We start from the raw sequence: 57,671 nt of genomic DNA on the forward strand, positions 1-57,671 counted from the left end.
AGCGGTATTGATACAGCACAGTTAAACCGTGTCGATGACCAAATCTTGGCCACTCGGGAAAAGATCGGTGTATTGAACCGGAGAATCGAAGTAGAAAGGAAACTTGAATCGTTGCAAAAGCAATATGATCAGGCAGTGCGCGGCTTGGACACCCTGCGTGATACAACAAACGCATTAGCGATAACTTCTCATGCCGATATAAGAACGAAGGTTGATGAATTTAACTTGACCTATAATGATTTTATGATCAATACCCTGAAAAATTGCAGGATTGCGCGAATCGATATGGACGACTATATGCCGGTAATAAATAATGGTGAATATCGAGAAGCTAGTTCAACAGTTCCAATCAGGTTAATGTATTACCTGACTTTGCTGAAAACCTCGCTTAAAAATTCTGATAGCAAGTACCCGAAATTTTTGCTCATAGATACACCTGAAACGGCTGGTATCGATGCGGAAAACTTGATGAAGGGTTTATCTCAACTTACCAAACTGGAAGATGAGGGCAATAATCAGAATTATCAGGTTATTTTATCCACTGCTATTCAAAAATACCCTGAAATATATAAGGATAAAGTGTTTTTGACGCTAACAGACGATCACCGACTATTGAAAAAGGTGACACCGCCGAAAACTACCGGAGGTCAGCCTGCTAGTCCAGAACCAAGTGTCAACTAATTGATCGATGTCCGACCAGTTAGTGACCTGCTAGTTTAAATATAATCTCAAGAGTTAAATGACCGCATTTAAATTGCTCGCGATCCGGCCGTTACAGGATTGTCATCCCAGATTTATTAAAAATCTTTCGCCAGGACTTATCTATCAGTTCTACCAGAACTTTGATTTTTTAAACGAAAATAATAACGCGGTTAAGCAGGCGGAAAATGTTTTTAAAATAAAAACAAGTCAGGCGATCCCAGAAAATCTTTATGACGTTAAAAGCGCAGACGGAACAGAATTAAAGATTAGCATCTCAGCAATAGCGGGCAAAAATGGTTCGGGCAAGAGTTCACTAATCGAATTGCTTTTTGCTATTGTTTATGTGTTTTCTGTTGAGCATCGATTACTGGAAACGGAATTAACTTCACCAGACACAGCTGGGAATCTTAGGAATGATATAAGGAGCTTTCAGATCCGACTTCTTGAGTTATGGGCAAAGAAAAACGAGGATTATGAGGAACTAAAAACCAAACACTCTGGGGATATTCCCTTTGAAGCGCTGGAAAAGGAATTTACCTTAGGTAAAGAGGAGAAGTATCTAAATAGCAGGCTGAAACAACTGCAAAAAGATTTGAAAAACCTACCGGACAGGTTGGAAAACCTGACGAATTTTAAGGACCAGTTACGGGCTGAGTTATACTTCGAAGTCGACGGAAAATATTTCCAAATCAAATGTGATCCGGGTAACTCTTTGAGTGCAACTGGCTCCATTTGGGCAATCGGTGATGATGGTACTAGGCCAGTAATGGTTCATCTAAATGAAGCCAAGGAACATTTGCAACGCCTGATATTCTATACGATCTCGGTTAATTATTCTCATCATAGTTTAAATAGCCTGGTTATTGGCGAATGGATAAATAGTTTGTTTCATAAAAACGATGGTTACCGAACTCCCCTCGTAATTAATCCAATGAGAACCAAAGGCAATTTTGATATTAACCGCGAAATGTCTTTGGTTAAGTACAGGCTGTTAAGTAATCTATTGGTCCAGAAATATCACGATTCAGAAAAACCACTTTGGGTAACTGATAATCAAATCGTTGAAAAAATCGTGTTCAGGCTGAACATGGGGAAAGTCGCAAACCTGGAAGCTTCCCTGAACAGTGAAGGTGTTTCAATCACGGGTAACCCACGAGCTGCCCGAATGATATCTGATTTAATCAGTTTGATCGATGATACATTGCCGATGGCCACCGGCCTCTATCAGGATATGCCCTTAAAAGATGTTTTACTCAACTATATTGTAGGAAAGGCAGATAGAATAAGTGAATTGTACCCAGGCTTTGAACATGGTTATCAGTTTGGTCCAAACGCTCCGATGCTTGACAGTTTAAACTACCTTAAATCATTAATTGAGGACGGTACTCACATCACTAATAAACTTCTACAAGCCCTGAATTTTTTAAGATATATACTTTTGAATGGCTGGGACAATTTGAGGTCAAATTATCTTTCCGACGATCTTGATATTAATGGGCAGATTACGTTGGTATTTGAACCCGAAAAATTGATAGATTGGATGAAATTGAAAAATGCCGGAGAGATCGCTCAAAAAATACCACCTTCAATTTTTGAGATTGATTTTATTTTAGCCAGCCCAAAAACAACAGAAAAAAGCAGCTTCGCGGATCTAAGTTCTGGCGAACAGCATTTGATATATGTTATACAGTCAGTAATTTATCACATCAACAACCTTCAATCAGTTCACTTTAGCAAGAAACCAAGATTAACCTATAACTCGGTAAATATTATCTACGACGAGATCGAATTATATTTTCATCCTGAGTTCCAAAGACGCTTAATCAACGATTTATTACAGGCTTTCAAAAACTTATACCTGGCCGGAAAGACCGGTATACGTGCAATCAATATCCAACTACTTACACATTCGCCATTTCTTTTGTCTGATATTCCGGATAATAATATTTTATTACTGGACTTCAGCGAGGAAAATGGTAAATCTATTACAAAAGAAGCAACGAAGACCTTTGCTGCCAATATAAATGATTTACTCGCTGATAATTTCTTTTTGGAGGATACGCTAATGGGTAAATTCGCAGAACAACAGATCAATAACCTGATCGATAAGATAAAAAATAATGTGCCACTTAATGATGATGACGAACTGTTGATCGAAAATATTGGTGATGATTATTTAAGAGTAAGCATTCTAGAATTTATAAAAGCCAATGGTTAAGATAATCGTTCATCAGGACCGGCAAAAAGAGTACTGGCTAAATATTGGCCAGGCTTTGAAAGATGAGATCAATAGTTATTTAAAAGCTTTCGATCATCTCAAAGGATTGAATATTGTTGACGACGACACGGATTTTACAGTTTACAAAGGGGCTGTGGTGGATCTGGTAAATTTAGCAGCAAAGACCCCTAAAAAGACGACTGACTTTAATCAACCAATTTATAAGAAGGCTCTTGATGAATATTTAAAGGGCAAGGAGCAGGTTGCTCATAACGTATTGGACAACATGGCGACGTTTTTAAATGTTCTCTTGGACAAAAATGGGGCGGAATTAAAAAATTTATTATTATGTCCTCCCGATGGCCTTTTAGATAAGCATAATGAATTAAACTCATCCTACACTATAAATACAGGCCTCGAAAAAAAAATAATTGGGTTAATATTCAATTTTAAAACGTGTGATCGAATTGTTAAACCAATTAAGAATTTCTTTCGAATCCCGGAACTTGTTTTGACCTGTCCTTATTGTAATCTTCACAAAGTTAACTATGTTGAAGGTGAAGAAGGAGGAACTGGAGAGGTACACGAACTTGATCACTTTTTCGACAAAACCGTCCACCCGCTTCTTTCTTATTCCTTGTTCAATCTTGTGCCCTCCGATACTTTTTGTAACAAATCATATAATAAAGGGCAGGAAAAAGTTACAAAAACTTATCATATAAATCCTTATGAAAAAGGTTATGTGGCTGCTTTAAGGTTTAAACCAATTCTGGCTGGGGATGCAATTGATCAGTTTGAATTAGACGTTCAAATTCCACGTACAGATCCACTTTTTGACCAAATGTTTGGAAGTTTAGGTGTTATTAAAGACGACACGAGAAGCGGCAACTTGAATATGTTTAAGATTCGGGCAAGATACAATGATAAGCTGGTTAAAAAGGATGCTGCTAAATACTTAAAGAAGATTAAGAACTATGCCGCATCACGGAGACGAATGGTTGGCTTTTTTAAAAGAATGGGGAAAGATATATCCTTAAATGCACATAACGCCTGGTATGAAGACCTGCTTCCAACCCATTTCGAGCAAAAGTATTTCCACGATGCACCTTGTTCGAAATTGTATCGTGATCTTCATGATTATGTATTTACCAATGATAAGCATTGGTTCAATAAAGATGTGAGGAAACTGATCGATGATCAACCTTTGGAAAATTGATATTTGAATTACAAATTTATTTTTAAATGGCCGGATTAAGGGACAATTTCAAATCGGAAGTCAAACGTATTTTGGGCAGTAGAGTAGCTTTCCGTTGTTGCTATCCTGGTTGTGGTGTGCTGACAATCGGCCCGAACGCCGTTGATGACTATAAGGCAATCGTCCTTGGTGAAGCTGCTCATATCCACGCAGCAGCTTCTGGAGGCCCAAGATATCTTCCGGAGATGACTGCCGATGAACGAAAATCCTTTGACAATGGCATCTGGTTATGCCGTCATCATGCCAAACTGATCGACGCGGATTTTCGGAGCTATTCTGCCGAAACGTTACTCCAATGGAAACAAACTATGGAGACAGACACTTACCGGCAATTAAAAGACCTTACTAAAAGCAGCATACATGAGCCTACAACGATAATTTGCCTGCACCCCCAATTAATGTTTGAAGGTATTTGGAAGAGTGCGGTAAATGATACATGGAGGTTTGTCGTTAAGGATTTTATTTTTGGAGATTTGAACGCACTGCGGGAATATGGTTCCAGCCATAAACAGGTGTTTGGAAATTATATCATCGTTGAATCGCAGGGTGATGGTCGGCTGATACATGACAGCTTTGAGTGGGCGAACGAGAATGGTACTTTGGAAATAGCAGTAAAGGTTTATCCGCCGGTGATAAGGCGTGACCCCAACCATATTGGAGGAGATTTGGCATTGGGACCCGATCATGATCTGGTTATTGAAAATGGAGATTTTAAAATTATTTCCGGTAAACAATTAGCAAAGCAACTTATTGAAAGTAACCTTAGCATAACGCCCGTTACTTTACTGATGAATCCAAAGGTAGGTTCTATGTTTAATATTTATTACCATGCTCACAAGCAAAATCCTATACTGTTAAACCGGATAATTAAGATTGAATTAACACGTTTAATTACCATTCCAATTAGACCTGAAGATCCGACCGATCAACCGGAATTGAATTTTATCAATCGTATAATCAATATAAATGTACTGGACGAGGTTGGCAACTATGTGCCCGTTCAAATTTCTTTAGAGTGGGGAGACGGAACTTTCTGGAGTGATACCATTCAGGTATTTTTAAGTCCCCAACATAACGATGAGCAAAAGCCGATTCCTGAAATTATAGAACGTATTTTAGATATGAAGCCGCTTGAAGAACTTAGGGTGCTTACATCAAGTCTGACAGGTCCTGAGTTGACCATTAAGCAAACTCCAGAAATAACCCTCCGGATTTTTCAGGAGTTATTGCCGGCAATAATGGACAACGCTTCAAAGGCTTTAGAATCTGAAATATTCCCTCTTTTTAACGAGCATATTCTTTACCGTTCATTTGATAATAACAGTTATGAGTATAATACCTCCTATGATTTAGAATTACACTTGTATAAGCGAGGTTTGGTACACCAACTTGGGATTACTATTAGTTTAAAAGGTTTTAAAAAAGCAGGTATCAGGGCTTTTGATGTTATGACGGATCTATTTATATATTTTAATGATTATAATTATATGATTGGTTATTCAAAATCAAAACCATGGATGACTAAGCTTTATAACCAAAGGCCTTCAGAAGATGAGATTGCCAAGGTAGCTGACGATTTCATTAATAATGCCATCAAACAGATTAACCAAAAAATACTCGACTTGCAATAGGATTTCCAGCATTTTTCGGGCATTGCCTTCGGCCCGCGCTGTTCGCTGTATCTTTTTTCAAAAGGATGCCGCTGCCATCACTAATGCGGCCATGCCTGCAAACAAGGTTCGGCGTTCCCGCCCCAGCTTCCCGCCTCACCACGTTTGCCGGCCGCGCAACAAGCGCCGGACTACCGTATAGCCACTGTGCCACCTGAATCGGACCGTACCGCTGCGCTTTACCTGGCCGATTCCGCGCGCCTATCCGGTAGCCAGGCACTTGTTATTATAAGCCGGTTAATCGCCAACTTTAACCTTCTCTATCTTTCCGCAGCATAGTAAGTAACACTTTTTTGTATGTGCTTACCTGGCTTTTCATCAATTTATTTTTTAAGAATGCAAAAGTAAAGCTGCCGCCACCGCTGTCAAGGGTACATAAACCCCGGCGAACCGGGGCCCTTGACAGCAGCAGCGGCCAGCTTTTAATACCGGCATTTAAAAAATAAATTAATGTTATGGAATGCCTGGTATTAAATCCACAATCAAAAAATCAACCCACCGATTACATCGCTGACAACTACCTGATGCCCTATGAATCGGGTATTTTTAAAGAGATGCTACAAGCAATTGAAACTGGCGATCAAACACAATTAGACTGGTTTCGCAGTTTTGGCGATTCCTTCAGGACGATTACCATGAATGTCTACGCCTATCGAAAGGGCCTGGAGTTTGGGTTCACTGATATTTCCTTAGATAAAAATGGCTGGTTGATCCGGCCCCAATTCCCGGACAAAGAAGAATTGACATTTGGCGACACCAGCCGCTACGGCAATCACAGCCTGATCTATCTCGGTCGTGGCGAAAAACACACCTGGACCTACGGCATGAATTACAGTTACGGGGTTGCCGGTGGCTGCTACGGCTTGTCCGTTTACGGCAAACAATTCAAAAGCCGCCAGGATGCACTCACCTTTGCACTGAATGAACTAAAAGTCATGATGACCAAAAAGATTGACAGTACCGATACCACAAATGATAAACAGCCTGTTATCCTGGCAACATTGCGCGACATTGAAAAAGCACAGGTTGGTATGGTTCAACTCAGTTTGTTTTGATATTAAATAAATCAATATCGGACGCCGGGCGGTGAAATATCGGTTACCGGAAGGGCAACCGGTATGACGAAAAAGTTAATCAAATTATAGATTATTTTTTTCTGCACAATTTCAAAAGTAACGGTATCCAGTTGGTTAATCTTATTTGGTTTACCTAGTCGCAAAGGGTTGGTTTTGTCAGTCGCCTCATCATGATAAAGAAAAAGGCAATATCTTTTTGATAAAGGCAGGTATATTTCCGAGTCGGGGGAAACCAGCCATTCAAAGTTTCCTTTTTTATCCAGCACAACGGGGTTATCTGTAGTTGCCCAGAAAATATCCCCTGAATTTTCAAAAACTGCAAAATTAAAGTGGCGGAAAACTTCGACCAGATGTTCTGTTACCGTGCCTAAAAGCGTGTTAAGTTGCATCTCCGGTGGAATGTGGGGCAACAAAGATTCCATTAACTTTTTATTCTCTGGTTTAAACGCACTGAGTTCACCAATGAACCGTTTCTTTGCTTTTCCATCCTTCAAAATAAGCTGAATGAAATTAGTAAACGCTGTAGACCGGGTCAAAAGGCTGGCAATAAAGTGACATAGTACCTCTACGTTTTTATCGGTGATCTGCCTTTGGTTGTCCAAATTAGACAAGATGACCGGGTACAAGGATTCAATCTTTCCGCATTGCGTTTCGAAATTCCGACGAAATTCAATGTCTCCGTATGGGTGATCAAAGATGTTATTGGCTGCCGTAAATTCCCGGACGGGCACCTGTTCAGTTTCCTTATTACCTATTCTGTAAACTGCTAAAAGCCATTGCTCTTTCGCCTGAAACCCAAATTGCTTTAAATAGACCTGGGATACCCTGTGTTGGTTTTGATTTTCGGGTAACATCGTGATTATTTAAAGATCTCGTCCAGTTTCCATAACAACTCCAATGCAGCCGGCCAACCCGTCGTAATATACATATCCAGCAAATCCAGGAGGTTTTGAAAAGCCCCGTCTTCCAGCAATAGCCCCCGGTGATCTGCCAACAACTTCTCAGTGATCTTCACCATTTCAGCTACCGCCTGCGAATCAGTGGTATATCTGCCTGCAACGGAATGCCGGGTAACCTGAACAACCATTTCCAGAATATCTTTTGGATCATAATCGAGAACATCATTAAGCAGTTGTATAAAATAATGGGCGGTATGACCAATGATCAGTCCTTGCTGTGCAATATTTCCCGAAACTGTAATGATGCTTTTTAGCATTGGTTTTATCTTAAAATAAAAGGCTTCACGGCTGCTTTCATTTACCGGCAACTGAAAGGTATTACGGTTCAGCGACTTGGGCTGCATCAGGAAATAGATCCGTTGAACGATCTTGTCAAGTACCATCAATGAATTTTTGATGGCCGGGTCTTCCATCGTTACCTGTTCAGGTTTCAGCCCAGCGAGACATTTGTCGGTCCGCTCAATATAGCCTTGAATGATCGATAGCTCACGGGAATACAAATTAGGATTTTGATCGTATTTATTTTCCCTCCATGAAGGATGCATCTTTTCAAATAACCGAAAGATGACAGTATTGCAGAACTTGGGCCGGTCATAAGCATTTTGAAGTGTTTCAACAGCAATAGGTAAATCAAAGTGGTTTACCAGGTACAGCAGCAGGTCGGCATAGTTACTTAGGAATGTATCATGCTCTGCAAAATCAGGGAGTTTCTTATTGACCAGTTTCAGCCATGTCGTAGCTTTTTCCTGTATACCAACAATCTTAAAGATGAGATTTCCTAAAAGGATAGCATAAATAAAGGAGCTGTTCTCAGCTTTCAGCCTTTCTTCAATAAGAGAATTATAGCCGTCGTAACTATGACTGAATAGAGTCTCTATACCTTTAACCGCGTTAAAACGAATAACCGAATTCTTATCATTAACCGCACTACTCAGCAAATCGAAATGACTATCACTTTGCTCAAAATTATACAGGTTGACTATTCCTTCTGAAGCTTCGATTCTTGGCGTTGGCGACCAGCCCGAACTTGGCGACGAATTAGCGGAATCTTCTCTGTCAAATTTGGAATGGTAGCTGAACCCTTTTTTGATCAGTTGCGCAATTAGCGTAAAGTCTTTGGCCGGCAGGTTTTTATAATCTTTACTGATAATGGATGCAACTTTTACGGCACTGGTTAAAGCTGAAAAATACAGGTCTTCCTCATACTTCTTCGCTTCGTTTTCCAACAACCCAAACATGTTCGCCAGATCTTCCAAAAATGGCGTATAAACCGGCGCATCCGGAACATCGTTGAGCCATTGATTGCTGAAGGTCTCCATTTTAGCGATCAGGTCCATTAACCCCTGATTTTCTGAAATTTTGAAATCAACTCCACGTTCCTCCAGCCATTTGTCCGTCGTGTAGGTTGTTACAGAAGAATGAAATGATATGCCCGGTTCATTTTCGACAGGAACATTTTCCTGCATGAATTTTTTAGCCTCATCGCTTTGAAGCCGCTTTGATGCTATCCGCGAAAGTGCCCGGCTAAGGGTGACCGGATCGGCATCTTTGTAAAGCGCTATCATCAATTCTTCAATGGTCTTGATTTGCTTATCAGAGAATTTGTGTTGAAATCCCTCAACGATTTCTCTTACCTCGAACGAGGTTTCCATTTGCCGCATGATAACCGGGGTTACCAACAAGGGGTAAATAATTTCATGGAGCTGATCGGGAAACCCGGCTGCAAATTTTAATAGCAATTTCCAGGTAAATCCGGTTTTTGCGTGCTCAATATACAAAGCAACCAACGCCTGGCCGGCCTCCTGTTTATCATGATCAAAAACTTCCTTTATATAAGCGAAAATATCACCGGCCATTTCGGTCGGCTTTTCATAATCGCGATCAGCCCATAAAGACGAATGGTCGGAAATGAAATAATGAGGTTGACCATTGTAGGAAAATTCGACCGGCACCGCTTCTCCAGCATAGCCGAGGCGGTCATTAATGATGTAATCATTAACGATTTTTAAACCGGTTTTAATAGCAAGTTCAGGTGATGACGTTAAAAATTCAGGATAAAATTCCTTTAGCCGGTAATAACACATTTCGAAATCTTGTATCCGGTTGGTCATAAAATTCATGACCACAGACACTCCCATCGATGTTTGTTCACTACTCGTTTCAGTGTAACCAAAAATGGCTTCATAAATTTTAGCAACCATTTCAGGATCAAAAGATAAAATGAACTTAACGCTCTCTGCTAAAAATGTAAACCAATTGATATTAAATCCCGGTTCGTTCAATATGGCTAAAATCGGCAAGATGGCTTCATAAGAAGCTTTTTTATCGGTGTCATAGGTTCTCGCTACGAGGTCGATCCCGCGTTGCGCACCGATCCTGTCCACATATTCCTTTGCCTCTGTGAGCCTTGCCTGAAAGATGTATCGCATCATGTTTCTGGCGCTTTGGCCGCTGCTGTTACGAAACTCCGGATGTTCCGTCAGATCGCATACAGCCCTATCCATCAGAAAACCGAATTCAAATAGAAAGTTAGGGTCCAGATGCAACGATAAATCGGCCAGCAGGTCGATGTCCGCAGCCGTTGATTTACTCCTTAGAAACCGGATAGACTGTAAAACATTTCTAATGATCTCAGGTTTTTCTTTACCCTTATTGGAGTTGATGACTGGAGCCAGGTCCCCTACACTTGAATACTCTGATGCCAGGATGCCATTCAGTACCAATCGGTGAAAAAGCTGAACTTCTTTTTTAGGGTTGTCCAAAAGCTTCCAATAAAAATCCCAGAATATCGCATTTTTCTGGTACCATAAGGTAGTAAGGAAATAAATAAAGCTCGGCCGGAGAAAAAATGGTCGGGTTAAATCGCCCTCCATAAATTCGATAAAATGTTGATAATCTTCGTCCAGGCAGAAATAGCTGACTGCAAAATCAAATAAAATATTATGGGCAAAAGCTATTCTTGATTGATTAATGGACACCTCATCCAACAAACCATCGCTTCTGAGGATTTGATAACTCGCCAAAAAAGCTGCTGAGCGGTCTCCTAAAAACGATGTACGGTTGCAACTTAAAGAACGGGAGGCCACCAGTTGATTGCTCAATGCAGCCAATACCTGTTCTTTAAACAACTGATCGGTAGTACCAATAATTTTTTTCCCCCAATACGTATTTAGTAATTGTGTTTCAGATTTAAATTTTTTGATGGCCTCCATCTCCTGCGCGTTAGCATCGAGGCTTATTTTTTCAAGTATCTCCAGGAAAAATGGAGTATGCAATATTTCTTTTAATTCGGAGCTGCTGGTTTCATAAAAAGTAAGCAGCCCCGGATGAATGCTCAGCACGCTTTTGACTTCTTCCTCTTTAAGATTCCCTACGGTAAACTGCCGGCTGATCTTTGCAGTTGCTGAGTACCGGGGGTCAGGGAACATTTTAATGAGTTCAGGAGATTTGCCTGCATCATAAGTTCGTACACTCACTAAAATATTCCACTTGTCCCCCAATTGTATTTGTGCCCGCCGGATCTGGCTTAAAAACCCCTTTCTTAGCGTTTCATCCCTGGCGGCGTCAAATGCATCAAATATGAGGACTGCTTTAAATTCATTCTGTAACTGAATTTTCTTGAATTTGGCTATCCAGTCACTTTCCAGGCCGAGTTCGGCCTGTATGGCCTCATCACTAAAATTATAGGTATTATCAATGCGGATAATGAAAGCTAAAATTTTATTATCTAAAAGCTTTGTTTTAAGTCCTTGTAACAGATAACTTTTTCCAATACCAGGTTTACCTACGACTAAACCGTTATCCGCCAAGGCAAATTCATATAATTCCTGTAAAAGGGATGTTCTGTTAATTACCATGCTGATTTAGTTTTTTACTGATTTCAAATAAGTTTAACGTTTCTGCCAAATCCCCATCTTTAACTTTTATTTCAGATGCTGGCGCTACAAAATCTGTTTTTGGTTTTTCCGGCAGGATAATTTCCTTGCCAAGGTCGATAATGAAATTATCCAGCCCGTTACCGTCGCTATCCTCAAAAAATACACTTTCGATACCAAAATCTTTTTTTAATGTGGCTGCGAAAGCTTGCAGACTTATTTTGTTTTTTTCGGTTATCCTGAGTATTATATAATGGTTATCCTTATTATAGGTACTGATGTCTTCCCGTACAAAATCAAGCATTTTTCGGAAATAAGGATCTCGCATACTAAAGCCAAAAAAAACTACCCTTCGCGTCGCCAGTAATGACCATAATATTTTCCTTCGGATGGGCCAGCCATAACCATAGGTTAGTAAAAGCTCCTCAAAAACTTCCTTGGTTAAATTTTCATCTTTAAGGCGGTCAAAAAGCGTATCACTCGGTATATCGGAACTGAAGCCGTACTTATGCTTATATTCTTTACCTGATAGTATTATGCTGTCGGGCGCATGGTAAATACCATGCAGGTGAACGACGCGCCTGGGAAGGTTATCATTAAAATTTAATGAACGTAAAAATTGATTAATACGGGTTTTTACAGTTCCTTCAATATATAGGGAATTGTCGCTTTTTAAAGTAATTTCAGTTAAGGCGTTTTCTAAAACCACATCGTAATTGGTAGTGGTTAAGGCTTTAAAGGGTAATTGGCACAACACCTTATGCATTTCTAAATGCGTTACTTCTTTAAGGCCAAATTCTTCATTGATAAGATCATAGTACCGGTCATTTCCAAGGCATTCTTTAACGGCATCTGCATAGCTCAAGAAATCTTCGCTGTTGTGACTAAACTTCGGATCGAGATCGCGCGCAACTTCATCCATTCGGTTAATAAAACCTTGCCAATCCGGATAAATCTTGGCGGAGCAACCGCTGCCTGCCATTAATATAGAATCACCTGACGCTATCAGCTCGACCAACCTTACCCTTTTCTCGTTGTTTTCGTCAACTTCTTTTGCTGTAAAGATCGAAGGTTTAGCGTTCATTATACGGGCTGAAAATTGATAATCACAAAGATAACGGATTAACATGCGGTATTATAAATAATGTCTAAGACAATTGGTTGATTAAAGCTACAGCAAACAACCACCGCATTTAGCTTTCTTTGTTCCTGGCTGAATAAAAAGTACTTTTATCATTTTGGCAGCACATTAATTTTTGACGCAATTTAAGCGAGTGCTTCCTGATTATTTGAACTCCATTTATAATGACTATTGAGACTATCGAAATGAAAATGAAAAGCATGAATGCGGATGCTTTTCACAGGCTGGGGGATCATTTTCTGTTTTACGATGGAGGAGAAGATTATGAAACTATTAATCCGGTGGGCCAGGCGGAGGGCAAACAAAAGCCAAGAGGTGGCACGCCGGACACTAAGATTAAACTCAGCAACGGGAAATTTATTTTCATCCAATATACCACCCAGGATAATTCACCAAAGAAAAAAGATTTCTATAATAAACTGGTGAGCGATTTGGAGGCTTGTTTTGATCCCCGTAAGACCAAGTTTACTCCAAAGCAAATTGACAGGATCGTCTTATGCTTTAATAGTAACCTGGATGAGGCCACAGAAAGTAAATTGGCTAAAATTACGGAAGCACACCAGGTGCCCTTAAAATTGGTTAATTTAACAACGATGGCCCATGCCATCTATAAATCCTATCACTATCTGGCTAAGGATTACCTGGGTCTGGAAATTGGCACCTTTCAAATATTGCCCTTAGAAAAGTTTGTGGCCGAATATGAAAAAGGCGGTATAGCAACACCCTTATCCAATCCTTTTTTTTACAGGCAGGAGGAGATCGACAATATAAAAGATCTCATCGCCAATAAAATGATCACGGTTATCAAAGGACCGGCTGGGGTCGGGAAATCCCGGTTAGCGGTAGAAGTAACCAGGCAGTTTAGCAAGGACAATAGAGATTACAGCTGTTTTTGCATCACCAATAAAGACCTATCAGTAATTAATGACCTGAGAAGCCATTTTTCAGCACAGCACAACGTCCTGATATTTATTGATGACGCGAACAAAAGCATCAGGATATTGAGGGAATTATTTACCTGGTATGCCGAGGGAAACGTCCAGTTAAAGGTTATACTAACCGTAAGGGAATATGTTTACAAGGACATACATTCTTTCATCGAGCGCTACCCCTTCGCAACTTTGAATTTAAGCAATTTTCCAGACCAACAACTTACTAAGATTATCTCCAGCCAGCCGTTTAATATTACAGACGGACTATTTCAAAAGAAAATCATTGAAATTGCTAAAGGAAATGCCCGGTTGGCAGTAATGGCAGCTATCGCTTCGAAAGACCAGCCCATTGAGATCCTGGATAAGGTCACTGCTATTTATGAAGAATACTACAAAAGAGTGTCCGGTGATAATCATTTCCTGAAGGAACCGGAATACCTGAAAGTGCTTGGCTTACTTTCATTTTTTCGCGTCATTGACCGTGACAATAATGTAGAAACCGAAAGGATTTTAAACGCATTTGGCATTAATGAGAAAGACTTTTGGACAAAGATTTACCAATTGGAAGAATATGAAATCGTAGAGGTTTTCTCTGATAAATCTACCGTGAAATTTACTGATCAGATATTGGAGGGCTATCTTTTCTACAAGGTTTTTCTTGCGGATCAGTTGCTCTCTTATCAAATCATCATAAATCAGTTCTACCCCTCTTATAGCCACCGCATTAAATTTACCGCTATAGAAGGTAAAAGCACCTTTGGTAAAAGTGATTTTGAATACAAATTATTGCCATATATCAAGGAAAAGTACAATAAGATAGTGCAGGAAGGAGCATCCTTATTTGATTTCTTCCAAATTTTTCATGCTTACCTTCCCGACGAAACATTAGCCTACATACACGCTCGAATAAATTCGATGCAGGACGAAACTCCGCTGGTTTTGTTAAATAAGGTGGCGAACAAGAATTCAAATCAAAAAGTCTTCGTGTTCGAGGAAGACAAGATTTTAAATACCTATGCTCATGATTCCTTTCTTGAATTGACATCAGAATTTCTCAAGGAATACACGGATAATTTTGAGATGGCCATCGAGTTGATGTTCGATTATGTTGAACGGCAACAGGAGGTTTCAGAAAAGTTTGTTGAATTTGTTATCGGCCACTTTACGTTTTCAAATGATGATGAGCGGTTAGGTTTTAAAAAGGAGCATTGTTTTTCCTTAGAACTCGTCAAACGGGTTAAGACCAATAAGCCAATTTTTAAATACATCTTTTTGCGCCTCACGCCGCATTTCTTAAAAACAAACTTTTTCTATCACATTAATTACAGGGGGGCGGCTGTTGGCAAAGCAACCTACAAGCTGTTGGACGTTGTAAAAGATATCCGTTCACTATACTGGACTACCTTTAATGCGATTTTTCAAGATTATCTCCTGTTGTCTCAATATACACTGGAATATGTTAAAAATGGTCTTTCGCAAAATGATCAGCCAATGTTACGTGCTTCCGACTGGGAGCATATGGAACTCATTTTTGGCAGGCATTTTGATCCGGAAATCTTCATTGATGCCTATATCATTAACAAAATTATCATAGACCTTTCCAGAGGAAATGATGACCTTGAGTTTTATAAGCGATACCTTGAGTTAGCTAACACGGAAAAATACCAATGGTTTAAAGTGCTCGATTTTGATTTATTACGGCGTCGGGAAAGGGACAAACGTGAAAACGAGAGTTGGGAGGACTTCACCAGAAGATACAATGCTTTAAAAACCAGGGAGATATTGAGCGTTTTTAATTACTCCTTGGCATCCGAATATTTGCCGGTGTTCGATGTATTAGGAGATTGCGCCATCCATAACATTTGGCTGTTCTACCGTGAAAATAATGCAGCACAAATTATTTTAAACAAGCTGATTGAAAGCAATGTTATTTTCATTGAACTTTTTACTACGCTAATAACAAAGCCTTATTTTTACCAAATCGTTCATTATGGCGTGTTTTTCCAGGCTATTCAGGATGCAGGGATCGGATTATTGGAAACAGTAGAAAGAATAATTTTTGACAAGGAATTTATCAATTGCCAATATGTAAGAATCGGCTTTTTTAATGCATTAAATGAAGCACACGTTACACCGGGGCGGTGCAAAGTTTACAAAGCCCTATTGGCTTCGCTTAACGGTTCATTTTTCCTTTATTTCAGCAATATTCATTTATATGTTCAACTGGATTCTGACTTCCTCAGCGATATATTGCCCATTTTGCTGGAAAGAGCAAATGCAAAAACTGTTGAATTTAGGCTGGAGGAGGATTTTATCGAAAAGAATTACATTCTTTTCGATAAAATGGAGACCGCAAAAAATCTGTACTTATATCTGTCAGGACGAATAGACCGGTACGATTACGAAGGGAGTGAACTGTTATTTATATTAAAAAATGAACCGGCTTTTTTAAGTGAACTGCTTCAGTTGATTATTATAGGATTACGATTAGAACGGGAAGACCATCATCAACTTACTGCGCTTTGGAACCTGCCGGATTACCTGCCCGCAATTGGTGAAGTCTTTGATCAATCAGTTGTGAGCCCCAATTATTTGTTCAGGGGCGAACGTATATTGGATGACCTGATAGAAAACCGGGCAAGTCAGGTTGGCGAAGAAAAAAAAGTTGCATTTTTTGAGCATTATATCAGGAAGCATGCCACGGATTTGCGTAAGATGAATGCTTGTTTTAAGATAATTCAAAATAAACTGCATAGTCATTTTGATGTCCTGTTTAAAACCTTCCTGTTGCTTAACGATGATGTTAAACTGTTTAAACAAATTCGCTGGACCGACCAGGGAACCATTATCAGAAGCGGTGATTCAATTGCCGGAGAGATTGACGAGCGGATCTGGCAAAATATCAAATCACTGGTACAGGAGATGAAACCTCAGTCAAAATTTATCAATCATAAAATATTCATAAATCAACAAATCGATTATTGCCGCAAAAGCGCCATTAGCGAACGAAAATGGGATTTTTTTAGAAATCGCTAACGCTATCTAAAAGTTGACAGCTATCATAACTCACAAATTTATTATATGAACCGCCTCATACTTATCGGCAATGGTTTTGACCTTGCACACGGCCTGAAAACCAGCTATAATGACTTTTTAAAGTGGTACCTGAATCAGGCGCTTGTAATAGCAGGTAAATCATTTAAATATGAAGATATATTGCTGAAGGTCGAAAAGACAAACCTTGCGGAAGAGATTTATTTCGATGGGAAAGTCCGTACTGAGGCTGAACTTATTGACCTTTTTTATGAAAGAGGCTTCACCGAACTAATAACCAATAAAACCTTTCAGACCAAAGGCTGGCAAAATCATTGGGAAACCACTTTTGTTGTAACCGTAAAATCCATCTTGTTGGAAAATCTGCTGGCTAATTGTTCGGCGAGTCGTTGGGTCGATATTGAAAATGAGTTTTATCTCTTACTTAAAATCGTTCTCAGTACTAACGTTACGAAGAACAAAGAAGAATTGCTCCAAAATATAAACGTTTCCATGGCCGAGGTCATAAAATATCTGGAGCAATATTTGTCACAACTACCAATTGCACCGGCAGTAGATGGCTATAAGTCTCTGATTATAGAGAATTTCAAAAGAAAGGATATTGTCCTTCCTAATCTCCTGAAAGAAGATGAATTTCCTGACCAGGTACATATTTTAAACTTCAACTATACACAGACTGCGGCACAGTACCGCTTAGGCAAGAACACGCATGTACATTCAAACTCCATCCGGATTAATCATATTCATGGTGAGATCAATGTAGCTCGAAATCCGATAATTTTTGGTTTTGGTGATGAACTGGACGATAACTATTCTAAAATGGAATTAGATATCACCAAAGGATTCTTCGAATACATTAAGTCATTTTGGTATTTTAAAACCAGTAATTATCAGGATCTCATCCGTTTCATTGATGCCGAAGAATTTCAGGTTTATATTCTCGGGCATTCCTGCGGTTTATCGGACCGAACAATGCTAAACATGATTTTCGAGCACGAACAGTGTAAATCGATCAAATTTTTTTACCATCAACATCATAACGGTGATAATAATTACACCACCCTCACACAGGAAATTGCCCGCCATTTCAGGAATAAAGCCGTCATGCGAAAAAAAATAGTGCCTTTTGACAAATCATCACCTATGCCACAAATAATTCGTTAACCTTAATTGTCCAGAAAATTTATTGCGAAACGCATTTCTGTTTTGCACCGGAAGGGTTACCGCTTTTCGAAGATGCCTTAGTTGAAGAAAATTATAGGCAGATGATTTGCCTGGCCGGGAATATTTTTTGATATTATCTCCTAAGCCTCTTTTTGGGCTTGGTCTAAACGTTCATAAATGATGATTTTGAAAACAACGGGGAGGGCCCATTTTAGATATTTCCTGGCTGAAAAAAAATCAACTGCTCAAGTTTTCATCTGCCGACTTTTCAATATCACGAACCGCTTGCCTGTTTTTTTCAAAATTAATCGGCTCATATTGTTTTGTGATCCTATTATATACAAGGGTAATGGTAGGTTTACTCTTTTCAATTACGAAATTTGGCTTCTTAAATAGCTCATGGGGTTGGGCAGAGTTTAAAAATTCAAAAGCTTTATCATAATTTTTTCACTTTCTGCTTCGTCAGCTATACCATCAAAAACAACTTCTATAATCTTATCATCACAAGTTACTTTTAAAGTGATCGTTTTGTCTTTATCCTGAGCTTCATGCCCGGCTGTCAATATTTTAATTGCCAACTTTGATATGCCTGTCCAAAGTAGTTTGATCCCTCCTTTAAGTAAATCATACCCGACCATTATGCCCACTTCAGCGGCTGTTCTAATTTGTGTTTTTCGAGGTAAATAATTATATCAGAGATATCAGGGCCATTGAAATTGTTATAAGCAGTTTTACGCAATTTGCTTATCTCAATTTCGGCATTAATTTTTTTGCTTAGCCCCAGCTTATTAAAGTCAGTTATTAATTCTTGCGGAATGTAATGTTGAAAGACTATTTTAATATTTTCCTTTTCCATATAATTGTTGTGGTTTAGAACTATAAACGACGTACTGCTGACTCACAAGGTTAAGTTTTCTCGACTATACGGTCTTAAAAAGGTCTAATAGGTCTGTGTCAGTTTAAGTTTCGTCCGAGTGGCATTTTAGAATCGCCCAAACGGGACTGTAATATTTAGCCTAATTTCCCCTTCATTTTTTTCACTGATTCGATGTGTTTGTTTCAACGTTTTGTCACTAATGCAACTTTCTTTTTTAAGTTTTCCAGTTTACGGGAGATACCGATTTTGGGATTAAGCGCAAAAGCCTTTTCCCAAAACTCAATTGTTTTATCAAACTGGTTATTAGCCTCGTAATACTCACCAATTTTACGGTAGATCTTATCGACACCAAAGCTATATGACGCGTCCTTGTCATTGACCGCCTTTTCGAGTAATTGCAAATATTGAGCATCAGCGAATTTTTCATCCTCGCTTTTATCTTCGTATAGGATCATCTTATCGTATATCGAACCTTTGGCTAAAATCTGTTTTTCATAATTTCCCCGTTTGAGTTGTTGGCCCTCAAAGTCAATTTCAAAGGTGAACCCTTTGTGGTTCTTGAGAATAATCTGTTTCTGCTGCTCGATGATCGTGGCAGTATTGAAGGCATATGGCCTCTCAAATTGGGCCAAAATTGCTCTCTGCGCGATATCCATAATAAAAATCTGGTTAGAATGCCCTGTATCTGAACCATAGGTTTCAAAAAGTGCAAATAGCCCATTTTCGCTAAGTGCGCAATTGCCGAGGTTGGCTGTTGTTTTCTTACTAAAGATGACTTCCCCCGAATTGTTAAATACCAGGAATTTACCTGTCAACGCTTCTGAATTTAGCCAGTCACAGCAAATCACAATACCATTGTTGCTGACATGGGCGTCATTGGGGCGCTGTAAGCTTACCCTAAAAAGCAACTGCTTATCATTTAACAATGCCAGTTGCCCTTTTTTATTTTTGCCATTAAGCTCATAGCTATCTGCCGCCAAAACAATAAAGCGGCCATCCGGCGATTTTCTTTGTTGTCCGTAGAACCCGGCAATATCTTCCACCCGCGCTTCCCGTTTTTCACTAATGTTTAATGTGCCGTTTTCCATGCGGCGCTTCAGTTCATTCTCGTTGAGTTTGACGGAAAACGTCGTGGTATTTCCAGATGTGGTAGTTTCGATATCTACTAGTTCTTGTGGCACATGGGCTTTTGCGGGCACTGGTTTTCCAGAAGGTTTTTTAGCGGATTTTCTCGCAATTCCGATGATTATTAATAGTGCGCCAGTTATTATAAGGATAAAAATCATAATGCAGGTCAGGTTAGGTATTATTTACTAAATTATCAGGTGGAACGTTAATGTTACAAACCTTTCGTCACCTAACCGCAAGGTAAAAATATTAATGATATGGTTAAAGATTTATATAAAATTGAACTACCCTATTGCTTCCTTTTCTATCGGAAAAAAAAGGGGTTCGCCTGCAATCTATATTTCACTAATGCTTGTATTTTGTTTGAACTTTCTATTGCTATTTATGTTAAAATTGCCGAAATTTATACCATAGAATTTGCAACCAAAAACGACTGAAAATTTGGTGAGTCAGCAAGCAATTTTTACTATAAAAAACGCCAAAAACCGCGTTTAAAGCATATTTGAAAGGTCACGTTCGATTCTCGTCGGGACCACTGAAAGAACCACAGCAATGTGGTGCGCTTTGTAAATTATAATTTAAAAGAACTTGCGTCATTCGTGGCGTCATCGGTTTAAGGGGTGTCAAAATCGTTGATTCTGACCCAGAAAGCCAAAAAGTTCGAGTCCTTGCGGGGACACAGATTAGTCGAGTGAAAGCTTTAAAAGCCTGCAAATCATAGATTGCAGGCTTTTTTCTTTTTGGGAGAATCACCAAAATTTATAATAATGCCTGAAATCAACTTGCGTCAATCGTGGCGTCTTTTATTTTAGCAAAAAAGACGCAGGCGAAACGACATAAGTATCTGATTTGCAACATGTTCATGCCATATAACATCTTGATTTGAGCAAACTGTATTTCGATTTTTAACTCTTAAAAAAATCGTTATGCTGGAACAAAGCTTTGGTCTGTTCTTTTTCTTAAAGCAGACAAAAAATCAAAATCAGGATGGACTAAGGTATGTCTATCTGAGAATTACCGTAGATGGCCTCTCCAAGGAACTTTCTACAAAGAACCTATGGCATCCCGACAAATGGAACGCTTCTGCCGGAAGAGCATCAGGCAACAGGGAAGATGCCAAAACATTAAATCATCAGCTGGAAGCGCTGGTGATCGCCATTCATGTTGCCAAGACCGGCTTACTGGAAAGAGGAAAGGAAATCTCCGCTGCTGCAATTAAAGAGGTGCTTTTGGGACACAGCGCAGATAACCGGTATATTCTCGCGCTTTTCAAGGAACACAATGATAAAATCAAAACGCTGATCGGAACGGGTGACTATGCCCATGCTACTTACTTAAAGTACAAAACTTCGTACAGTCATGCTGAAGCATTTATCAAGTTCAAATACGGTAAACCCGACCTTACCCTGAAACAGCTTGATTATAGCTTTATTGTTGACTTTAATTATTGGCTGAAATCCGTAAAGAAATGCGGGCCCAACAGTGTCGCAAAATACATTTCCAACTTTAAAAGGATTGTGCTGGATTGTGTGCGCAGGGGCTGGATCAAAAGCGACCCCTTTGCGGGATTCAGCATCGAGAAGAAAGAGGTCATCAAAATAGCCCTCAATATCGCTTGCTTATTATCTTGCACAAGTGCCTCAACAGTTGATAAGTTTTATACCGAGAAAGGGGAATGGGACTCCGCTAGAATACCGTTTATAAAACCTTACGAGGCCATAATTACAAGTAAGGAACTTGGTTGGAGTATGAATTTAGATGGAAAGGATGGCGATACAGGATTTTCCAATATTAAAAAGGCTAATGTGGAAGGTGGAATAATATTTATATATAGTATAAATAGCATTTTTCACGGCGTTGATGTTAACCAATCGTGGCATATAATAATACCTGGAAAACGCATTGAAAAGGGCTTTGCTAGCTACCACGAGTATCGGGATTATTTAAATGCGCTTGGGATAAAATCTGAACCTACACTTTATGATATTGGGCATATTGCCGATTATTATGAAGATCACGATACTGTAGATTGGAAAGCCATTAAGTGATTATTTAAATAGCGCTTAAATCTCCTCCAAACCCGCCACACAATGCAAATCACCCATAAAAGAGTTCGAGTTTTGTAGTCTAAGTACCACCGAAATATCCCATGTGGGATATTTTCAAACAGGCTTTCAGATTTTCTGAAGGCCTGTTGATTTGATAACAAATTATTATAGTATATCACGGTAACGGCCATGTCTTATCATACCAATCCTCGTTACTATTTATCGCTAATTCAAAGCCATCTTCTATATTTAATTCTTTAATTTTTGAAAAAGCATAATTGCCAATTTCGATCAAAGCTGGTTCAATTTCTGTCCAGCATTCCCCTTCAGTTTCACTTTCCCACCCTTCGGAGAAGCTTTGATGAGAAACTTGCTCAAAGTCTCTTAATTCAAAATCTGCAGGATTGCAAATTCTTGTATACTGATTCGGCTTAAATAGTTCCGCTTGTTCGATATCCCCTTCAGCTAAATATTGGTCGTAATATTTTTTATTCCAATTATTGGATTCTGCCACTTTTTTAAGAGAGTTTTCCTTACTATCGAAGTTAATTGAGCTTACGGCCGCATCAGGGTCCGTCCAAATGCTTGTAGTGTAAATTTTAAAAGTGGGCCTTTCAATTTGTAGTCGTTTAATGGTATTATCAACCATCTCGGTCATTTCCATTAAATATAAGGTTTGGTTAAACATTTTGGGTTTCGTCTACGATTAATGAATATTTGGTTGGGAATTAAATATCATAAATTTAGAACATTTAATGCAAGCAATAGTAAAATATTAAAAGCTTAAGTTATATATTCTCTGAAAGTCAAGGAGTATATGATCTGTTTCATTAGGACTAATTTTTGATTTTAGCTTGAAACACTTCCCGTCGCCATATTTAAATCTGTGTTTATTATGCCATTGGGTCAATTAATAGCTGTAAATCTTCAATAAAGTTATTGGAAATTGGGGTCTTTGAGATCTCATTCACACCCATCCATGTGAACGGCATGGGAAAGATTATTGAAAGCCTTTAGATGAAAATCTGAAGGCTTTTTTTTTAAAGAGCGGTTCGGTAATTTGTCCGTTGTAAATCATAAATCTTAATGCGATATTGAAATACTTTTGTACAAGAGTTTAATATTTCTAAATCAATATTGTATGCTAAAAAAACATTCAATTCTATTGGGAATAATTATTTCGATATTGTTGCTATTTATAGCTACATGGCACTATCCCGGTGGGTCGCAAGTTGACAAAAACTCCGTTGGGTTTGACTGGAAGAACAATTATATAAGTAATCTTTTCGGTAAAAATGCTGTTAATGGATCATACAATTCAGCTCGTTTTTGGGCTATAGGAGGAATGATTTTCTTTTCGGCTAGCTTTGCTATATTCTTTGTTGAATTTTCAAAGAAAATACCGGCAAAGGGCGCCTCCAAAATAGTAAAATATGTAGGGGTCGGTGGTATGTTTTTTGCTTTTTTAATAGCGACCCCATTGCACGATATCATGATTACTATCGCTAGTACAATGTTTCTTATAGGGATGTTTTATATCACTGTTTTTGTTTTAAAGTAGAGGCTGCATTTATTTAAATGGCTATGTATTGTTTGGCTCCTTGTGTTTTATTATACGCTATACCTTTATGGCTCTGGTAGTGTTAAGTATTTACCAATAATGCAGAAAATTACGTTTGCCACTACAATAGCCCTAGTTTTAGGGCTGGCATATTTTACGAAAAAAGAAGATTTTCAACAGATCAAGGAGGGCAAATAAAATAGCTGGTCTAAGTGTCGAAAATTTAACTTTATACACTTTAATTCCAGGCTGGGTTTAGCAAGTTGACTTTAACGCCATAACCAACATTAATAATTATAAAAATGACCTTAGATATTGATGACAACCTAAACATAGATTTACAATTGGAGAATGGTGGTTTGCGCGTAATAACCAAGATAGGATCTTACCTGGTACGTAACCAGACTTATGAAGAAACCAAGTCTGTAATTGAAAAAAATTACAAAATTGTAAAAGATTATTATCAGGGTAAAGCCAATTCGTTAATCACTGAAATTGATTTAGAAAACTTTTCCCTCAAAATTGTACTTAATTATTTTTACATGTATAATATGTGGCGAACGATGTACAAGCGAGAAAAAAACAGGGATCTAACTTTTTTACCGAAAGATTTTGAACACCCAACGACATCTTATTTAATAATCAATTATTTCCAAAAACAATATCCTAATAACTATGCTGATAAATGCGAACTGTTACTAAATATGTCGAGCGACCGATTTTTAGAATATATGCGGTTTAAAGAGCAGTTTGACAATAAATAGTTCATGCTTTCAGTTTATGGTCAATGTCATCAAACACCGTACATCATTATCAATTGCACCGCACAGTACAAATTAACCATAAAAGAGTTCGGGCTTTGTAGTCTAAAAGACATTGAAAAAGCTACAATCCTTTAGCTGAAAAGTTGAGCGCTCTTTTATTCTGTTGTGTTTAACCTATAATTGCCGGATTACATAAATTATAGCACAAAACCAGGTTTAATTTATATTTTACAGCCTGCAACAAAAAACAAACATGGCATCAGGCTTTTTTGCGATTTTGGACGATATAGGCGCTTTGATGGATGATGTTGCGGCGACAACTAAAGTTGCGGCGAGTAAAACCACAGGCATATTGGGCGATGACCTGGCCGTGAACGCAGAAAAAGCTACAGGTTTTTTATCGTCGCGTGAATTGCCTGTACTATGGGCCATTACAAAAGGCTCATTAGTTAATAAAGTCATTATTGTCCCCATTGCATTATTGTTAAGTGTGTTTTTTCCGTTGGGTGTTAAAATTGCCCTGGTTTTAGGAGGCTTTTACCTGGCTTATGAGGGAGTCGAAAAAATAATCGAATACCTTTTTCATCGTTCAAAAGCGGCACACCAGGTAATTAAAGAAAGCGAACAAAACGATACCGGCGCCGAAAAAGCAAAAATTAAATCGGCTATAACAACCGACTTCATTCTGTCTATAGAGATCGTAATTATTGCGCTGGGGGCTGTCACAGAAAGGAGCCTGTTGATACAGGGAATAACCGTTTCGGTTGTTGCATTCCTGGCAACGATAGGCGTTTATGGCATAGTTGCAATTATTGTCAGGTTGGACGACGCCGGCTATAAATTGATTGAACGCGCTCATAACAAAGGTTTCTTTTCGGCCGTGGGTGTTTTACTGGTTAAATCGCTACCGGTTATTATTAAGCTGTTAAGTGTAGTCGGGACATTCGCTTTAATCCTGGTTTCAGGTGGCATTTTCGCTCACAATATCGAATATTTACATCATTTATTGCCAAACCTGCCATCACTGATCAGAGAGCTCATAATAGGATTGGCTGCCGGCTTGATTATGGTAGCTATACTAATGGGGGGGCGAAAGATATTGCCATTTTTTAAGAAATGATCCCCTCCACACCATACAAATCAGCCATAAAAGAGTTCGGGTTTTGTAGTGCTGCGTTAGATCAGCGATAAAATAATTGAGGGTAGTTCAAAAGATTATCATTTTTGCAATACAATGGTTTTAATGCATATTTGGGGAGTTGTATTTCTAACCAATCGTACCCTTTCACAAATATGAAAAAAAGCTTCACCCTATTATTATGTCTCTTTCTATTTGCATCTTGCAGCACACATTTGGTTACGAAAGGATTACAAAATAAAACTTCGAATTACGTTGTAACAACCAGCGGTAAACACATCGATGCGGCATCTGTAAGTATCAATGATGATAAGGTAACTGCAGATACGGCCACATACCAGCTAACCAATGTTAGCGCAATAAAGATAGGCGAGTCTTATTATAGCTTAAAAAATGGTGAACTTTACGAAGGTGTATACTACGGAAAATTGATATTATTGAAACGTTTTGGCGGTATGGTTTACACTTACTCAACCACCAGGACTTCTGCACATGCCTTTTATAATTTTTATTTGCAAAAAGAAGGACAGTCTGAGATCGTTGATTTTGACAATAAAAGCCTTATTGAAAATGTGCGGGATAATCCTTTGGCGTTGCGGAAAGCAAGAGCCGCGCAAATTTATGGTACTGTAAATACCGTAAGCATTTTTACGGCAATAGCAGGACTTGCGTGTGTGTTTTTGCCTTATAACAGCCCTGTCAGAAAGCCTGGTGTTACCGTTGGGCTTTTTTCAATGCCGGCATTCTTGATAACTTTGCCTATTGCCCCGCATAAAAAATATAAAGCAGTTGTCGTCTATAATCGCTAAAGAATCGGCACGGGCGCATTAAGTGCAATTTACGGAATTCAGTTAAACTATACGAATCAATGATAGAGCCGTTTGTTTTTTGCGGTCTAAGGAACGGCAAAAAGAAATCAAGAGCCTACAGACGAAAGTCTGAAGGCTCTTAAAATTCCTGGTTAAAACAAGAGGTTAGATTTATAAACAATTTTATATAGTTCCTGCAATGGGTATTCTCCATTTAGCCCATAATCTTCTATTACAATTTTTTTTGTATTGGTATAAAATGTGATTGTAGAACAGGTTTTTTGAACTAAAATCTTATCTCTCTTCAAATGTGATGTAGGTCACATAGCCCCCTGAAATTTCCTGCCGAACTTTGTTGTGCGGTTAAAAAATATGTAATACGTGGACACTTAAGTCTTTTAGTGTCCGGCCTATATTAACCGGGTTAGTCAACAAAAAGAGAAACACGACAAGATATATCATGAAAAAGGTGACAACAAATAATAGTATAAATATGCCTCTGCTTGGATTTGGCACCCTGATTCCAAGTGCGGCTGCGACGATAAGTGCTACCATGGACGCGCTGGATGCTGGGTTTCGACATTTCGATTGTGCGGAACGATACCGAAACGAGCGCGAGGTGGGCGAGGCCTTGCAGGCAGGACTTGCGGCTGGCGGACTAGCCCGCGAGGACATCTTTGTTACCACAAAGTTGTGGAATACCAATCATCGGCCCGAATACGTTCAGCCGGCATTTGAGGCGAGCCTGAACAGACTCCGGCTCAGCTACCTGGATCTCTATCTCATTCACACGCCATTTGCATTTCAACCCGGAGATGAGCAAGACCCACGGGATCAAAACGGTAATGTTATTTACGACCGCGATGTGACTTTGGCCGACACATGGAAGGCGATGGAGAGCCTGGTGGACGATGGTAGGTGCCGGGCGATCGGATTATCTGACATAAGCCTGAAAGAATTATTGCCCATCTATGAATCGGCGAGAATTAAACCGGCAGTGGTCCAGGTAGAAGCACATCCGTACTTGCCGGAAACGGAGCTTTTGGAATTCTGCAAGGAGAAGGATATCGTGTTTTTGGCTTTTGCGCCATTGGGTCACGGAATAAAACCAGGGCCACTCGAAGATTCGGTCATTACGGCCATTGCTGAGCGGGTTGGAAAGACGCCAGCTCAGGTGCTGTTGGCCTGGGCTCTGCAGCGTGGTACCGCTTTGCTTACCACGCCAAAAACTGCGGCCCGCGCGCGCGAGAATTTTGACATCTCTTCTCTGCCGCAAGATGCCTTTGATGAAATCAGCCGCATTGAGACCAGGCAGAGGTTCAATGAGGTAGTGAAGACTGGCGTCCCGGGTTTCATCGCACGAGGTAATTGAGTGGTAAAATCAAACAATAGGCGACCCATTGGTTTTGTGTATTAGTATCATCTAATTATGATAATTAATATGCGGGCGCAAACGAATAGGTTCGCTTATCAATAAAGCTATTTTAAATTAATTGCAGGCAGCAGGCTCTAAATTTTGATCAGTTTGCCCTGTGAAACAATTTTCCCTTGCAGCGTTATTACATAAATATAGACTCCGGGATTAACGTTCAGTCGGAAAGTATTTTGCAATCCATTAAGGGCCTTATCCAGATCTAACCTTCCGCCGGCATCATAAAGCTTAAACTCGTAGTTATTGATATCGCCACTCAATATATTTACCTGGGTGCTTACCGGGTTGGGAAATACAGTAAATTGACTGGGTTGTAAAAATGTGGCATCGGCGAGGTCAGAATAAATGATTTTACCATCATCGGTAATTAGTTTTGCCCGATAATACTGAATCCCTTTTTTAGGATTGGCATCTATAAACTGATAGGCTAATGCAGAATTAACTGTTGTTGTACCCAATGTTACATAGGTGTTATAACCGGTCAGTTTTTCCCAACCGATGGATTTGAGGTTTACCACACTGCCTACCTGCAGGTCGAGCGCTATGGTATTATTTACTACAGTGGCCAGCAAGGTTCGGATATAGCAGCCTACACCCTGGGTAGTGGCATCAATTGTAAGGCTTTTTATTCCCTCGAAACCGTCACCCAGTGCGCTCACCGCAAAATACGATGATGACTGTTGCTGGGCGGGTATAATAATAGTAGTATCAGTTACATTAGTAAATTGATGCAGTAAGTTATCTTTAATGTTGTAAATAACATAGCCTTTACTACCCGGCTGAACTTTCCAGTGAAGTAAAGTACCATCGGTACAGTTATATCCTACCTCCAGGTTTAAAGGTCTTGAAATAACAAACTCTTTGCTGGTAAATACATGCCCGTTAATATCCATTTTAAGCATAGCCAATATAAAGGCATCGGGGGCGGTCCAGTCGTAGTATTTATCTTTTAGGGTGATGTCGCTGATGGCTTTCCAGGTGGTGCCATGGTCGTAACTTACGCTCAGCTTTCCTGACGTCACGTCGAATGAACTTTGCCAGCGCAGGTAGTTCTCTTCAGTCGCAAAAAGCTGGTCACGACCTGCCGGATAGGTCCACTCAAAAGTGTTTGCCTTTACCGCCTGGTGCGCAATATAAAAAGTTTGTGAACCGGCTGCCACTTTAGCGCCCTTTACATGAATAGTATAGTTACCAGCAGCAGGGTTCTGCAAAGTTACTTGTTCTGTATTGTTCAAGGTGTCTCTTTGGCGTATAGCCGGTTTCGTTAATGAATCAACCGACGGGTACGAGCTCAGCGTCCATGGTAGCAGGTTTTGTCCATTGGGGGTGGTTACTGACAGGTCAAGATCATTGACCAGGGCCGTAGGAGCATTCAGTGCCGCCGGTGGATCGTTCCAGGCTAATGACACTTTAAATTCGCCGGTGCCTGGCGGAACGTTTATGGTATAATCAGCCTGTTGCCCATTGTTTAAAGATCCTTTTTTAAAACGATCTTCATTAACAGTGCGCAAAGCTTCCAGGGCGTTTAACTGCCCATAACCTGTTTTATGGTCTACAGCGGGCAGGCCAATATCATCTGCTGAATTAATGAGCACACTTTTCATCAGCGCAGCTGAGGGTAATTGGCCGGTTTGCATTTTATAAGCCTGTTGCAATAGCACCACCGCCCCCGAAACTAAGGCTGCCGCACCCGACGTGCCGTCATCGCCATTAGCTACCAGTTCGGGCTTAATACGGCCATCATATGCCGGGCCGGCCGAACTTAGATCTTCCGGGACACCCCTGCGGTCGGTGCCGCCAACAACCAGCACATTTTTTGCTTGCTTAAAGGTGCCTGAGAGATTGGCTACGCCTGCAATGCCATTGTATACCCCTGTTGCAGACGCTGATGTGCCGATATTTCCTGACGAAAACACATGGGTGATCGAATCATTCTCCATCACTTGCTGGTCATAAGCAACAGCCTCGGCCCCATAATAATTCTCGATACCGGTGCCGTAAGAATGGTTTTGTACGCCAATATCAAAGGCTTTAAAAATGGCGGTACTATCTGGCATCAGGCGGGCAAAGTCGGATGAGGTGAATCTTACTTTCGGTGCTGCGCCAAGTCCCCGGATAAATGAATTGCCGTTGCCCCCAATTAGGGTAGCCATAGTGGTGGCATGCCCTGAAGTAATAGCCGCCGCCTGGAACGAGTTGAACGAGCGGCCAAGCAAATCAAGGTCATCATCATAACGCTGTTCTTTAATGCCAATGTTTATACCGCTGCCGTTAATAGCAGGATAATTATCGGCGATAGCCGAGATATGGTTTACACCCAGGTCAATATCATTAATTACCAGTTCGGCATGAGCCTTGCGGGTAACATTTGCAAAAATAACATACGGCTCTTGTAACAGATCAGGCAGGCGTTGTAAGGCCAGGTTTACCGTGATTGTATTTGCGGTTTGAACGGTTATTTCACCATATTTTTTAATAGCTGTTATTACCGAATCGCTGCTGGAAGTGATTGATAAGTCGACAGATTGCTTGCTGGAAGGATGTTTTTGTAAAAGCAGCAACAAATTATCCGTGGCTTTCCACAATGAGCCTACGGGTGTGGCTTCCTGTATGTTTTTATCGCCTGATAAATCAGCAGCCGATGCTACTACATAAAAATTATAGGATACTCTTTTTACAAGGCGGAGTTTTTTAATATCAACCTTAGCAGGTTCCTTAAATTTAACCAGGTAATAGTTAATATCGTTACTGGTGTTTAATAACCTGGCCGCAGGTGCACTTTTATAAAGCCCGGCAATAGCTTTATCGCTCATTGGCTTTTGTGCCAGGGCGAGTTGAAAGCATAAAAATACCAGAACAAAACAAAGTGATTTTTTAATCATACTGCATAATAAACTAAAGGGGAGTTATGCTCCCCTTTAGTTAGTAAAACTACTTTGTTGATCAATAAGAAGCAATACGATAAAAATTTTAGTACAAATAATCCAATGCTATTACATCATTCGCGTTAAATGTACGGTCGGTACCGTTTGAGCAGGCCAGCATGAATGAAGCCGCATCAAAAGTTTTGGTTGGTGTACCAGGGATATGAACAGCCCCGATACCCGCAGTACCCTCATTACTTTTAGCTCCGCCGCAACTTAAGGCACGGTTAAAGTAATCGGTATGACGGAAGCCTATGCAATGCCCCATTTCGTGCTGAATTACGGAAGTAACATATCCTACATCAGGATTAGTTCCATAAGCCTGCGCATTGGTGTTAAGCTGGATCTGATTGTAAGGGTTGCCGGATGAAGTTGGGAAACCCGAAGATCCTAAGGTGATGAAACCACCGCTTGGACCCTGGTTAAAACCAATGATTTGGATGGCACCGCCGCTGCTTACCACCTGGAATTTAAGCGAAAGGTTTAACGCGTTATAGCGTGCTACAGCGTTAGCTGTGGCTGTAGCATAAACTGTAGGCAAATTTGAAATGGACACAGTAATGGTTCGTGGAAGACTTTTAACCAGGTTGGTCGTCCGGTACTGCTCTGTTTCAGCAATCCTCAGGGTTGGGCTGGTGCTGACCTCCGAAAGGTTCGCCGGGGTTAACATGATATCGCCTTCTACCAGGTAATTATCACCCACCTTGCGCACATCATCTGTGCTAAAACCAAGATCGGAGATCTTCTGGGTAACGGCGGCTGAGACTAGTGTAGGGTCAGCCTTTTTTTCGACGCCCTGATTATTTTTAGTACAAGCTGGTAGCAATGAAGCTGCACATACCATGCATACCCCAATTTTAAGTAAGAGTTGTTTTTTCATTTGTCGGTACTGTTATTTGTTACTAGTTAATTAATACTTAAACAATCATTAGCTGGCCAGCCTGTTGTTCTTACGATAAATATATTAAATCGGATCAACATTAATTTAATATTTAATAAATATTTTAATCATAGATACATTTATATTGCCCATAAACTAAAAAAGACACCTGCAACGTGTAGCAGTTACACGGGCAATACCGATTAATAAATAAGTACAAATATTCGTTTTAGTTAAACTAAACAGCATTTTTTTTCACTATTTATTACCCGGTATGCTATGAATTTCAAAACAAAAGCGACAAATCAAACCTCGAAAAATGTTGAAAAAAAATTCAACAAATTTTGTATTTTTTGAATTTTTCGCCCGCATATGGCCTGTTTTTCGGCACCAAATCCACGATAAATTATCTGATTAAAAGGAAAAATCTGCCTGATAAAGGCCCGGGACTGTAAATTTTATAATTGAAATACCGTATGTAAATATTTTAAAATCATTAAACTGATTGATTTAAGCACTAGTGAAAATCGTTCGGAAATGAACCTTTATTATCATATCAAATTAAATCTCTGTATTTCAGATAACCTAATTTTTGCCGCCTCCGGTAAATTTTCTGGAAAGCGTTACCAATTTATTTAAACCGGTAATTAATCAAAAAAAGTCAACTCAAAATACGGGTTGACTTTTTTAATTCGGCCTGCTTATTGAATCGAATTGTTGTGCAATTAATTGGGGTTATAACATGATGATATATTCGCTATAAAGACCTATTTTTAAACATCCAACAGCCAACAATGACGTTCATGATTTCTGCAAAGAATAAGCAAATTATAATTTATGGCGTATCGCTTGCTTTGTTATTGGTGTTACTAAAATGGCTGGAATGGCGCTTTATTATTATCGATCATGCTTTTGAAATTTATGCGGGCACTATAGCGCTGGTTTTTACCGGACTGGGTATATGGCTCGCCATAAAACTGATAAAGCCAAAGGTAGAAACTATTATAGTTGAAAAAACGGTGTTCGCAGGGTCCAATTTTGTTTTAAACGAAGCTGAAGTAAACCGGCTGCGTTTAAGCGCCAGGGAACTGGAAGTTTTACAATTAATAGCCGATGGGTTAAGCAATCAGCAAATTGCTGAAAGGCTGTTTGTATCATTAAATACCATAAAAACCCATACCTCGAACCTTTTTTTAAAAATGGAAGTAGAACGGCGCACACAAGCCATTGAAATGGCAAAGCGCTTGGGACTGATACCCTGATGCGCATCATTCTTTAGTATGATAATAGCCTTTTTTTGAAAAATCACCCAAAAGTATGACCCGAAACATAAGCCGTTACTGCAATTTTGGACAGGATTTAAAACTTAATTAAAGAAAAGATGAAAAAGATAATTGTTACTTGCGGCATTATAGGGGGCCTTATTAGCATTTCGTGGTTTATATTTGGTATGCAGGTTTTTACGGTCAATATGAGCGAGAATGAGAGCCTGCTTTTTGGGTATGCATCAATGGTGCTGGCCTTCTCGTTAATTTTTGTAGGCGTTAAAAATTTTAGGGATAATTATAATGATGGCACAATTAGTTTTGGCAAGGCCGTAAAAATAGGGCTTTTGATAACTGCTGTGGCCTCAACCGTGTATGTGGGGGTATGGCTGATTGACTATTACTTTTTCATCCCCGATTATATGGAAAAATTCGCCGCGACAAAGTTGGCCGACCTGAAAACTAACCACGCAAGCCAGGCGCGCATTGACAAAGAAATGGCAGCAATGGCCGGGTACATCAAAATGTATAAAAACCCGTTTTTCAACGCGATGCTTACTTATACAGAGATTGTCCCGGTTGGGGTTGTGGTATCGCTTATTGCTGCCCTTATACTTAAAAGGAAATCGAAACCAATTGTAGCAAACGCATAGATTAAAATAAAACTGGATAAATATGAAAAAAGTAACGGGCTTGGGCGGCGTATTCTTTAAATGCAACGACCCGAAAGCTATGAACGACTGGTATGTCAAAAACCTTGGATTGCCGGCCAGCACATACGGAACTACGTTTGAGTGGGTAGATGCCGATGATCCGTCAAAAAAAGGATCGACATCCTGGTGTACATTTCCGCAGGATACCAAGTATTTTAATCCGTCCGAAAAGCCTTTTATGATAAATTACCGGGTAGAAAACCTGGTTGCGCTGCTTGAAGAACTTAAAAGCGAAAACGTGACCATTGTTGATGAAATTGCCGAATATGACTACGGCAAGTTTATCCATGTGCTGGACCCTGAAGGCAATATCATTGAGCTTTGGGAACCGAAAGACGAATAGTGTTAAGTCAGTAGTCTTTAGTCGGGAGTCGTAAGTCGAATTCTTGCCTTTTCTGATTTAGAACTCAAGACTAACCGTCAATGTTTGAGTGACATGACACTAGCCGGCTCAGGTCACCAATTGAAACTACGAAGCAGCTGTTGCTTATTTATTGAAACAGCAAAAGGAAATATTCTTAAATGAATATTTCCTTTTTTTATGCCCATAACTGTACCGGCAGGATATATGAATGCAGCAGAGATTAGTTATTTTCGTAGCTCACAATTACGATATATTACCCATGAAAGCCGATTCGCAAAATGTAACAGACTACACCAATGACAATACCATATTTATGGTTTGGGATTTTAAGGATAACCTGGACGTCAAAGATGTTTTTAGTAAGCTTTGCAAACTGCTCATCAACCTCAATAATTCTGTTAATGTTCGTTTCCCTGTTTCGCGTGCAAGCTGTGTGATGGGGATTGGACACGATGCCTGGCTCCGGCTTGACCTGCCAGGGCCCTTGCCTAAAGAATTGGTAAATTTTACTCCCATCGCAGGCAGCAAACACAGGGCCGTTTCTACCCGGGGCGACCTGCATTTTCATATCAGGGCAGATAATACAAGCATATGTTATGATATGGCATCCGCTATAACTGATGTTTTGAGCCCGGTGGCTGTAAGTACCGAAGAGATTCATGGGTTCAGGTATTGGGACAGCCGCACGATTTTAGGCTTTGTTGACGGTACCGAAAACCCGCAGGGACAGGACAGGGAGCTCTTTAGCATGGTGGGAGATGAGGACGCCGCTTATAAAGGGGGAAGTTACCTGTTTGTGCAAAAGTATGTCCACAACTTAACATCGTGGAAAGAGCTTTCTACTGAACAGCAGGAGAAAGTAATCGGGAGGTCTAAAGCCAATGATATTGAAATGGCGGACGATGTAAAACCAGCAAACTCTCACATAGCATTGGCTAATGTTGGCGATGATCTTAAAATTGTTCGTGATAATATGCCTTTTGGCAATATGTCGACGAATGAAATGGGGACTTATTTTATAGCTTATGCAAGCACATTTACCACGGTGCAGAAAATGCTGAATAACATGTTTATTGGCTCTCCTGCGGGGAATTACGACAGGATATTAGACTTCAGCACAGCCAAAACGGGCAGCCTGTTTTTTGTGCCGACGTTTAACATGATAGATGATTTTTCAGCGTGAAATTCCGGCACCGGCAGACTTGTAACCCGTGGCTAACAAACAGGATATTTGCTTTTCGCCGGTTAGGCCCGGCTAATAATATGGCGTTTGTGGTGTCTGTAGCTATCGTTTTTAACTTAACAATAACCCGTTTTAACTTTTGAACAACCATTTATCCATTAGTTACTTAGCCCTGATTTATTCCCCTTTTGTTTGATAAATTATTTTAGCTTTACTACCGAAAATTAAACTATGATGAAAATTTTACGTTCAGTATTGTCGGCATTTTTGGTGTTGGCGGGTTTATTTTGCTATGCTCAAAAACCAGTAATACAATACGGCGGCATTCCATACTATTACTATTACGCCAAAGCACAGATTACACCAGTTGTACCGACTAATACCGGGGGAGCGGTTTCGACCGGAAAGTTTGTCAATTTCAGATCTGCACTCGGAACCCTGGCCGCGGTAACAACCGATCCTACGGGAAATGTTTATTTTACAGAAACCGGAAATAATGCAGTAAAAACGATCCCCTTTATCGGTGGGGCTCCGGATACGTTAGCAATTGGGTTTAACCAGCCCTATGGTGTAGCCGCTGACGCGGCAGGCTATGTTTATGTAGCAGACTATGGTAACCACGCTGTCAAAAGAATTCGGATAGTTGGTGGTACTGTTGTTGACCTGTTGTCGGGAAATATTGCGCCATACGGACTTGCCATAGACAAATGGGGAAACTTGTTTTTTACTGACTGGATAAGCGGCTCGGTAAAGAAAATCCCCGCCGGTGGCGGAGCGGTAACAACGTTAGGGTCTGGCTTTGATTCACCTACAGGTATTGCCCTGGATACAGCCGGCAACGTGTATGTTGCCGACCGGGGACATAACTTAATAAAAAAGATTGACGCCGGGGGCGTTGTTACTACTTTAGGCAGTGGCAACGGTAACCTCAATGGTGTAGCTGTAGATGCTGCAGGAAACGTGTATTTTTCGGACAGTAATAACACAACAATAGTAGAAATACCGAAAAATGGCGGAAGCGTGGTGCCAATTGGCTCCGGTTTTAGCCAACCAACAGGCTTGTATATAAATGAGCATGGCAATATTTATGTGAACGATAGCGGGCACCAGACTATTAAAGAACTACAGGCTACAAATTTTGATATAAACGGCAAAATGCCGGTTGGGCTAAATTTTGATTTCAACACAGGGATCATTAGTGGAACACCGGCCATTAAGACCAATAGAAAAACATATAGCGTCGCAGCAGTTAATGCTTCCGGCAGGTCGTTTACGAACGTTACCATCCAGATTTGGGGTGAGCAGCCTCATATAACTTATAAAACGCCGGATATTTTTACAGTTGGTGACGCTATCATTCCACTTGTGCCGGTTAATACCGGTGGTCCGGTGGATGTAGGATATTCGGTGTTTCCTCTCCTGCCAGATGGTTTGGTTCTTGACTATCATACCGGCGTTATAAGTGGTACGCCTACCACAACCCTTGCCGCAAAAAATTTTAACATAACAGGGACTATCGAAGGCAAAGGCGGTTATACAACAACGATTAACATTAAGGTAATCCCGGCAACCAAACCTGTTTTAAGCTATAATACCCCGCAGATATACAAAGCAGATACTGTTATTACACCGCTGGTGCCAAACAGCAATTTTGTTGCTCCTGCAGGCACAACAAAAGCGGTAACTGTGGCATCGGGATTAAGTAACCTTTCAAATGTGGCGGTTGATAATTCCGGGAATATTTATTTCTCGCAATTACTGACAAATACAGTTAAGAAAATTCCGGCCGGTGGCGGGAGTCCTGTTGTTCTTGCGTCCGGATTTAGCTCGCCTATGGGTGTAGCGGCAGATGCCCAGGGCAACGTTTATGTGGCTGATAACGGGAACAATGCTGTAAAGAAAATACCCGTAGGGGGCGGTGCCGTTGTGTCTGTGGCAACAGGCCTAAATGGTCCATCGGGCCTGGCAGCAGATGCAGCCGGCAATATATATGTCACAAACCTGGGTAATGGGCTGGTACAGAAAATTCCTGCAGGTGGCGGTAGCGCAGTAACTGTAGGGCCGGTGTTTCAGCATCCAACAGGAGTTGCTGTTGACGGCGCAGGAAATATTTATGTGAGCGATAGTGGCAGCAATTTAATACAAAAAATACCCGCAGGAAGCAATACTGCCACCTCGCTCTCCAGCGTCAACAATCCTTCAGGGGTTGCGGTGGATGTTGCCGGTAATGTGTTTTATGCAGAATTGAACCTCGGCAATATAAAAGAACTACCTGTGTCGGGAGGCGCGGCGGTTACCATCGCTTCGGGGTTGAATTCTCCATCAGGCATAGCCATCGATCCTAAACATGTTATATACGTAAATGATTCTAACAACAACGCTGTTAAGGAATTTGTACCGCTGGGCGGCTTTTTTATCGGGTTGCCTTTGCCCGCCGGGCTAAATTTTGATTATGATAGCGGGACGATCAGCGGCACACCGCTAGCCACAACCCCTGCTACAGATTACCCTGTTGTTGCTTATAATAAATATGGGCTTGCATCTGCCATAGTAAACATTAAAACAGTTAATGGCGCCGACCTTTATGATTTGCACCTAAGTGCGGGTGTTTTGACCCCGGTATTTGCAACAACACAAACAAACTATACGGCAATTGTGCCAAATGCCATAGCATCATTACAAATTACGCCTTTCGCCAGTGATGCAAAGGCCACCATAACGGTAAACGGTTTGGCCGTAACATCGGGATCACCTTCACAAACCCTGGCACTGGCCGAAGGCGCAAATGTTATTACTACGGTAGTTACCGCCCAGTACGCCACATCAACAAGAACTTATACGGTAACGGTAACAAGGGCTGCGGGCAATTTATCAACCAATGCTGCTTTAAGCACCTTAAAGCTAAACCCGATAACCACACTTACCGCAGTAAGCGGCCCGGCGTACAAAAATTATACAACTAATGTACCCAACACCGAAACAAGCCTGATGGTTATGCCAACCGCGCAGGATGGCAACGCAACTATTAAAGTAAACGGCGTTACGGTGGTAACAGGTACAGCATCACAGGCCATACCATTAAATGTGGGCAGCAACGTAATTAACGTGATTGTTACTGCACAGGACGGCGTAACCACCAAAAGCTATCTAATTACTGCTACCCGTGCCCTGCCGACTATAGCTACACTGTCAAATTACACCTTAAGTGCGGGCGTACTGTCCCCGGTATTTGCGACTGCTACTACCGATTATACAACCATAGTTCCGTACGCCACCGCAAGCATACAGGTAACCCCAACTGCAACCGACGCGGGCGCTGCGATAACAGTAAATGGCGCGGCGGTAGCCTCAGGCTCGGCTTCTGCAAGCCTGCCACTGGCCGAAGGTGCGAATGCCATAACTACCGTAGTAACGGCGCAGGATGGTACAACTACCAAGACTTACTCTACAACGGTAACGAGAGCGGCAGCCGGATTATCAACCAATGCCTTGCTCACAACCTTGAAAGTAAGCCCGTCGACAGCGCTTACGGCAGTTAGCGGCCCGGGTTATAAAAATTATACAACCAACGTGCCCAATGCCGAGGCAAGCTTAACGGTTACGCCCACTACCCAGGACGGCACCGCAACTATAAAAGTGAACGGCATAACCGTGGCATCAGCTTCGGCTTCGCAGGCAATACCATTAAATGTGGGCAGCAATGTTATTAGCGTAGTAGTAACAGCACAGGACGCCGTAACTACAAAAAGCTATATAATTACTGCTACCCGTGCCCCATCTGGCATTGCAACGCTTTCAAGCCTGACTTTAAGCGCGGGTTCTTTAACACCAGCATTTGCTCCGGGTACAGTAAGTTATACTGCTGACATACCAAACACCGTATCATCTGTAGCGATAACGCCCACCACTACCCAGGCAGCTGCAACTGTAAACGTTAACGGAGTACCGGTTATGTCGGGTTCGGCTTCAGCGAACCTGCCGATGGCTGTAGGGGCAAATATTATTACTGTGGCGGTAACGGCGCAGGACGGCACAACCGTTCAGACTTATACAATAACCGTTACAAGAGGCGTAACTTTGTCGAACAATGCGTTGCTTACAACCTTAAAACTAAGCCCGGTTACCACACTGGCAACTGCCACCGGCCCCGGCTATAAAAATTATACAACGGCGGTACCCAACAGCGAAACCAGCCTGAAGGTGGTCCCAACCGCGCAGGATGCTACCGCTACTATAAAAGTTAATGGCGTGAGTGTTGCCTCGGGCGCAACATCGCAGGCCGTTGCATTGAGCGTGGGCGATAATATCGTCACTACCGTGGTAACGGCGCAGGACGGCGTAACCACCAAAAGCTATATTATTACAGTAACCAGGGCTGCACCAGGTATGGCGGCGCAATATGAACAACCAACAACCGGTTTACCGGCCGACGGTATAACTGTTCGGCAGGGAGTTTCGCCGAACGGCGACGGTAATAATGACGTACTTACCATTGATGGAATAACTAACTACCCGGATAACAATATTTCTATTATGAGCGGCAACGGCGTGCTTGTATTTGAAGCAAAGGGGTATAACAATACTTCTGTAGCGTTTGACGGGCATTCGGGCAAAAACGGCAGACTGCAGCCTGCCGGCACTTATTTTTATAAATTGGATTATAAGGACGGGGCCGAAGCGAAAACTAAAACAGGATTTATTTTGCTGAAGTATTAACCTGCCAAAATTGTAAAATCAGCCGCATAGGTTTTTATACTTGCTGCTGGCTATCACTGATACAACAAAAGCCTTCGGATAAATTTCTGAAGGCTTTTTCTTTGGGCAATATTTAGCCGTTTTATCTCCCGCAAACAATTACACCACAAAGCAGTTATACTACGGTCAACTTTTTAATCCAATCCATTTGACCGCGACAAAACAAAATAATACCGTTAAGGGATTTAACGTCACCCGACTATTGCTGATCCTTGGCCTTGCTGTGCTTTTATGCGGCGAAGGCTATTCCGGCTACCAGCTGCATACCCTTTCAAAGCAGCAGGAACAAATCAAGTCCGACTATTCCGATATAAATAACATCACGCTCGGGCTGTTTTCGGTTACGCAGTGGCAGGATAAAATAACCGGTATTGTAAATCACCAGGTTAAGCACTTTACGCTTACGCCGAAACAGAAAAAGGATCTGCAGGTAGAGGTGCAGCAAATACTACTTGCACTCATTAACAAGGCCGAAGGCCTGCTCAACAAAAAGCCAACCTCGCTGGGCGGAAAGATTAAAAAACTGGCGGTTAAAACCTTTGTTAATACCGACACCATAAAAGCCCAGGTACCCGCTTTCGCAAAAAAGATCATCGCCAAAATTGATAATCCTAAAAACAAAAGCAAGTTGAGCAACCTGGCGATGAGCAAGTTTGACGAGGCAAAGCAAAGCGGCTATTTAGATAGCACGATTACTGCAAATGACTCGGTGAGGAATATTATGTTTAAGAAATACCAGGTCTCCTCGTCCGAAGAACTTAATAAAAAGCTTACCGCATCGCTGAACAGTATCCGGGCGCAAACGTATAATTATTCGTTTGGTATGCTGGGCTGCATTGTGGCGGTGTTGATGCTCTGGTGGATATTCAGGAAACGGGTTGAATTGCACGCGGCACTTTTTATAATGTCGCTGTTATTCGCATTTATCCTGCTGGCGGTAGGCTTAACCGCATCAATGGTAGAGGTAGATGCGCGCGTTAGCTCGCTCGACTTTGTGCTTTTAGGGGAGCACGTAGTTTTTAAAAACCAGGTATTGTTCTTTCAAAGTAAAAGTATTTTGGACGTGGTGGAAGTGCTGATAAAACAGCCGGCTGTTGATTCCATAGGGGTTGGTATTTTGATACTCGCCTTTAGTATCCTGTTCCCGATCATGAAATTAAGCTCTACCGGCATTCACCTGCTAAGCAAAAGGAAGCTGGCCGAAAATAAAGTGATCAAATACTTTGCATTTCAATCGGGCAAATGGAGTATGGCCGATGTTATTGTTATCGCCATATTAATGACTTATATCGGCTTGAATGGCTTATTGGAGCGGCAGCTGGCCAGCCTGAATATTAAGAGTGATGCGTTAACCATCATCACAACAAATAACACGGCGTTGCAGCCCGGCTATATCATTTTTATCAGTTTCGTTTTATTCGGATTGGTGCTTTCTACCATTCTGAAGGCTATTACACCCTACGATTCGCATTAATATTAAATAATCAGTTACAGCATTGACAAGTAACCAGCAAAATACCGCGGCAAGGAAATTCGGATTGCCCCATATCATACTCATTCTCGGGTTAGGTGTCCTGCTTTGCGGTGAGGCTTATTTTGGCTACCGCCTGCAGGCACTTTCCAGCGAACAGGAGCAGATCAAAGAGGATTACAGTACAGTAAACAATATCACGTTCGGTATATTTTCTGTCGACAAGTGGCGCGAAAGAATAGCGGAAGTTATTAATCGGCAGGTAAGTGATTTTCATATGACCCGTGCGCAAAAGAAAGCTTTGCAGGCACAGGTAGAACAACAGCTGCACAGTTTTGTGAATAAGACGGTGGCAGAGATCAATAAGCCCCAAAAATCATTGGGAGGCAAGCTGAAGAAACTGGCATTTAATGCCATGGTGAATGCGGATGATATACAGGCACAGGTACCGGGGTTTTCGAAAACGATAATAGACAAGGTAAGCAGCCCGGCAAGCACCAAACGACTGAAAAATATTGCAACCAGCAAGCTAACCCAGCTTGAAAACCAAACCTATGACAGCACTTACGAGGCAGACTCCGCAGTTACCAAAAGCTTATTCAGCAAATACCACGTTGCCGGTGCCGACGAGTTTAACAAAAATTTAGATACCCGGTTAGCCGCCATCCGTACAGTTACTTACAACTACGCATACGCTATGCTGGGCTGTGTGGTATTTGCACTTGCCCTATGGCTATTAATGCGAAACCAGGTGCACCTGCATACCCCGCTTTTTGTGATGTCGCTATTGTTTGCTTTGATTTTATTGGTGGTGGGTATAACTGCAACTATTATACAGGTAGATGCACGGATACAGACCTTCAATTTTACGCTGATGGGCGAAAAGGTGGCATTTGACAACCAGGTATTGTTTTTCCAAAGTAAAAGCATATTCAGCATAGTTAAAGCATTGGTGAGCCAAACCAAGCCCGACGCTGTATTGGTGGGTATACTTATCCTGTTATTTATTATTGTGCTGCCGATGTTAAGGATGATAGCGAAGGGAATTCATATCGTAAGCCCGAAGAGAATTGCTGAAAACAGGGTGGTGAGATATTTGGCGTTTGAGTCGGGCAAGTGGGATATGGCCGATGTGATGGTGGTGGGTATCCTCATGACCTATATTGGCCTGAACGGCATCATCAAAAGCCAGCTTTCCAATTTAAACATTCATAGCGGCTCGTTGAATGCCATAACGGAAAACAATACATCACTGCAGCCGGGATATATCATATTTGCAGGCTATGTAATTTTTGCGTTGATATTGTCGCGTATTTTAAAACGGATTACGGCGTATGGTGAGGTGTGAAAGTGTCGGTAGCACTTTAGCGATGGAAATAGCTGATTCCGGGCATAGGGTTTGTATGATAAATCAACTAACTTTGTATAAACCATCTTCAAAATGAGTGATAAAGACCTGGCTAAACTTTTTGAGATCGCTAATGCTGCCATCGCGAAGGCCAGAACTATGACCAAAAAAGAAGCTATTTCCTCACTGAACGATGCCGGTATCGTGACCAAAAAAGGTAAATTTAAAAAAGCATATGCTGGTTGGGAAGAAATAACACAAGGCTAACCCACGAGCGAAGAGAGCAAAGGTAAGAAGCGTTGCGTACGTGTTGGCCACTTAGCGGAGAGGATTGGTCGCTGCTCAAAAGCCCATGAGACATACGCGCCGGAAGGGGGTAAATCTATAGTGCGAATTGCCCCTTAGTTATGCAACGCCAGCTGAAAGAAATCTCCTATATTTTGTGCTGGCAGCGTATATTTATCGCTTATTTTTTGATTTCCATAAATCAGATAACGTTTTAATATCGCCGTCGGATATAGCAGCAGAGGGTTCAGGTCGTACACTGCAAACATATTTACGTGGATTACTAAAATAGTTTGTTTCGTCATCTGACGGCAAAAGAACGCCCTGAAATACGCGCGCGCCAACAACTAAATTTATCGGGTTATTGTTGTTATTAGTGAGTTCAATTGAAAGGCAGCCGCAATAACCCGGTTGTACAATTGTCGACACAGTTAAACCTAACCGCGAATAGGAGCTGCGCATATACAGAGTGAGCAGGTGATCTTTTGGCATTTTAACGTATTCTAAACTGCTCGCTAGCACCGTTTGATTCGGATATAAAATAAATGTTTCTCCTAATTGCCGGCGTGACTCTTGGAAAAAGCGTTTAACATCCCGTTGACCCGCACCGGTCGCGTTATTTAACGAAGTGTCTATAAAGGCCTCGCGGCCGTGAACTGATACTAAGAAATTACAGCCGAGTCTGAAATCTATGCCGATGTGTGAAATTTGTGATTTCTCCAGCAATGGTCTAATGATTAGTTTTTGGGTATTCAATAACTCCTTTATTGTTTTACCAGAAGCAAATCCGCTCATGAGACCTTAAGCCCCTCCCAATCTTTAAGTATAAAATAGTTACCGATGGATTTCTCAATTAGGTTGTTGAGCGATTTATAGATCACTTTACTCGGTAGTTCCCCTTCTATTCCGGCATTTGATTTGAATTTTTCTGCTCCATCTAGCCAAATTTTCCAAGCATAGGGAAAAATACCATGCAATTCACCTGAATTCCCTAACTCTAAGGGCAAGAAATTATAAAAATCATCTGAATTAAGTACTTTATAACGTTTGGTCAGATCGCTTTTAGTTATCTCTTGGATGTATTTTTTTATGATTTCAACTAATGGATTGGGTTTACTTTCAAGAAAATCATTCACAATTGCCAATCTATTATTACTGGACGGATGACTTCCGTAGGTGCGGTCAGCACCCTTCGATTCTAAATAATTCAAATAATGGTTAGACGTTTTACCGATATACTGTGCGGCGAATAGATCACAAAAATATTCTCCCAAATGATTTTTGAGACGCTTAATTTTTAACGGATTTTGATGGAAGTCGAAATATTCTTGGATTTTTGTCCATTCGTGTGGCGGGCACTTAATTAATTCTGTGGCCATCCTTTTCGACATACCATAATAAAGATCTATGAAGTGCCCAAGTTCATGATATAGGATAACCGAAGAAAAATAGTCCCGCGCTAGTATTAATGGAAGATTAATTTGTACAAGACGTTTTTCAAATGAAATTCCATATCCTGCGAAAATGGAATCGTATATATAATCCTCATTAGCTAGTTTTTCATCAAAGCTGTAAGCATCAATATCATTATTTAAACTAGTAACAATTATAAAAGTTTCTTCCGGAATCCAGTCATCCATAGCGAGATTTAGACAGGACACTACCTCAAAGGGAATGGTATTCAAAGTGCTATCCATCAAAAATTCCAAACTCTTCGCTATAAAGTTTAATTGTCCCTGGATAACGAAAAGATTATTCTCATTTAGCTCTGCCGGGAGGTTTGATTTTATAGCGTAAAAAAGGCTTGTCAGGTTATTTTGATAATTTTGTTTATCGAGGTCTGAATAGCTATTATTTTGAGCTTTGCTGAGGAATATTTCACATTGCGATAAATGCAGGTCCAGTAGCTGACTATACTCCATTGATCCGACCTTTACAGTTAAGCCGTAACGGCGGCTCTACTGTTATTAATAATTGTCAGGACCATCGGTAAGTTCTGGGTTAGATTATCTGCATAAATTGGCATCAACAGAGTAGAACCCCAATCATATAATCGAAGCTTAATGTTCAACCCAGTACGATCAACGTCTGCTATTTTTGTTTCATCCCGTGCCAAACGGGCTGCTTCCAAAATGATTGGTTTAACAATAGCGATATACGCTTCTTCTCCGTTGATCGCATGATCTAAAAATGAGGTAAAAAAATCAAGCTCAACGTCTTGCTGGTTGTGGGATCTCAACATAAATTGGCTTTAGCGTAAGTGATAGTGACAAATTAATGACATATAAACTTAACTACAATTTTCCACAAAGGTTCAATTTTGCGAATTGTAATTCTTGTTTTCTTATTAACAAAAACTAACAAAACAATTGCAAATGCTTGATTTTTAGAATCTTATAGCATTTTGGCGATTGTTGATAATTTTAATTTGGAACGAATATAAATAAAAAAAGCGCAGGTATCTGCGCTTTTCTATATCGGTGCGAGCAATATTACTTTAGTTCTTGCTCAATCGCTGTTAGTTGATCTAGTAGCAGGAGCGGGTCAATAAGGCCAAACACTTCAGAGATATCCTCACTGTAGGATGCGCTTTTAAAGCGGAAAGCTGGTGCATGAGGCTGTACAAATGAGTTGATTAGTGCAGTAATACGTTCAGGGACTTTTTGCATTAATGTATCGATTTTTCCCATTATTATCCCCATTAACTGTTGCTCTTGGTTTGCCGCTATCTTTTCCATCAAAGCAAATTTATAGTTTTCAATATTTTTTAGGGTTTTATTGACAATGCTAACGCCATCAATACCTTCATTTTCCAACAGTTTTTGTGTGGTTTCTTCATCTTGATCACTTATTTTCAGCAAGGAGTTTAGATATAAATCCTCTATCTTATTTATCTTTTCCATAATTATTGAGTTATGTTTTTTCTTAATTCGGTCAATTTTCTCTCTATTCGTTTAACAGCATTGTATACCTGGTTTATAGGTATATTTAATTCTATGCTGATCTCGCGGGGCGGTAGTTCATTTTTTAAACAATCAAACACCTGGAAGGCTTCGGGATCGCTGCTGAATATTTGCATTACCATTTCTTCGAGTTCCTTTGCTTCTAGCAGGGCCTGGGGGTCGCTGGTCGAATCTTTAGCGGAGTTTTCAATAACCTCATCAATAAATGTGGTGGTTATGACTTCTTTCGATTTTAAAAAATTAGATCGAATGCTATCAATGGCTCCTTTTAGGAAATCATATAAACTAGGGTATTGTTCCACATCCCATATTCTTTCCTCTGTCCAAATCTGCCGGATTGCTTCATCGGCAAAATGATTTGATAGGTTAACTATGTTAAATCGTTCACCTACCTGCGGGAATTTCTTCAATCTGTTTAATGAATAATAATGTAGCTGTTTGATCAGCTTTTCCCAGTTTTCCGCTTTCAACCGATCCAGCAACTCCTGGGTTGAAAGCGTTTTTTTATTTTTTATCAGCTCCATATACAATAACTGCTGTAAACTTCGAGTTTTTTGCCGCGCTATTAAAAAAAAGTTTTGCCGCAAGGGATGGCAAAAAAATCATTTTCATCAGCATCTATTATCAGAAGGCCGACAAAGGCTTTATCACTTAGTAAATTAAAGAATCATGGAAAATAACATTTTTGAACTGACCATTAACGGCAAACTGTTTAAATCAGCAAAACAATTGATAAACGGTGAAGAATTACTCACGTTATTAGGCCTTCATAACTCTGCCGATTATGAAGTGCTGATGAAATTAACTGACCGCGAGTTTGAACCTATTGAGCTAAAAGAGGAAGTTGATTTGAAGAAACCTAGTGTAGAGGCATTCCTAGTAAAGCCTTACCGGTCTATTAGCATTGAGGTCGACGATGAAAAATACCCGGTGACCGAATTGTTAATGACACCTAAAGAAATCATGGTGCTGGCAGGCCTCGATCCGCAAAAGCATTATTTAAAGCAGATCATCGGCCATACGGACATTACATATAAAAACGATCCCGACCACATTATAGGTATCGTTGACTGTATGAAATTCAGCAGCTGTAAAATAACCAGTACTACCGTATCGTAATTAGCAATGGGAACACCTGAAATCGTAAGACAGCTTGAGGAGCTGGGTTACCAAACAACCGTTTATCCAGAAAACCCGAATTATCCGGGGGGATTTGTATCCTTTAAATATACTGTCCCCCATGGAAGGTTTATAGGTCAGGAGATTGAGGTGGCGTTAAACGCGCCTCAGTTTCCTCTTGTTCCACCATCAGGGCCCTATATCAGCCCGCAGTTATTGCCAATCAAGACGTTTGGGCCTTTGCCGCCATTCGACGGTATACATGCGCGCATGGTGCCGAATGACAACTTTCAATATTGGAGCAGGCCTTTCCATGGCTGGAATGAATCGGAAAAGACTGTAAAAGAATACATCTGTTTTTTAAGAACATTATTTGACTTCTGATGAAATATAGTATAGTAATAAGCGAGGCCGCACAGCGGCAACTAAAAGGGCATCTTGTAAGAGATGATGGACAGGAAGATTTATGTTTTGCATTCTATAAACTGTCAAGCGGGCTGCAACGCTGTTCGGCTTTAATTACCGAAATAGTGTTGCCTTTAAAAGGTGACAGAAACGTTCACGGTAATGTGAGCTTTAACGCAGCATTTTTTGATCGTGTTGGTTCTTTGGCCTTAAAAAAAGGTTGCGGCGTTTGCTTTATGCATAGTCATCCTTCCAGCGGCTGGCAGTTTATGAGCAACGACGATATCAAAGCTGAAGAAATGCTTGCCCCTCGGGTAAAATCAATTACCGGTATGCCTTTAGTTGGCATGACCATTGGTACCGACGAAGCCTGGAGCGGAAGATTTTGGATAAAAGAAGCCCCGAGGCAATACGTACGACATTTTTGTGAATCCGTTAGGGTAATCGGTAGGGGATTAAAACTCACCTTTTATGACAAATTACTTCCGTTACCAATATTTGACGAGGCTTTTCTAAGAACAGTATCCGCCTGGGGGGATCAGAAACAAGCTGATATTTCAAGACTGAAAATTGGTATTATAGGCTGTGGTAGTGTAGGCTCTATAATTGCGGAAGCTTTACTAAAAACCGGGATACAAAACATAATGTTATTGGATTTTGATACAGTTGAAGCTAAAAATCTGGATCGGCTTCAAGGCATCGGCCCAGATTCCGTTGGAAAGTCGAAGGTGTTTGAAATTCAAAATCGCCTGGATCGTATTAAGGTAGGAAAAGATGTGCAAATAACAGCTGTTCCTTATAGCTTAATTGAAGAAAAAGGCTTTAAAAGTGCTTTGGATTGTGATGTGCTTTTCTCCTGTGTGGATAGGCCGTGGCCGCGGTTCTTGTTGAATTTCATAGCTTACGCGCACATGATACCTGTAATAGACGGCGGTATCGATACAAACCCCAACAAACGGATTACAAATCTTGACCAGGCCCGGTGGAAGGTACATACCGTAGGCCCTGAAAGAAGTTGTTTATGCTGTCTCGGGCAATTTACCCCGGAAGATGTGGCGTTGGAGCAATCTGGTTTGTTAGAAGATCCGACGTATATTAAATCGTTGCCTAAAGACCACTTTGTAAATCGCGGGGAAAATGTATTTGTATTCAGCCTGGGTTTGGCGGGTATGGAAATGCAACAGCTACTATCGCTTTGTTTACAGCCGCGGGGACAATACTATGGTCCAAAGGAGTTTAATTTTAATTCAGGTACCATAGATAGCGACTTTGATTTTCATTGTAAAAAAAATTGTGAATATCAAAAGATGGCGGGACTGGGGGATTCAGCTACGGTGGGTTTGACAGGTCGGCATTCGGTCGCAGAAAAACATCGCCATAAATATATGATGGTTGAAAGGGGTGTTGCCAAATTAAGCTTGTTCAATCGGGTTAAAAACTTGTTCAGACAAATAAATTATTACGCAAAAAGGCTGCAGAAATAACATACCCTTCTGGTACAACGCGGCCAATGCCATAAAGGTGGAATTCTCGTAACGCCATCCAGAAGACTCCTTTGGAGCCGACTGATAGCCCGCATTGTTAACGAAGCTGGCTATTTTTGTGAATACAAATCTTGTAGTTTTTGAAGTAAATGGTTGTTGAAAATTTGTCTTCCGTAGTGCTCAGGTGTTCCATTTACAAAAGTGGGATGTCTTTCTGATGCGCGTAAAGTTAAATCATTGATAATCAAAATTTTTCAAAGCGTTCCACGTGTAAAAATGGAACGCTTTGCGGGAAATCGGGGCATTGTCTTCCCTAAAATTCAGCAATATTTTGCTCCATACTCCCGCAATTGTTTTTAACGTAGCCGCTGCGCGTCTCCGCTCACACCCCGGCGACAGGCAACAAAGCGACTAATAATCACCAACCAATAATTCACGTTTATAATACAAGTATTACCTTGAATAAAACACTCGCCTTATTTCCCCCTCCAATTCAATTTTTTTATTGTATTTTTCACACTTAAAAAACTTATCTTAACCTGTTCATAATTCCACTTACCAATTCTAATAAAACTTAATATGAGAAGCATAAAGCTTAAGGCAAAACTGTTGAGTCCCTTTATTATTTTGCTCTTTTCGTGTTCACAATTGATGGCCCAGATCAGCGGTAACAAACTGTTGTATGGTGTGGCTTATTATGATGAATACATGCCGTATCACCGCCTGGAAACGGATGTGAAAATGATGAAAGCCGCGGGAATAAACGTGGTGCGTATAGCCGAATCGACCTGGAGTACGGAAGAACCGCAGGAAGGCGTTTATGATTTCAGCCATATTGATAGTGTTTTAAATGCCATGGGTAAAGCCGGCATCCATGTGATCCTGGGCACGCCTACCTATGCCGTGCCAACATGGCTGGTAAAAAAATACCCTGATATTTTAGCGACTACGCCGAGAGGGCAAAATCAGTACGGTGCGCGGCAGAATATGGACATCACCAATGTGCATTTCCGCGCCTATGCCGAAAACATCATCCGGAAAATAATGGAGCACGTGAAGGACAGCCCGGCAATAATAGGCTACCAGGTGGACAATGAAACAAAGCCTTATGGCACCAGCGGCCCGAATGTTCAGCTCCTTTTCCAGCAATACATGAAGGATAAATTCAAGTCGCTGGATACGATCAATAAAGCATTTGGCCTCGACTACTGGAGCAACCGCATCAACAACTGGGACGATTTCCCTTCGGTTAGTGGCAGTATCAATGCGAGTTTATCGTCCGAGTTTGCAAAATTTCAACGCAAGCTGGTAACAGATTACCTGGCATGGCAGGCAGCAATTGTGCGGGAGTATAAACACCCCAACCAATTTATTACCCATAATTTTGATTTCGACTGGCATGGCTATTCATACGGCATACAAACGGAAGTGGACCATTTTGCGGCTGCTAAGGCCCTGGATATTGCGGGTGTCGACATCTATCACCCAAGCCAGGACCATTTGACGGGCCTTGAAATTTCTTTTGGGGGCGATGTTGGCCGGTCGATGAAAAACGGGCAGAATTACCTGGTGATGGAAACCGAGGCACAGGGTTTTCCGCAGTGGCTGCCTTACCCGGGGCAGTTGCGCCTGCAGGCGTTCAGCCACCTGGCTTCGGGGGCCAATATGGTTTCTTACTGGCATTGGCATTCCATCCACAACTCTGCCGAAACCTACTGGAAAGGCTTGCTCAGTCACGATTTTCAGCCAAATCCTACCTATGAGGAAGCTAAAACCATCGGTGCCGATTTCGACAGGTTAAGTCCGCATTTGATCAATCTTCAGAAAAAAAACGAGGTGGCCGTGTTGTTCAGCAACGAGGCGCTCACCGCTTTTAACGCGTTTTCATTCGGACCGGGGCCCCGCGAAGGCTACAACGATATTTTAAGGCCCCTTTATGATGCCTTGTACCATATCAATGTGGGGGTTGATTTTATCGACCCCACGAGTGCCAATCTTGAAAAATATAAATTGATTATTGTGCCGGTGCTGTATGCCGCGCCCGACAGCCTGTTAAAACGGCTAAACCTGTTTGTAAAAAACGGCGGCCATATAGTTTACACGTTCAAAAGCGGCTTCTCCGACCAAAATGTAAAAGTGAGGAGCACCATACAACCGGGAATAATCGACGAAGCGTGCGGCATTGAGTACAGCCAGTTTACGGCGCCTGAAAATGTATCCTTAAAAGACGATCCTTTTCATGTTGGCAAGGATAAAAATACGGTAAGCAGGTGGATGGAGTTAATAACACCTACAACAGCAAAAGTACTGGCCTACTATGACCACCCGGTATGGGGAAAATATGCAGCCATAACACAGAACAGCTATGGCAAAGGCCAGGCAACCTACATAGGCTGTATGACTTCGGACGCTGTAAATGAAAAAATAATGGAAAATGTCACAAGGTCGGCCGGGCTGTGGGGCGCCGACCAGGAATTGAAATTTCCGTTGGTGGTAAAATCCGGCATCAACCAGCAGGGAAAAGTAATCCGCTATTATTTTAACTACGCGCCAACACCTGCAACCTTTATTTATCCGCATAAAAATGGCACCGAGTTGTTGAAAAACGTACCCGTAGTTTCGCAGCGTAGCATTGAATTGCCTGCATGGGGCGTAAAAATCATAGAGGAAAATTAGAAACATGTAATGCCCGGCAAACACGGGTTTTTATGAAAAGTGCTGACACTAATTTGTCAGTACTTTTCGCATTTTTCAGGGTAGCAAACAAGGCAAAAAGTGCATTTATGAGGTAGAAACAGGCTTTTTGCGCATTGGGCCGGGCTTTTTGCTGTTCCACCCTGTTCCTTGTGTTTCAGTGTGCACAGGAACACAAAACTATACTAAAATACTGGCATAGGTTTTCTTCTAATTGCCAACAAATAATCTTTTATTTGTATCAACATAACACCCCCAATGATAAAAAACTTCCTATGCGCTGTGCTTGCCCTTTCCGCCAGCCTGGCCTATGCCCAAAAGGCAAATACAATTGATAACTACTACCCGCTGCTAAGAAAAACCTTTATTGAAGCCAACGCCTTTAAAACCGTAGCCTTTGTTGAAAAACGCTGGCGGGTGCCGGGCAATTCGGGCTTTAACGAGAGCATTTATGAGGTGGAGAAAATACTGCAGGCAGCCGGCTATAAAAAAGAGGTAAAAGGCGAAGCGGATGGCCCGTTAACTTATCGCCTGGAAACCCGCGAGCTGCGTCAGCCAACCTGGGAGCCGGTAAACGCCACTGTGACCATTGAGGGCGAGCAACAGCCACTATTAAAATTCGCCACGAACCGTAATATGCTGGCCATGTACTCGGGAAGCACGCCTGCGGGCGGTATAACCGCCGAAATTATTTATTTAGACAGGGCCTCCCTTAAAACCGCCGACCCGGAAAAGGTAAAAGGCAAGATCATTTTTACTGAAGGATCGATAGGCCAGGCTTACCAGGCTGCTATAAAAAATGGCGCATTAGGGGCTATGGCCTACAGCATGCCGGCCTATACCCAGCCCGAAAAAAATGTGAATTCCATCCAGTTTACTGGCGTGGGTAACCAGGATACCCTGAGCCATAATTTCGGGATATTGCTTTCGTACCAGGCAAAAGAGCGGCTGAAGGCCGCGTTGCAAAAAGGCCCGGTTAAAGTGCATGTGGAAACGGAATCGAAAATGTACACCTCGAAGGAATTGACGCTGCTGGCCAATGCGCGCGGCACGGTAAAGCCCGACGAGCGCTTTGTATTCAGCGCCCATGTGCAGGAGCCCGGCGCTAACGATAACGCTACCGGTGTAGGCACATTAGGAGAAATGGCCCGTATAACAGCGGAGCTTATCAAACAGAAAAAATTTGAGCCGGCACGCACCATCACTTTTTTATGGGGAGTGGAGATCAGTTCGACCGCGAGGTATATTAAGGAAAATTCGGAACGGGCCAAAGGCATAAAATGGGGCATGAGTCTCGACATGGTGGGTGAGTATGTAACCAAAACAGGCGGCACTTTCCTGATAGAAAAAATGCCCGACCCGTCGGCCATCTGGACACGCGGCGCCGATAAACACACCGAATGGGGCGGCAGCGTATTAACAGAAAAAGATATGTTCCCCCATTATTTTAACGACGTGGTGCTAAACCGCTGCAAGCAGCAGGGAAAAGACAACGGCTGGGTAGTAAAAAGCAACCCCTTTGAAGGCGGCAGCGACCACACGCCATTTTTGGAAGCCAAAATACCCGGCTTGCTGATGTGGCATTTTACCGATGTGTTTTACCACACCGATGCCGATCGGCTGGATATGGTGTCGCCGCAGGAAATGAAGAACTCGGGCGTAAGCGCATTGGCCACGGCCTATACCTTAACCGCCGCTAACCAGGCCATAACCCTGTCATTAATTGCCGAACTCGAAAAAAATGCGACCGACCGCTTGCAAGCTGAATATGAGCTGGGTTTGCAGGCCATAAAAGCCGGTTCGCCCGCCGCCGCCGAAAAACATAAAATTGACGTATGGACAAAATGGTATACCGACGCCATCGGAAAAATGACCGATATTAATGTAGATGGCGTTACGGAGCCGATAAGCAGTCGTATAGCTGAGGCTCAGCAAAAGATAAACGGATTGAATTTGAAATTGGATGAGGGACTGAAGTAGCGGTGATTTAATTAATTTTGGCGGGTAGAGGGGACTTGACATTGCGCCCGTTGGGTCGGGGTATTTTACCTACATCCGCAACATTCGTCGTGGCCTGAAGGCTATTTTCGCGATGATAGCGGGGCCGCTATTTCCTTTAGGGCGCTTACCCACAGTGGGCCGGTCAATCCGTGATGATCTTTTAATAATTAATATTTGCGTTCTTTCATAAAAAAACAAAAAGCCTTCAGATATAAATCTAAAGGCTTTTTGGTACAACCGTGGACTATCTCATTTCGATTCTGTCAGCAAAATGGCTGCTAATTTATCGGGCATAGATATGAATGGGGTATGGCTGCTTGGCAACGAATATTCCTTGCTAACATTACCATTGTTTTTTACCATTGTTTTTTGGAGTGTAAGGCTAACCGCATGGTCATCGGCAGTGTGGATATAAGCTTTCTTTACTCTGCCAAATTTTCCATCGGTTAAGGTAACGGGCGTCGCCAGAGGTGCTAACGGTTCTGGTTTAATGTTGTTAGCAATGTACTCACCAACCTGTGCAGGTGCATCAGCGGCAAATACATCTATTACGCCATCTTTTGCAATATTTGCTGAACCGTTGGCCTGGTCAATTTGCAAATATTTACCAACGTGACTATCGGGGTCTTGTTTTGCAAGGGATAACAAACTTTCGCCGTTTTGTGGCAAATACGCAGCCAGGTAAACCAATTCTTTAATTTGGCCCGGTATTTCTTCTGCAACCTGGCTGATAACCAAACCTGCCATGCTATGGCCTACTAAAATTACGTTTTTCCTGTCGCCGATAGCGTTCTTTACTGCATCCACATAGGATTGTAAGCTGATGCTTGCGAATGAAGTTCCATCACTTCCGTGACCCGGCAGGTTAACGGCGATTACTTCGTGCCCTTGTGCTTTCAATAACGGCACAACCGCCTGCCAGGCAGTTGCATCAGCCCAGGCGCCGTGAACAAGTACGATTGTTGATGAATTTTTGTTGTTTGATTTTTGGGCTTGAGTAGTAAAACCTAAAACGCTCATTGCCATAAATAATATTGCTGTTTTCATTTTGTTTAATGCCTAATTGTTTAGGACAGCACAAACATCGGAGTATGCCGGCGGGATAATTTTAACCCAGGTTAAAATCGAAATGCGGAATAAAAATATTGCACAACAAAAAATGATATCGGCGAAGCGCCCTATTTACCCACCATCCGCTTACGGATCCGGCTTAGCGATGGTCCCTGGATTCCAAGGTAAGAGGCAATATGATAGAGCGGTACGGAGTTGAAAATATTAGGGTGTTTAGCTATCATTTCCCGGTAACGGTCTTCGGGTGTTTTGAACAAAAAGCCTTCAGTACTTCGCATTACCTCGTGAAAAGCTGTTTCGGCAACCATCCTGCCAAATCGTTCCCATTGATGCGACTGTCCGTAAAGGTCATTCAGTTGGTCGATGTGGATGTATAAAATAAGAGAGTCAACCATAGCCTCTGTATAATACTCACAGGCGGTTTGGCTAAAAAAGCTGGTGAATGACGTTACAAATTGATGGTCAGAGAAAAAGAGCATGTTCTTTTCCTCGCCGGTGATTTCGTTTACCCGATAAATCCTGAACACGCCGCTGATGATGAACCCAAGGTGTTTACAAACATTTTTATATTCGTTGTAAAACTCTCCTTTTTTATATTGCTTTAATTTCCAATGCTGCAACGATAAATCAAATGCCTCGGCTTTCATACCAGCGGAGCCCATTACTTTGCGTAATAATTCTATCTCAGTTGCACCGTTTAACATACCCTAAAAATATCTCTTTTAAATAATACCGCGTAATAAAGAGAGCTAATTTATTAAGTTCAGCTTGAGTTTTGTAGCCTTAAAGTCAATAATTCGCTACAATAATATTTTCTTACATCAAATCTATAAATATCGATATGTAATTATATCTTTGTGCCATGGACATCATAAAAATAAACGCCTCGCTTGCCAACGCTGCCCGTTATGATATTTTAAGATGGCTTAAAGACCCTGAAAAAAATTTCCCGCCACATAAGGAAGTCAGCGGTTTTGGTGATGGGGTATGTGTTTCGTTCATTAAGGATAAATCGGGTTTGTCACAGTCCACCATTTCCCATTATTTGAATATGATGGAAAATGCACAGTTGGTTATCGCTACCCGTATAGGAAAATGGACCTATTATAAAAGAAACGAAGCAATGTTAGCAGCATATTTTAAAGCGTTGCAAAAGGACATATAAAAAATTTGAAATCATAAATCGATAAAGTTAAATATATAGATATGAGAATATTAATTATCGGAGCTTCAGGAATTATAGGGAAGCCATTATTTGAATCGTTAAAAAAGGAGCACGAGGTATTTGGCGCGTACCGGAGCAGCGCCGAATACCCGGTGGATACGAGGGATGTTGCCTCGGTGCGGTTGTTACTGGAAACACTGCCCAAACTGGACGCCATAATTAATGCTGCGGGCTCGGCCGTTTGGGAAGAGTTTGATTTGTTGACAGAAGCCGACTATTACGTGGGGATCAAAGACAAACTGATGGGGCAGGTTAATCTTGTCCATACCGCTAAAGAATTTTTGAACCCAAATGGTTCGATAACGCTTACAACAGGTATCCTTGCTGATTTTCCAGAGCCCAGTTCAGCGGGTCTGGCATTGGTAAACGGGGCCTTGCATAGCTTTGTTATGGCCGCCGCTCCTCAGTTAAAAAATAACATCAGGCTCAATGTTGTCGCTCCCGGGGCAATTAAGGGTGCCATTGAGAGCGAGGAACTGTTCGCCGGGCATGCGCCGGTAGCCATTGAAGCTGTGATTGATGTATATAAAGAAGCATTATCGGGTTCAAAAACAGGCCACGTATTTAAAATTTATTGACATGAAAATCCCAATTTATCAAATCGATTCTTTTACTAAAACGCTTTTCGGTGGTAACCCGGCTGCTATATGCCATTTACCTTATTGGTTGAGCGACCAAACCCTGCAGAACATTGCCATTGAAAACAACCTGGCCGAAACGGGCTTTTTTGTAGAAAAAGATGGCAAGTACGAGATCAGGTGGTTTATGCCACATGCCGAGATCGACCTGTGCGGGCATGCAACCCTGGCGGCTGCTTATGTGATTTTTAACTACCTGGATACCACCTTAACAAAAGTGTCGTTTTCGTCGCTTAGCGGTATACTTTCGGCAACAAAGGAGGACAGCGGCGCCATCACGTTAGATTTTCCATCATGGCCGCCAAAGCAGGTGCCTATACCCCAACAGGTTATTGACGCCTTCAAGGCGAAACCGCTGGCGGCGTTTGCCGCTAGAGACCTCGTTGTGGTTATGGAATCAGAAGAAGAGGTTTTAAATGCAGACCCCGATATAAATTTGCTGAAGGGCCTGGGCTATGTTTGCCTGGCTATAACGGCCAAAGGAACCTCAGCCGATTTTGTTTCCCGCATTTTTGACGCCGAAGCGGATATTCCGGAAGATCCGGTTACCGGGTCGACCCACGCCATCCTGGTGCCATATTGGGCGGATGTTTTGGGCAAAACGGAACTGTGTGCTCTGCAGCTATCAAAAAGAAGGGGCGAAATTGCCTGCCGACTGGAGGGTGAGCGGGTATTTATGACGGGTTTCGCAGTGCCTTATTTGAGTGGGTTTATCGAGGTGTAAACGCGGGCGTTTTAGCTACAGGAATAGTTGGGGGTGATTTGATTTAGTCCCTGCAAAGCCTTGGATGAAAATCTGAAGGCTTTTTTTGTTAAATTCGGCAATCATAAAACAAGCTAAACCGGAACGCCATAAATGTTAGATTGGGTAAAAAACTTATTTAGTAATAAAGACGATTTCGAAAGTTACGAGTGGAGAACCGATTCTTCCATTTTTAACTTTTTGGCTGATAACTTAAACCAAGAAGGAAAATTAACAGAACCGGGATTCGATTTGCCCGACGAAAAGCCAGCAAATGAGAATGAGCTGAGATTTGCTCCGGGTCTTCTCGATTCAATGTTGGGCGCGCAGGATTCAGA

At 41.4% G+C, this 57,671-nt stretch carries 46 protein-coding genes (2 of these 46 only partly in view); 30 read left to right on the top strand and 16 right to left on the bottom strand.

Annotated elements, in window-relative coordinates:
- From Q0R52_RS26805 to Q0R52_RS26825, 5 genes are all read left to right on the top strand, one after another.
- Positions 1–681, top strand: the 3' end of a protein-coding gene (locus tag Q0R52_RS26805; RefSeq protein ID WP_295801140.1) for an AAA family ATPase. Its footprint begins 1,281 nt before the window's first position; the window shows 681 of its 1,962 coding nt (coding positions 1,282–1,962); its start codon lies off the left edge, out of view; its stop codon occupies positions 679–681.
- Positions 682–739: 58 nt separating this feature from the next.
- Positions 740–2,920 carry a hypothetical protein gene (locus Q0R52_RS26810; RefSeq protein ID WP_295801143.1) on the top strand — a complete coding sequence of 727 codons (2,181 nt, stop codon included), beginning with the start codon at positions 740–742 and terminating at the stop codon, positions 2,918–2,920.
- Positions 2,913–4,136: a hypothetical protein gene (locus tag Q0R52_RS26815; protein WP_295801146.1), complete on the top strand. Its 1,224-nt coding sequence runs from the start codon at positions 2,913–2,915 to the stop codon at positions 4,134–4,136. The genes Q0R52_RS26810 and Q0R52_RS26815 overlap by 8 nt, the downstream gene beginning before the upstream one ends.
- 26 nt (positions 4,137–4,162) lie before the next feature.
- Positions 4,163–5,806, top strand: coding sequence for a hypothetical protein (locus Q0R52_RS26820; RefSeq protein ID WP_295801148.1), 1,644 nt, complete (start codon positions 4,163–4,165; stop codon positions 5,804–5,806).
- A gap of 494 nt (positions 5,807–6,300) precedes the next feature.
- The gene (locus Q0R52_RS26825) at positions 6,301–6,900 is read left to right on the top strand and encodes a hypothetical protein (protein WP_295801151.1); all 600 of its coding nucleotides are present in this window, start codon (positions 6,301–6,303) and stop codon (positions 6,898–6,900) included.
- 11 nt (positions 6,901–6,911) lie between these two features.
- On the opposite strand, the gene Q0R52_RS26830 is transcribed toward Q0R52_RS26825, so the two are convergent.
- From Q0R52_RS26830 to Q0R52_RS26840, 3 genes are all read right to left on the bottom strand, one after another.
- Positions 6,912–7,775: a DUF4238 domain-containing protein gene (locus Q0R52_RS26830; RefSeq protein WP_295801153.1), complete on the bottom strand. Its 864-nt coding sequence runs from the start codon at positions 7,773–7,775 to the stop codon at positions 6,912–6,914.
- 5 nt (positions 7,776–7,780) lie between these two features.
- Entirely contained in the window at positions 7,781–11,092 is a 3,312-nt protein-coding gene (locus Q0R52_RS26835) for a hypothetical protein (protein WP_295801157.1), read from the bottom strand.
- Positions 11,093–11,726: 634 nt separating this feature from the next.
- Positions 11,727–12,839, bottom strand: coding sequence for an SIR2 family protein (locus Q0R52_RS26840; RefSeq protein ID WP_295801159.1), 1,113 nt, complete (start codon positions 12,837–12,839; stop codon positions 11,727–11,729).
- A 221-nt stretch (positions 12,840–13,060) separates the two neighbouring features.
- Here Q0R52_RS26840 and Q0R52_RS26845 point away from each other — a divergent pair, with 221 nt between their 5' ends.
- Both Q0R52_RS26845 and Q0R52_RS26850 read left to right on the top strand, forming a co-directional pair.
- A complete protein-coding gene (locus Q0R52_RS26845) occupies positions 13,061–16,864 on the top strand; it encodes a hypothetical protein (protein WP_295801163.1) in 3,804 nt (1,267 codons plus the stop codon).
- 45 nt (positions 16,865–16,909) lie between these two features.
- Complete coding sequence (locus Q0R52_RS26850) at positions 16,910–18,046, top strand: AbiH family protein (RefSeq protein ID WP_295801165.1); 1,137 nt, start codon at positions 16,910–16,912, stop codon at positions 18,044–18,046.
- A 416-nt stretch (positions 18,047–18,462) separates the two neighbouring features.
- Here the strand turns inward: Q0R52_RS26850 and Q0R52_RS26855 are convergent, their stop codons facing one another.
- The 3 genes from Q0R52_RS26855 to Q0R52_RS26865 all read right to left on the bottom strand — a co-directional run bounded on the left by Q0R52_RS26855 (position 18,463) and on the right by Q0R52_RS26865 (position 20,209).
- Complete coding sequence (locus Q0R52_RS26855) at positions 18,463–18,684, bottom strand: hypothetical protein (protein WP_295801170.1); 222 nt, start codon at positions 18,682–18,684, stop codon at positions 18,463–18,465.
- Positions 18,684–18,902: a hypothetical protein gene (locus tag Q0R52_RS26860; protein WP_295801172.1), complete on the bottom strand. Its 219-nt coding sequence runs from the start codon at positions 18,900–18,902 to the stop codon at positions 18,684–18,686. Before Q0R52_RS26860 ends, Q0R52_RS26855 begins: the two co-directional genes overlap by 1 nt.
- Positions 18,903–19,105: 203 nt before the next feature.
- The gene (locus Q0R52_RS26865; protein ID WP_295801175.1) at positions 19,106–20,209 is read right to left on the bottom strand and encodes a hypothetical protein; all 1,104 of its coding nucleotides are present in this window, start codon (positions 20,207–20,209) and stop codon (positions 19,106–19,108) included.
- A gap of 768 nt (positions 20,210–20,977) precedes the next feature.
- Here Q0R52_RS26865 and Q0R52_RS26870 point away from each other — a divergent pair.
- The gene (locus tag Q0R52_RS26870; protein ID WP_295801177.1) at positions 20,978–22,099 is read left to right on the top strand and encodes a phage integrase SAM-like domain and Arm DNA-binding domain-containing protein; all 1,122 of its coding nucleotides are present in this window, start codon (positions 20,978–20,980) and stop codon (positions 22,097–22,099) included.
- 175 nt (positions 22,100–22,274) lie between these two features.
- Here Q0R52_RS26870 and Q0R52_RS26875 read toward each other — a convergent pair whose 3' ends face one another.
- Complete coding sequence (locus Q0R52_RS26875) at positions 22,275–22,763, bottom strand: hypothetical protein (RefSeq protein WP_295801180.1); 489 nt, start codon at positions 22,761–22,763, stop codon at positions 22,275–22,277.
- A 477-nt stretch (positions 22,764–23,240) separates the two neighbouring features.
- Here Q0R52_RS26875 and Q0R52_RS26880 point away from each other — a divergent pair, with 477 nt between their 5' ends.
- The 5 genes from Q0R52_RS26880 (at position 23,241) to Q0R52_RS26900 (ending at position 27,743) form a co-directional block, all read left to right on the top strand.
- Positions 23,241–23,660: a hypothetical protein gene (locus Q0R52_RS26880; protein ID WP_295801182.1), complete on the top strand. Its 420-nt coding sequence runs from the start codon at positions 23,241–23,243 to the stop codon at positions 23,658–23,660.
- A gap of 302 nt (positions 23,661–23,962) precedes the next feature.
- Positions 23,963–24,424 carry a hypothetical protein gene (locus Q0R52_RS26885; RefSeq protein WP_295801185.1) on the top strand — a complete coding sequence of 154 codons (462 nt, stop codon included), beginning with the start codon at positions 23,963–23,965 and terminating at the stop codon, positions 24,422–24,424.
- Between the two features lie 253 nt (positions 24,425–24,677).
- Positions 24,678–25,544, top strand: a complete 867-nt coding sequence (locus tag Q0R52_RS26890) for a DUF808 family protein (RefSeq protein WP_295801188.1) — start codon at positions 24,678–24,680, stop codon at positions 25,542–25,544.
- A 173-nt stretch (positions 25,545–25,717) separates the two neighbouring features.
- Positions 25,718–26,371: a hypothetical protein gene (locus tag Q0R52_RS26895; protein ID WP_295801192.1), complete on the top strand. Its 654-nt coding sequence runs from the start codon at positions 25,718–25,720 to the stop codon at positions 26,369–26,371.
- Positions 26,372–26,831: 460 nt separating this feature from the next.
- Positions 26,832–27,743: an aldo/keto reductase gene (locus Q0R52_RS26900; protein WP_295801194.1), complete on the top strand. Its 912-nt coding sequence runs from the start codon at positions 26,832–26,834 to the stop codon at positions 27,741–27,743.
- Positions 27,744–27,880: 137 nt separating this feature from the next.
- Here Q0R52_RS26900 and Q0R52_RS26905 read toward each other — a convergent pair whose 3' ends face one another.
- Both Q0R52_RS26905 and Q0R52_RS26910 read right to left on the bottom strand, forming a co-directional pair.
- Positions 27,881–30,685: a S8 family serine peptidase gene (locus Q0R52_RS26905; protein WP_295801196.1), complete on the bottom strand. Its 2,805-nt coding sequence runs from the start codon at positions 30,683–30,685 to the stop codon at positions 27,881–27,883.
- An 88-nt stretch (positions 30,686–30,773) separates the two neighbouring features.
- A complete protein-coding gene (locus Q0R52_RS26910) occupies positions 30,774–31,607 on the bottom strand; it encodes a M57 family metalloprotease (protein WP_295801199.1) in 834 nt (277 codons plus the stop codon).
- 794 nt (positions 31,608–32,401) lie between these two features.
- On the opposite strand from Q0R52_RS26910, the gene Q0R52_RS26915 reads away from it, so the two are divergent.
- The 8 genes from Q0R52_RS26915 (at position 32,402) to Q0R52_RS26950 (ending at position 42,973) form a co-directional block, all read left to right on the top strand.
- Positions 32,402–32,869 (top strand): LuxR C-terminal-related transcriptional regulator, encoded by a 468-nt coding sequence (locus tag Q0R52_RS26915; protein ID WP_295801200.1) that lies wholly within the window; start codon positions 32,402–32,404, stop codon positions 32,867–32,869.
- A gap of 119 nt (positions 32,870–32,988) precedes the next feature.
- The gene (locus Q0R52_RS26920) at positions 32,989–33,525 is read left to right on the top strand and encodes a DUF4199 domain-containing protein (RefSeq protein WP_295801203.1); all 537 of its coding nucleotides are present in this window, start codon (positions 32,989–32,991) and stop codon (positions 33,523–33,525) included.
- A 22-nt stretch (positions 33,526–33,547) separates the two neighbouring features.
- Positions 33,548–33,928 carry a VOC family protein gene (locus tag Q0R52_RS26925; RefSeq protein WP_295801206.1) on the top strand — a complete coding sequence of 127 codons (381 nt, stop codon included), beginning with the start codon at positions 33,548–33,550 and terminating at the stop codon, positions 33,926–33,928.
- 229 nt (positions 33,929–34,157) lie between these two features.
- Positions 34,158–35,132, top strand: a complete 975-nt coding sequence (locus Q0R52_RS26930) for a Dyp-type peroxidase (RefSeq protein ID WP_295801208.1) — start codon at positions 34,158–34,160, stop codon at positions 35,130–35,132.
- 231 nt (positions 35,133–35,363) lie between these two features.
- A complete protein-coding gene (locus tag Q0R52_RS26935; RefSeq protein ID WP_295801210.1) occupies positions 35,364–39,848 on the top strand; it encodes a cadherin-like beta sandwich domain-containing protein in 4,485 nt (1,494 codons plus the stop codon).
- 187 nt (positions 39,849–40,035) lie between these two features.
- The gene (locus Q0R52_RS26940; RefSeq protein WP_295801213.1) at positions 40,036–41,361 is read left to right on the top strand and encodes a paraquat-inducible protein A; all 1,326 of its coding nucleotides are present in this window, start codon (positions 40,036–40,038) and stop codon (positions 41,359–41,361) included.
- Between the two features lie 22 nt (positions 41,362–41,383).
- Entirely contained in the window at positions 41,384–42,706 is a 1,323-nt protein-coding gene (locus Q0R52_RS26945) for a paraquat-inducible protein A (protein ID WP_295801216.1), read from the top strand.
- Between the two features lie 93 nt (positions 42,707–42,799).
- The gene (locus Q0R52_RS26950; protein WP_295801219.1) at positions 42,800–42,973 is read left to right on the top strand and encodes a hypothetical protein; all 174 of its coding nucleotides are present in this window, start codon (positions 42,800–42,802) and stop codon (positions 42,971–42,973) included.
- Between the two features lie 192 nt (positions 42,974–43,165).
- Here Q0R52_RS26950 and dcd read toward each other — a convergent pair whose 3' ends face one another.
- The 5 genes from dcd to Q0R52_RS26975 all read right to left on the bottom strand — a co-directional run bounded on the left by dcd (position 43,166) and on the right by Q0R52_RS26975 (position 46,478).
- Positions 43,166–43,786: a dCTP deaminase gene (gene dcd / locus Q0R52_RS26955; protein ID WP_295801222.1), complete on the bottom strand. Its 621-nt coding sequence runs from the start codon at positions 43,784–43,786 to the stop codon at positions 43,166–43,168.
- A complete protein-coding gene (locus tag Q0R52_RS26960; RefSeq protein WP_295801225.1) occupies positions 43,783–44,913 on the bottom strand; it encodes a hypothetical protein in 1,131 nt (376 codons plus the stop codon). Before Q0R52_RS26960 ends, dcd begins: the two co-directional genes overlap by 4 nt.
- 17 nt (positions 44,914–44,930) lie before the next feature.
- Positions 44,931–45,233, bottom strand: coding sequence for a hypothetical protein (locus Q0R52_RS26965; RefSeq protein WP_295801228.1), 303 nt, complete (start codon positions 45,231–45,233; stop codon positions 44,931–44,933).
- Between the two features lie 250 nt (positions 45,234–45,483).
- Positions 45,484–45,894: a hypothetical protein gene (locus Q0R52_RS26970; RefSeq protein ID WP_295801232.1), complete on the bottom strand. Its 411-nt coding sequence runs from the start codon at positions 45,892–45,894 to the stop codon at positions 45,484–45,486.
- A 2-nt stretch (positions 45,895–45,896) separates the two neighbouring features.
- Entirely contained in the window at positions 45,897–46,478 is a 582-nt protein-coding gene (locus Q0R52_RS26975) for a hypothetical protein (RefSeq protein ID WP_295801235.1), read from the bottom strand.
- A gap of 145 nt (positions 46,479–46,623) precedes the next feature.
- On the opposite strand from Q0R52_RS26975, the gene Q0R52_RS26980 reads away from it, so the two are divergent.
- The 5 genes from Q0R52_RS26980 to Q0R52_RS27000 all read left to right on the top strand — a co-directional run bounded on the left by Q0R52_RS26980 (position 46,624) and on the right by Q0R52_RS27000 (position 53,636).
- Positions 46,624–47,073, top strand: coding sequence for a multiubiquitin domain-containing protein (locus Q0R52_RS26980; protein WP_295801237.1), 450 nt, complete (start codon positions 46,624–46,626; stop codon positions 47,071–47,073).
- Positions 47,074–47,079: 6 nt separating this feature from the next.
- The gene (locus Q0R52_RS26985) at positions 47,080–47,457 is read left to right on the top strand and encodes a hypothetical protein (RefSeq protein WP_295801240.1); all 378 of its coding nucleotides are present in this window, start codon (positions 47,080–47,082) and stop codon (positions 47,455–47,457) included.
- A complete protein-coding gene (locus Q0R52_RS26990) occupies positions 47,457–48,962 on the top strand; it encodes a ThiF family adenylyltransferase (protein ID WP_295801243.1) in 1,506 nt (501 codons plus the stop codon). Before Q0R52_RS26985 ends, Q0R52_RS26990 begins: the two co-directional genes overlap by 1 nt.
- Before the next feature lie 579 nt (positions 48,963–49,541).
- On the top strand, positions 49,542–51,638 hold the full coding sequence (locus Q0R52_RS26995; RefSeq protein WP_295801246.1) for a beta-galactosidase: 2,097 nt from the start codon (positions 49,542–49,544) through the stop codon (positions 51,636–51,638).
- 276 nt (positions 51,639–51,914) lie between these two features.
- The gene (locus tag Q0R52_RS27000; protein ID WP_295801248.1) at positions 51,915–53,636 is read left to right on the top strand and encodes a M28 family peptidase; all 1,722 of its coding nucleotides are present in this window, start codon (positions 51,915–51,917) and stop codon (positions 53,634–53,636) included.
- Positions 53,637–53,906: 270 nt separating this feature from the next.
- Here Q0R52_RS27000 and Q0R52_RS27005 read toward each other — a convergent pair whose 3' ends face one another.
- Positions 53,907–54,704, bottom strand: coding sequence for an alpha/beta hydrolase (locus Q0R52_RS27005; protein ID WP_295801251.1), 798 nt, complete (start codon positions 54,702–54,704; stop codon positions 53,907–53,909).
- A gap of 131 nt (positions 54,705–54,835) precedes the next feature.
- The gene (locus Q0R52_RS27010; protein WP_295801254.1) at positions 54,836–55,432 is read right to left on the bottom strand and encodes a Crp/Fnr family transcriptional regulator; all 597 of its coding nucleotides are present in this window, start codon (positions 55,430–55,432) and stop codon (positions 54,836–54,838) included.
- 158 nt (positions 55,433–55,590) lie between these two features.
- On the opposite strand from Q0R52_RS27010, the gene Q0R52_RS27015 reads away from it, so the two are divergent.
- The 4 genes from Q0R52_RS27015 to Q0R52_RS27030 form a co-directional block, all read left to right on the top strand.
- Positions 55,591–55,893 carry a helix-turn-helix domain-containing protein gene (locus Q0R52_RS27015; protein ID WP_295801256.1) on the top strand — a complete coding sequence of 101 codons (303 nt, stop codon included), beginning with the start codon at positions 55,591–55,593 and terminating at the stop codon, positions 55,891–55,893.
- 41 nt (positions 55,894–55,934) lie between these two features.
- Entirely contained in the window at positions 55,935–56,531 is a 597-nt protein-coding gene (locus Q0R52_RS27020; protein ID WP_295801258.1) for a short chain dehydrogenase, read from the top strand.
- Between the two features lies 1 nt (position 56,532).
- Complete coding sequence (locus Q0R52_RS27025) at positions 56,533–57,315, top strand: PhzF family phenazine biosynthesis protein (protein ID WP_295801259.1); 783 nt, start codon at positions 56,533–56,535, stop codon at positions 57,313–57,315.
- Between the two features lie 132 nt (positions 57,316–57,447).
- Positions 57,448–57,671: the 5' portion of a hypothetical protein gene (locus Q0R52_RS27030; protein ID WP_295801260.1), read on the top strand. The gene runs 1,393 nt beyond the window's last position; only the first 224 of its 1,617 coding nucleotides appear in the window; it begins with the start codon at positions 57,448–57,450; its stop codon lies off the right edge, out of view.

Source organism: Mucilaginibacter sp., from assembly GCF_025359345.1.
In the GTDB taxonomy this organism is placed as follows: domain Bacteria; phylum Bacteroidota; class Bacteroidia; order Sphingobacteriales; family Sphingobacteriaceae; genus Mucilaginibacter.

Coding starts and splice junctions, on each gene's coding strand:
- Q0R52_RS26890 (WP_295801188.1), top strand. CDS start 24,678: ATGGCATCAGGCTTTTTTGCGATTTTGGACGATATAGGCGCTTTGATG.
- Q0R52_RS26840 (WP_295801159.1), bottom strand. CDS start 12,839: ATGAACGCTAAACCTTCGATCTTTACAGCAAAAGAAGTTGACGAAAAC.
- Q0R52_RS26895 (WP_295801192.1), top strand. CDS start 25,718: ATGAAAAAAAGCTTCACCCTATTATTATGTCTCTTTCTATTTGCATCT.
- Q0R52_RS27005 (WP_295801251.1), bottom strand. CDS start 54,704: ATGAAAACAGCAATATTATTTATGGCAATGAGCGTTTTAGGTTTTACT.
- Q0R52_RS26870 (WP_295801177.1), top strand. CDS start 20,978: ATGCTGGAACAAAGCTTTGGTCTGTTCTTTTTCTTAAAGCAGACAAAA.
- Q0R52_RS27015 (WP_295801256.1), top strand. CDS start 55,591: ATGGACATCATAAAAATAAACGCCTCGCTTGCCAACGCTGCCCGTTAT.
- Q0R52_RS26910 (WP_295801199.1), bottom strand. CDS start 31,607: ATGAAAAAACAACTCTTACTTAAAATTGGGGTATGCATGGTATGTGCA.
- Q0R52_RS26900 (WP_295801194.1), top strand. CDS start 26,832: ATGAAAAAGGTGACAACAAATAATAGTATAAATATGCCTCTGCTTGGA.
- Q0R52_RS26835 (WP_295801157.1), bottom strand. CDS start 11,092: ATGGAGGCCATCAAAAAATTTAAATCTGAAACACAATTACTAAATACG.
- Q0R52_RS26990 (WP_295801243.1), top strand. CDS start 47,457: ATGAAATATAGTATAGTAATAAGCGAGGCCGCACAGCGGCAACTAAAA.
- Q0R52_RS26815 (WP_295801146.1), top strand. CDS start 2,913: ATGGTTAAGATAATCGTTCATCAGGACCGGCAAAAAGAGTACTGGCTA.
- Q0R52_RS26830 (WP_295801153.1), bottom strand. CDS start 7,775: ATGTTACCCGAAAATCAAAACCAACACAGGGTATCCCAGGTCTATTTA.
- Q0R52_RS26965 (WP_295801228.1), bottom strand. CDS start 45,233: ATGTTGAGATCCCACAACCAGCAAGACGTTGAGCTTGATTTTTTTACC.
- Q0R52_RS26950 (WP_295801219.1), top strand. CDS start 42,800: ATGAGTGATAAAGACCTGGCTAAACTTTTTGAGATCGCTAATGCTGCC.
- Q0R52_RS26810 (WP_295801143.1), top strand. CDS start 740: ATGACCGCATTTAAATTGCTCGCGATCCGGCCGTTACAGGATTGTCAT.
- Q0R52_RS26885 (WP_295801185.1), top strand. CDS start 23,963: ATGACCTTAGATATTGATGACAACCTAAACATAGATTTACAATTGGAG.
- Q0R52_RS26995 (WP_295801246.1), top strand. CDS start 49,542: ATGAGAAGCATAAAGCTTAAGGCAAAACTGTTGAGTCCCTTTATTATT.
- Q0R52_RS26905 (WP_295801196.1), bottom strand. CDS start 30,685: ATGATTAAAAAATCACTTTGTTTTGTTCTGGTATTTTTATGCTTTCAA.
- Q0R52_RS26915 (WP_295801200.1), top strand. CDS start 32,402: ATGACGTTCATGATTTCTGCAAAGAATAAGCAAATTATAATTTATGGC.
- Q0R52_RS26980 (WP_295801237.1), top strand. CDS start 46,624: ATGGAAAATAACATTTTTGAACTGACCATTAACGGCAAACTGTTTAAA.
- Q0R52_RS26875 (WP_295801180.1), bottom strand. CDS start 22,763: ATGGAAATGACCGAGATGGTTGATAATACCATTAAACGACTACAAATT.
- Q0R52_RS26825 (WP_295801151.1), top strand. CDS start 6,301: ATGGAATGCCTGGTATTAAATCCACAATCAAAAAATCAACCCACCGAT.
- Q0R52_RS26880 (WP_295801182.1), top strand. CDS start 23,241: ATGCTAAAAAAACATTCAATTCTATTGGGAATAATTATTTCGATATTG.
- Q0R52_RS26970 (WP_295801232.1), bottom strand. CDS start 45,894: ATGGAAAAGATAAATAAGATAGAGGATTTATATCTAAACTCCTTGCTG.
- Q0R52_RS26920 (WP_295801203.1), top strand. CDS start 32,989: ATGAAAAAGATAATTGTTACTTGCGGCATTATAGGGGGCCTTATTAGC.
- Q0R52_RS27025 (WP_295801259.1), top strand. CDS start 56,533: ATGAAAATCCCAATTTATCAAATCGATTCTTTTACTAAAACGCTTTTC.
- Q0R52_RS26865 (WP_295801175.1), bottom strand. CDS start 20,209: ATGATTTTTATCCTTATAATAACTGGCGCACTATTAATAATCATCGGA.
- Q0R52_RS26860 (WP_295801172.1), bottom strand. CDS start 18,902: ATGGAAAAGGAAAATATTAAAATAGTCTTTCAACATTACATTCCGCAA.
- Q0R52_RS27020 (WP_295801258.1), top strand. CDS start 55,935: ATGAGAATATTAATTATCGGAGCTTCAGGAATTATAGGGAAGCCATTA.
- Q0R52_RS26820 (WP_295801148.1), top strand. CDS start 4,163: ATGGCCGGATTAAGGGACAATTTCAAATCGGAAGTCAAACGTATTTTG.
- dcd (WP_295801222.1), bottom strand. CDS start 43,786: ATGAGCGGATTTGCTTCTGGTAAAACAATAAAGGAGTTATTGAATACC.
- Q0R52_RS26985 (WP_295801240.1), top strand. CDS start 47,080: ATGGGAACACCTGAAATCGTAAGACAGCTTGAGGAGCTGGGTTACCAA.
- Q0R52_RS26925 (WP_295801206.1), top strand. CDS start 33,548: ATGAAAAAAGTAACGGGCTTGGGCGGCGTATTCTTTAAATGCAACGAC.
- Q0R52_RS26855 (WP_295801170.1), bottom strand. CDS start 18,684: ATGGTCGGGTATGATTTACTTAAAGGAGGGATCAAACTACTTTGGACA.
- Q0R52_RS26935 (WP_295801210.1), top strand. CDS start 35,364: ATGATGAAAATTTTACGTTCAGTATTGTCGGCATTTTTGGTGTTGGCG.
- Q0R52_RS27010 (WP_295801254.1), bottom strand. CDS start 55,432: ATGTTAAACGGTGCAACTGAGATAGAATTATTACGCAAAGTAATGGGC.
- Q0R52_RS26930 (WP_295801208.1), top strand. CDS start 34,158: ATGCAGCAGAGATTAGTTATTTTCGTAGCTCACAATTACGATATATTA.
- Q0R52_RS26960 (WP_295801225.1), bottom strand. CDS start 44,913: ATGGAGTATAGTCAGCTACTGGACCTGCATTTATCGCAATGTGAAATA.
- Q0R52_RS26850 (WP_295801165.1), top strand. CDS start 16,910: ATGAACCGCCTCATACTTATCGGCAATGGTTTTGACCTTGCACACGGC.
- Q0R52_RS26975 (WP_295801235.1), bottom strand. CDS start 46,478: ATGGAGCTGATAAAAAATAAAAAAACGCTTTCAACCCAGGAGTTGCTG.
- Q0R52_RS27000 (WP_295801248.1), top strand. CDS start 51,915: ATGATAAAAAACTTCCTATGCGCTGTGCTTGCCCTTTCCGCCAGCCTG.
- Q0R52_RS26845 (WP_295801163.1), top strand. CDS start 13,061: ATGACTATTGAGACTATCGAAATGAAAATGAAAAGCATGAATGCGGAT.